The sequence below is a fragment of the Micromonospora sp. NPDC004540 genome, assembly GCF_040610095.1.
Classification (GTDB): domain Bacteria; phylum Actinomycetota; class Actinomycetes; order Mycobacteriales; family Micromonosporaceae; genus Micromonospora.
Genome location: NZ_JBEXLR010000001.1, coordinates 56,397 through 110,860 on the forward strand (window position 1 = coordinate 56,397; position 54,464 = coordinate 110,860).

58 protein-coding genes, 3 tRNA genes and 1 riboswitch (2 of these 62 cut by a window edge) are annotated in these 54,464 nt (G+C 73.9%); of the genes, 31 read left to right on the top strand and 30 right to left on the bottom strand.

Going from position 1 to position 54,464, the window contains the following annotated elements; translation table 11 throughout:
• From ABZV78_RS00265 to ABZV78_RS00275, 3 genes are all read right to left on the bottom strand, one after another.
• A protein-coding gene (locus tag ABZV78_RS00265) for an AMP-binding protein (RefSeq protein WP_355634582.1) crosses the window boundary here: on the bottom strand, positions 1 to 266 show its beginning. Its footprint begins 1,300 nt before the window's first position; only the first 266 of its 1,566 coding nucleotides appear in the window; the start codon lies at positions 264 to 266; the stop codon falls past the left edge of the window.
• Positions 267 to 449: 183 nt separating this feature from the next.
• Positions 450 to 1,664, bottom strand: coding sequence for an acyl-CoA dehydrogenase family protein (locus ABZV78_RS00270; RefSeq protein ID WP_355634583.1), 1,215 nt, complete (start codon positions 1,662 to 1,664; stop codon positions 450 to 452).
• Between the two features lies 1 nt (position 1,665).
• The gene (locus tag ABZV78_RS00275) at positions 1,666 to 2,118 is read right to left on the bottom strand and encodes an SCP2 sterol-binding domain-containing protein (protein ID WP_355634584.1); all 453 of its coding nucleotides are present in this window, start codon (positions 2,116 to 2,118) and stop codon (positions 1,666 to 1,668) included.
• A 77-nt stretch (positions 2,119 to 2,195) separates the two neighbouring features.
• Here ABZV78_RS00275 and ABZV78_RS00280 point away from each other — a divergent pair, with 77 nt between their 5' ends.
• From ABZV78_RS00280 to ABZV78_RS00295, 4 genes are all read left to right on the top strand, one after another.
• Entirely contained in the window at positions 2,196 to 2,834 is a 639-nt protein-coding gene (locus tag ABZV78_RS00280) for a TetR/AcrR family transcriptional regulator (protein WP_355634585.1), read from the top strand.
• 37 nt (positions 2,835 to 2,871) lie between these two features.
• Positions 2,872 to 3,033: a hypothetical protein gene (locus ABZV78_RS00285; RefSeq protein WP_355634586.1), complete on the top strand. Its 162-nt coding sequence runs from the start codon at positions 2,872 to 2,874 to the stop codon at positions 3,031 to 3,033.
• A gap of 105 nt (positions 3,034 to 3,138) precedes the next feature.
• Positions 3,139 to 3,267 carry a hypothetical protein gene (locus ABZV78_RS00290; RefSeq protein WP_355634587.1) on the top strand — a complete coding sequence of 43 codons (129 nt, stop codon included), beginning with the start codon at positions 3,139 to 3,141 and terminating at the stop codon, positions 3,265 to 3,267.
• A gap of 7 nt (positions 3,268 to 3,274) precedes the next feature.
• Entirely contained in the window at positions 3,275 to 4,492 is a 1,218-nt protein-coding gene (locus tag ABZV78_RS00295) for a hypothetical protein (RefSeq protein WP_355634588.1), read from the top strand.
• A 24-nt stretch (positions 4,493 to 4,516) separates the two neighbouring features.
• Here ABZV78_RS00295 and ABZV78_RS00300 read toward each other — a convergent pair whose 3' ends face one another.
• From ABZV78_RS00300 to ABZV78_RS00330, 7 genes are all read right to left on the bottom strand, one after another.
• The gene (locus tag ABZV78_RS00300; RefSeq protein ID WP_355634589.1) at positions 4,517 to 5,134 is read right to left on the bottom strand and encodes a DedA family protein; all 618 of its coding nucleotides are present in this window, start codon (positions 5,132 to 5,134) and stop codon (positions 4,517 to 4,519) included.
• Between the two features lie 24 nt (positions 5,135 to 5,158).
• Positions 5,159 to 6,409, bottom strand: coding sequence for an adenylosuccinate synthetase (locus tag ABZV78_RS00305; protein ID WP_355634590.1), 1,251 nt, complete (start codon positions 6,407 to 6,409; stop codon positions 5,159 to 5,161).
• Entirely contained in the window at positions 6,406 to 7,362 is a 957-nt protein-coding gene (locus ABZV78_RS00310; protein ID WP_355634591.1) for a hypothetical protein, read from the bottom strand. Before ABZV78_RS00310 ends, ABZV78_RS00305 begins: the two co-directional genes overlap by 4 nt.
• A 10-nt stretch (positions 7,363 to 7,372) precedes the next feature.
• Positions 7,373 to 8,347, bottom strand: coding sequence for a serine/threonine protein kinase (locus ABZV78_RS00315; RefSeq protein WP_355634592.1), 975 nt, complete (start codon positions 8,345 to 8,347; stop codon positions 7,373 to 7,375).
• A complete protein-coding gene (locus tag ABZV78_RS00320) occupies positions 8,344 to 9,096 on the bottom strand; it encodes an NUDIX domain-containing protein (RefSeq protein ID WP_355634593.1) in 753 nt (250 codons plus the stop codon). The genes ABZV78_RS00315 and ABZV78_RS00320 overlap by 4 nt, the downstream gene beginning before the upstream one ends.
• Positions 9,097 to 9,181: 85 nt before the next feature.
• A complete protein-coding gene (locus ABZV78_RS00325; RefSeq protein ID WP_355634679.1) occupies positions 9,182 to 10,072 on the bottom strand; it encodes a MaoC/PaaZ C-terminal domain-containing protein in 891 nt (296 codons plus the stop codon).
• A 260-nt stretch (positions 10,073 to 10,332) separates the two neighbouring features.
• Positions 10,333 to 11,691 (bottom strand): 3-oxoacyl-ACP reductase, encoded by a 1,359-nt coding sequence (locus tag ABZV78_RS00330; protein WP_355634594.1) that lies wholly within the window; start codon positions 11,689 to 11,691, stop codon positions 10,333 to 10,335.
• A 54-nt stretch (positions 11,692 to 11,745) separates the two neighbouring features.
• Between ABZV78_RS00330 and ABZV78_RS00335 the strand changes: the two genes are divergently transcribed.
• The 5 genes from ABZV78_RS00335 (at position 11,746) to purB (ending at position 16,840) form a co-directional block, all read left to right on the top strand.
• Positions 11,746 to 13,038 (top strand): acetyl-CoA C-acetyltransferase, encoded by a 1,293-nt coding sequence (locus ABZV78_RS00335; RefSeq protein ID WP_355634595.1) that lies wholly within the window; start codon positions 11,746 to 11,748, stop codon positions 13,036 to 13,038.
• 98 nt (positions 13,039 to 13,136) lie between these two features.
• Positions 13,137 to 13,646, top strand: a complete 510-nt coding sequence (locus tag ABZV78_RS00340) for a SigE family RNA polymerase sigma factor (protein WP_355634596.1) — start codon at positions 13,137 to 13,139, stop codon at positions 13,644 to 13,646.
• A complete protein-coding gene (locus tag ABZV78_RS00345; RefSeq protein WP_355634597.1) occupies positions 13,643 to 14,917 on the top strand; it encodes a hypothetical protein in 1,275 nt (424 codons plus the stop codon). The genes ABZV78_RS00340 and ABZV78_RS00345 overlap by 4 nt, the downstream gene beginning before the upstream one ends.
• 195 nt (positions 14,918 to 15,112) lie before the next feature.
• Positions 15,113 to 15,364, top strand: a complete 252-nt coding sequence (locus ABZV78_RS00350; RefSeq protein ID WP_355634598.1) for a hypothetical protein — start codon at positions 15,113 to 15,115, stop codon at positions 15,362 to 15,364.
• 54 nt (positions 15,365 to 15,418) lie between these two features.
• Complete coding sequence (gene purB, locus ABZV78_RS00355; RefSeq protein ID WP_355634599.1) at positions 15,419 to 16,840, top strand: adenylosuccinate lyase; 1,422 nt, start codon at positions 15,419 to 15,421, stop codon at positions 16,838 to 16,840.
• Positions 16,841 to 16,846: 6 nt separating this feature from the next.
• Here purB and ABZV78_RS00360 read toward each other — a convergent pair whose 3' ends face one another.
• Both ABZV78_RS00360 and ABZV78_RS00365 read right to left on the bottom strand, forming a co-directional pair.
• Complete coding sequence (locus ABZV78_RS00360; RefSeq protein ID WP_355634680.1) at positions 16,847 to 17,413, bottom strand: YbjQ family protein; 567 nt, start codon at positions 17,411 to 17,413, stop codon at positions 16,847 to 16,849.
• A gap of 24 nt (positions 17,414 to 17,437) precedes the next feature.
• On the bottom strand, positions 17,438 to 18,121 hold the full coding sequence (locus ABZV78_RS00365; RefSeq protein ID WP_355634600.1) for a trypsin-like serine protease: 684 nt from the start codon (positions 18,119 to 18,121) through the stop codon (positions 17,438 to 17,440).
• 470 nt (positions 18,122 to 18,591) lie between these two features.
• Between ABZV78_RS00365 and purS the strand changes: the two genes are divergently transcribed.
• The 4 genes from purS to ABZV78_RS00385 all read left to right on the top strand — a co-directional run bounded on the left by purS (position 18,592) and on the right by ABZV78_RS00385 (position 23,200).
• On the top strand, positions 18,592 to 18,855 hold the full coding sequence (gene purS, locus ABZV78_RS00370; protein ID WP_030332194.1) for a phosphoribosylformylglycinamidine synthase subunit PurS: 264 nt from the start codon (positions 18,592 to 18,594) through the stop codon (positions 18,853 to 18,855).
• Positions 18,852 to 19,535 carry a phosphoribosylformylglycinamidine synthase subunit PurQ gene (gene purQ / locus ABZV78_RS00375; RefSeq protein WP_355634601.1) on the top strand — a complete coding sequence of 228 codons (684 nt, stop codon included), beginning with the start codon at positions 18,852 to 18,854 and terminating at the stop codon, positions 19,533 to 19,535. The genes purS and purQ overlap by 4 nt, the downstream gene beginning before the upstream one ends.
• 127 nt (positions 19,536 to 19,662) lie before the next feature.
• Positions 19,663 to 22,440 carry a phosphoribosylformylglycinamidine synthase subunit PurL gene (purL, locus tag ABZV78_RS00380; protein ID WP_355634602.1) on the top strand — a complete coding sequence of 926 codons (2,778 nt, stop codon included), beginning with the start codon at positions 19,663 to 19,665 and terminating at the stop codon, positions 22,438 to 22,440.
• 10 nt (positions 22,441 to 22,450) lie between these two features.
• Positions 22,451 to 23,200 carry a 2-phosphosulfolactate phosphatase gene (locus tag ABZV78_RS00385; protein WP_355634681.1) on the top strand — a complete coding sequence of 250 codons (750 nt, stop codon included), beginning with the start codon at positions 22,451 to 22,453 and terminating at the stop codon, positions 23,198 to 23,200.
• Between the two features lie 297 nt (positions 23,201 to 23,497).
• On the opposite strand, the gene ABZV78_RS00390 is transcribed toward ABZV78_RS00385, so the two are convergent.
• The gene (locus ABZV78_RS00390) at positions 23,498 to 25,576 is read right to left on the bottom strand and encodes a carboxypeptidase-like regulatory domain-containing protein (RefSeq protein WP_355634603.1); all 2,079 of its coding nucleotides are present in this window, start codon (positions 25,574 to 25,576) and stop codon (positions 23,498 to 23,500) included.
• Positions 25,577 to 25,734: 158 nt separating this feature from the next.
• On the opposite strand from ABZV78_RS00390, the gene ABZV78_RS00395 reads away from it, so the two are divergent.
• From ABZV78_RS00395 to amcA, 5 genes are all read left to right on the top strand, one after another.
• A complete protein-coding gene (locus tag ABZV78_RS00395) occupies positions 25,735 to 26,088 on the top strand; it encodes a sterol carrier family protein (RefSeq protein ID WP_355634604.1) in 354 nt (117 codons plus the stop codon).
• A gap of 170 nt (positions 26,089 to 26,258) precedes the next feature.
• A complete protein-coding gene (gene purF, locus ABZV78_RS00400) occupies positions 26,259 to 27,788 on the top strand; it encodes an amidophosphoribosyltransferase (protein ID WP_355634605.1) in 1,530 nt (509 codons plus the stop codon).
• A gap of 56 nt (positions 27,789 to 27,844) precedes the next feature.
• On the top strand, positions 27,845 to 28,999 hold the full coding sequence (purM, locus tag ABZV78_RS00405; RefSeq protein ID WP_355634606.1) for a phosphoribosylformylglycinamidine cyclo-ligase: 1,155 nt from the start codon (positions 27,845 to 27,847) through the stop codon (positions 28,997 to 28,999).
• A 124-nt stretch (positions 29,000 to 29,123) separates the two neighbouring features.
• On the top strand, positions 29,124 to 30,227 hold the full coding sequence (gene amcB, locus ABZV78_RS00410; protein ID WP_355634682.1) for a cyclophane-forming radical SAM peptide maturase AmcB: 1,104 nt from the start codon (positions 29,124 to 29,126) through the stop codon (positions 30,225 to 30,227).
• Complete coding sequence (gene amcA, locus ABZV78_RS00415) at positions 30,196 to 30,432, top strand: multiple cyclophane-containing RiPP AmcA (RefSeq protein ID WP_355634607.1); 237 nt, start codon at positions 30,196 to 30,198, stop codon at positions 30,430 to 30,432. The genes amcB and amcA overlap by 32 nt, the downstream gene beginning before the upstream one ends.
• 143 nt (positions 30,433 to 30,575) lie before the next feature.
• Here the strand turns inward: amcA and ABZV78_RS00420 are convergent, their stop codons facing one another.
• Both ABZV78_RS00420 and ABZV78_RS00425 read right to left on the bottom strand, forming a co-directional pair.
• Positions 30,576 to 30,794, bottom strand: a complete 219-nt coding sequence (locus ABZV78_RS00420; RefSeq protein WP_091668151.1) for a DUF3073 domain-containing protein — start codon at positions 30,792 to 30,794, stop codon at positions 30,576 to 30,578.
• Positions 30,795 to 31,096: 302 nt separating this feature from the next.
• Positions 31,097 to 32,179 (bottom strand): Glu/Leu/Phe/Val dehydrogenase, encoded by a 1,083-nt coding sequence (locus ABZV78_RS00425; RefSeq protein WP_355634608.1) that lies wholly within the window; start codon positions 32,177 to 32,179, stop codon positions 31,097 to 31,099.
• A 175-nt stretch (positions 32,180 to 32,354) separates the two neighbouring features.
• Here ABZV78_RS00425 and ABZV78_RS00430 point away from each other — a divergent pair, with 175 nt between their 5' ends.
• Both ABZV78_RS00430 and ABZV78_RS00435 read left to right on the top strand, forming a co-directional pair.
• Complete coding sequence (locus tag ABZV78_RS00430; RefSeq protein ID WP_355634609.1) at positions 32,355 to 33,194, top strand: hypothetical protein; 840 nt, start codon at positions 32,355 to 32,357, stop codon at positions 33,192 to 33,194.
• 256 nt (positions 33,195 to 33,450) lie between these two features.
• Positions 33,451 to 33,660 carry a BldC family transcriptional regulator gene (locus tag ABZV78_RS00435; RefSeq protein WP_007073996.1) on the top strand — a complete coding sequence of 70 codons (210 nt, stop codon included), beginning with the start codon at positions 33,451 to 33,453 and terminating at the stop codon, positions 33,658 to 33,660.
• A gap of 91 nt (positions 33,661 to 33,751) precedes the next feature.
• Here ABZV78_RS00435 and ABZV78_RS00440 read toward each other — a convergent pair whose 3' ends face one another.
• Positions 33,752 to 34,129, bottom strand: coding sequence for a PPOX class F420-dependent oxidoreductase (locus ABZV78_RS00440; protein ID WP_355634610.1), 378 nt, complete (start codon positions 34,127 to 34,129; stop codon positions 33,752 to 33,754).
• Between the two features lie 69 nt (positions 34,130 to 34,198).
• Between ABZV78_RS00440 and ABZV78_RS00445 the strand changes: the two genes are divergently transcribed.
• Positions 34,199 to 34,975, top strand: a complete 777-nt coding sequence (locus tag ABZV78_RS00445; RefSeq protein WP_355634683.1) for a class I SAM-dependent methyltransferase — start codon at positions 34,199 to 34,201, stop codon at positions 34,973 to 34,975.
• Between the two features lie 48 nt (positions 34,976 to 35,023).
• On the opposite strand, the gene ABZV78_RS00450 is transcribed toward ABZV78_RS00445, so the two are convergent.
• On the bottom strand, positions 35,024 to 35,311 hold the full coding sequence (locus tag ABZV78_RS00450) for a hypothetical protein (protein WP_355634611.1): 288 nt from the start codon (positions 35,309 to 35,311) through the stop codon (positions 35,024 to 35,026).
• Between the two features lie 165 nt (positions 35,312 to 35,476).
• Here ABZV78_RS00450 and ABZV78_RS00455 point away from each other — a divergent pair, with 165 nt between their 5' ends.
• Together ABZV78_RS00455 and ABZV78_RS00460 are read left to right on the top strand one after the other, a co-directional pair.
• Positions 35,477 to 36,334: a 3-hydroxyacyl-CoA dehydrogenase family protein gene (locus ABZV78_RS00455; protein WP_355634612.1), complete on the top strand. Its 858-nt coding sequence runs from the start codon at positions 35,477 to 35,479 to the stop codon at positions 36,332 to 36,334.
• Complete coding sequence (locus ABZV78_RS00460) at positions 36,331 to 37,074, top strand: enoyl-CoA hydratase/isomerase family protein (protein ID WP_355634613.1); 744 nt, start codon at positions 36,331 to 36,333, stop codon at positions 37,072 to 37,074. The genes ABZV78_RS00455 and ABZV78_RS00460 overlap by 4 nt, the downstream gene beginning before the upstream one ends.
• Positions 37,075 to 37,129: 55 nt before the next feature.
• On the opposite strand, the gene ABZV78_RS00465 is transcribed toward ABZV78_RS00460, so the two are convergent.
• Positions 37,130 to 38,479 (bottom strand): ABC transporter substrate-binding protein, encoded by a 1,350-nt coding sequence (locus tag ABZV78_RS00465; RefSeq protein WP_355634614.1) that lies wholly within the window; start codon positions 38,477 to 38,479, stop codon positions 37,130 to 37,132.
• Between the two features lie 166 nt (positions 38,480 to 38,645).
• Between ABZV78_RS00465 and ABZV78_RS00470 the strand changes: the two genes are divergently transcribed.
• Positions 38,646 to 39,035, top strand: a complete 390-nt coding sequence (locus ABZV78_RS00470; protein WP_355634615.1) for a hypothetical protein — start codon at positions 38,646 to 38,648, stop codon at positions 39,033 to 39,035.
• Positions 39,036 to 39,090: 55 nt separating this feature from the next.
• Positions 39,091 to 39,798 (top strand): DUF2786 domain-containing protein, encoded by a 708-nt coding sequence (locus ABZV78_RS00475; RefSeq protein ID WP_355634616.1) that lies wholly within the window; start codon positions 39,091 to 39,093, stop codon positions 39,796 to 39,798.
• 57 nt (positions 39,799 to 39,855) lie between these two features.
• Here the strand turns inward: ABZV78_RS00475 and ABZV78_RS00480 are convergent, their stop codons facing one another.
• On the bottom strand, positions 39,856 to 40,371 hold the full coding sequence (locus ABZV78_RS00480) for an SRPBCC family protein (RefSeq protein WP_355634617.1): 516 nt from the start codon (positions 40,369 to 40,371) through the stop codon (positions 39,856 to 39,858).
• Between the two features lie 199 nt (positions 40,372 to 40,570).
• On the opposite strand from ABZV78_RS00480, the gene ABZV78_RS00485 reads away from it, so the two are divergent.
• Positions 40,571 to 41,644 (top strand): hypothetical protein, encoded by a 1,074-nt coding sequence (locus tag ABZV78_RS00485; RefSeq protein ID WP_355634618.1) that lies wholly within the window; start codon positions 40,571 to 40,573, stop codon positions 41,642 to 41,644.
• A gap of 144 nt (positions 41,645 to 41,788) precedes the next feature.
• Here ABZV78_RS00485 and ABZV78_RS00490 read toward each other — a convergent pair.
• From ABZV78_RS00490 to ABZV78_RS00525, 8 genes are all read right to left on the bottom strand, one after another.
• Positions 41,789 to 41,862, bottom strand: a tRNA-Phe gene (locus ABZV78_RS00490).
• Positions 41,863 to 41,937: 75 nt separating this feature from the next.
• Positions 41,938 to 42,011: transfer RNA gene (locus tag ABZV78_RS00495), tRNA-Asp, on the bottom strand.
• 33 nt (positions 42,012 to 42,044) lie between these two features.
• Positions 42,045 to 42,117, bottom strand: a tRNA-Glu gene (locus ABZV78_RS00500).
• Positions 42,118 to 42,272: 155 nt separating this feature from the next.
• Entirely contained in the window at positions 42,273 to 43,061 is a 789-nt protein-coding gene (locus tag ABZV78_RS00505; RefSeq protein WP_355634619.1) for a polysaccharide deacetylase family protein, read from the bottom strand.
• A gap of 75 nt (positions 43,062 to 43,136) precedes the next feature.
• Positions 43,137 to 44,084, bottom strand: a complete 948-nt coding sequence (locus ABZV78_RS00510; protein WP_355634620.1) for a MerR family transcriptional regulator — start codon at positions 44,082 to 44,084, stop codon at positions 43,137 to 43,139.
• A complete protein-coding gene (gene idi / locus ABZV78_RS00515) occupies positions 44,074 to 44,679 on the bottom strand; it encodes an isopentenyl-diphosphate Delta-isomerase (protein ID WP_355634621.1) in 606 nt (201 codons plus the stop codon). Before idi ends, ABZV78_RS00510 begins: the two co-directional genes overlap by 11 nt.
• Positions 44,676 to 46,157 carry a phytoene desaturase family protein gene (crtI, locus tag ABZV78_RS00520; RefSeq protein WP_355634622.1) on the bottom strand — a complete coding sequence of 494 codons (1,482 nt, stop codon included), beginning with the start codon at positions 46,155 to 46,157 and terminating at the stop codon, positions 44,676 to 44,678. The genes idi and crtI overlap by 4 nt, the downstream gene beginning before the upstream one ends.
• 29 nt (positions 46,158 to 46,186) lie before the next feature.
• Complete coding sequence (locus ABZV78_RS00525; protein WP_355634623.1) at positions 46,187 to 47,344, bottom strand: polyprenyl synthetase family protein; 1,158 nt, start codon at positions 47,342 to 47,344, stop codon at positions 46,187 to 46,189.
• Between the two features lie 64 nt (positions 47,345 to 47,408).
• On the opposite strand from ABZV78_RS00525, the gene ABZV78_RS00530 reads away from it, so the two are divergent.
• Entirely contained in the window at positions 47,409 to 48,335 is a 927-nt protein-coding gene (locus ABZV78_RS00530) for a phytoene/squalene synthase family protein (protein WP_355634624.1), read from the top strand.
• Between the two features lie 30 nt (positions 48,336 to 48,365).
• Here the strand turns inward: ABZV78_RS00530 and ABZV78_RS00535 are convergent, their stop codons facing one another.
• A complete protein-coding gene (locus tag ABZV78_RS00535; protein WP_355634625.1) occupies positions 48,366 to 49,466 on the bottom strand; it encodes a serine hydrolase domain-containing protein in 1,101 nt (366 codons plus the stop codon).
• A gap of 92 nt (positions 49,467 to 49,558) precedes the next feature.
• On the opposite strand from ABZV78_RS00535, the gene ABZV78_RS00540 reads away from it, so the two are divergent.
• Positions 49,559 to 51,043 (top strand): NAD(P)/FAD-dependent oxidoreductase, encoded by a 1,485-nt coding sequence (locus tag ABZV78_RS00540; RefSeq protein ID WP_355634626.1) that lies wholly within the window; start codon positions 49,559 to 49,561, stop codon positions 51,041 to 51,043.
• A gap of 4 nt (positions 51,044 to 51,047) precedes the next feature.
• Here ABZV78_RS00540 and ABZV78_RS00545 read toward each other — a convergent pair whose 3' ends face one another.
• Positions 51,048 to 51,812: a crotonase/enoyl-CoA hydratase family protein gene (locus ABZV78_RS00545; protein ID WP_355634627.1), complete on the bottom strand. Its 765-nt coding sequence runs from the start codon at positions 51,810 to 51,812 to the stop codon at positions 51,048 to 51,050.
• Between the two features lie 48 nt (positions 51,813 to 51,860).
• Entirely contained in the window at positions 51,861 to 52,700 is an 840-nt protein-coding gene (locus ABZV78_RS00550) for an NAD(P)H-binding protein (protein WP_355634628.1), read from the bottom strand.
• A 94-nt stretch (positions 52,701 to 52,794) separates the two neighbouring features.
• Between ABZV78_RS00550 and soxR the strand changes: the two genes are divergently transcribed.
• From soxR to ABZV78_RS00565, 3 genes are all read left to right on the top strand, one after another.
• Positions 52,795 to 53,163, top strand: coding sequence for a redox-sensitive transcriptional activator SoxR (gene soxR / locus ABZV78_RS00555; protein ID WP_355634629.1), 369 nt, complete (start codon positions 52,795 to 52,797; stop codon positions 53,161 to 53,163).
• A 53-nt stretch (positions 53,164 to 53,216) separates the two neighbouring features.
• Positions 53,217 to 53,416: riboswitch (cobalamin riboswitch) on the top strand.
• A gap of 34 nt (positions 53,417 to 53,450) precedes the next feature.
• The gene (gene bluB / locus ABZV78_RS00560) at positions 53,451 to 54,092 is read left to right on the top strand and encodes a 5,6-dimethylbenzimidazole synthase (RefSeq protein WP_355634630.1); all 642 of its coding nucleotides are present in this window, start codon (positions 53,451 to 53,453) and stop codon (positions 54,090 to 54,092) included.
• Positions 54,093 to 54,143: 51 nt separating this feature from the next.
• Positions 54,144 to 54,464, top strand: the start of a protein-coding gene (locus ABZV78_RS00565) for a Rieske 2Fe-2S domain-containing protein (RefSeq protein WP_355634631.1). The gene runs 531 nt beyond the window's last position; 321 of the gene's 852 nt are visible here — the first part of the coding sequence; its start codon is at positions 54,144 to 54,146; its stop codon lies beyond the right edge, outside the window.

Sequence of the window (54,464 nt, forward strand, 5' to 3'; positions counted from 1 at the left end):
TCGCCGGCCTGCACGCCGAGCCCGGCCCGCATCGACCGGGCCAGCCGTTCCGACCGGTCCAGCAGCTCCTGGTACGTCAGCGCGACGCCGTGCTCGTCGGCGACGGCGGTCCGCCCCGGGTCGCGGGCGGCGGCCTGGCGCAGCTCCCCGGCGAGGCTCCAGCCCCACCGGCGCAGCGCGTTGAGTTGGGAGGCCACCCGGATCGGGCGGCCCGGGTTGAGCAGTCCGCGTCGGGTCAGCGTGGCGACGATGAACGGCAGGTCCAAGCCGCAACCTCCTTCGCGTTCGAGTTCTCCCGATCATGCACCCGGGGCGGCGCGCGGCCCCGCCCACGTGATCAGTTGCCCAGCCTGCGGACACCTTGAACAGGGACCGGCGGCCCGACCCGCGACGGGGTCACCGCCCGGCACGGCGGTGCCGTCGCGGGTCGGGTCGGGGTCCGCCGGCGATCAGCGGATCTGCATGCCCGAGATGGCCCGGGAGATGACCAGCCGCTGGATCTCGGAAGTGCCCTCGAAAATGGTGTAGATCTTGGCGTCCCGGTACCAGCGCTCGACCGGGTGGTCGCGCAGGAAGCCGGCGCCGCCGAGGAGCTGGACCGCCCGGTCGGTGACCGAGACGGCCACCTCGCCGGCCTTGAGCTTGGACATCGAGCCCTCGCCCGCGGTGAACGGCCGGTTGTTGCGACCCATCCAGGAGGCCCGCCAGACCAGCAGGCGGGCGGCGTCGATCTCCATCTTCATGTCGGCGAGGGCGAACGCGACCGCCTGGTTCTCGATGATCGGGCGGCCGAACTGGACCCGTTCCTTGGCGTAGTCGAGGGCGTACTCGTACGCCGCGCGGGCCACGCCGAGCGCCTGCGCACCGACGGTCGGGCGGGACAGTTCGAACGTGCGCATCGCGGCCTGGCCGGAGGCGCGCTGGCCGGTGCGGGCCCGGGCCAGCCGCTCGTCGAGCGCCTCCCGGCCGCCGAGCAGGCAGCGCCCCGGCACCCGTACGTCGTCGAGGAAGACGTCGGCGGTGTGCGAGGCGCGCAGCCCGAGCTTGCGCAGCTTGCGGGTGGCGTTGAGCCCCGGCGTGCCCGGCGGCACGACGAACGCCGCCTGCCCCCGCGAGCCCAGTTCGGGCTCGACCGAGGCGGTGACCACGTGCACCCCGGCGATGCCGCCGTTGGTGGCGTACGCCTTCTGCCCGTTCAGCACCCACTCGTCGGTGGCCGCGTCGTAGACGGCCCGGGTGCGCATCGACCCGACGTCCGAGCCGGCCTCCGGCTCGGTGGTGCAGAACGCCGCGACGGCGGGCTGGTCGACGTCGCCGAAGCACTGCGGCACCCACTCGACGAGCTGGTCGGGGGTGCCGGCGCCGTAGATGGCGGCGACGGCCAGCGAGGTGCCGAAGATGCTCAGGCCGATCCCGGCGTCACCCCAGAACAGCTCCTCGCTGGCGATCGGCAGGGAGAGTCCGGTGGGGTCGGCCCAGCAGGTGGCGAGGAACTCGAAGCCGTAGAGGCCGACCTTCGCCGCCTCCTGGATGATCGGCCAGGGAGTCTCCTCCCGGGCGTCCCACTCGGCCGCGGCCGGGCGCACGACCTCGGAGGCGAAGCCGTGCACCCAGTCGCGAAGGTCCCGCTGTTCCTCGTTCAGGTCGAGCGAGAACTCGGCCATGTCAGGCCTTGGGGATGTCGAACAGGTTGGCGATGTTGGCGGCGAGGCCCAGGTCGCCCTTGGCCTTCAGCTTGCCGGTCATGAACATCATGACCGGGTTGCCGCCACCGGAGACGATCTTCAGGAACTCGACCGGGCCCATGGTGAGGCTGAGCTTCGGGTCCCGGGTCGGGGTCTCCGAGACGGTGCAGGTGCCGTTCTCGATGACGATCTCGTAGGTGTCGGTGCCACCGTCGGGGCGACCGGTGATGTTCCAGTGGATGACCGCGTTGGTGGAACCGGCCCGGTCGGCCCGGAACAGCGTCGGCATCCGGTTGAAGACCTCGCTGAGGATCTTGCCGCGCAGGTCGCCGGACATGATCTCGGCGAGCTTGTCGTCGGGGGTGGACTTGACCAGCTGCGCGAACTCCTTCGGGCCGACGTTCGCGAAGTTGGCCGGGTCGAAGTCACTCATGGGGGATGCACCTCTCGGGCGAGCCGACTTTGGTTACTCTGGCGTAACCTTACGCACGAGTAGGTATGCTCGCAAGGGTGTCCAGCACACCGATGTTCAAGCGCCTCCCCCGCGCCGTGCGCGAGCAGCAGATGCTCGACGCGGCGGTCAAGGTCTTCTCCCGCCGGGGCTTCCACGCGGCCAGCATGGACGAGATCGCCGACGACGCGGGCATCTCCAAGCCGATGGTCTACGCGTACCTCGGCACGAAGGAGGAGGTCTTCGTCGCCTGCCTGCACCGCGAGGGCACCCGGATGATGGAGGCCATCGCCGGGGCGGCCGCCCCCGACCTGCCCGCCGACGAGCGGCTCTGGCGCGGGTTGCGCGCCTTCTTCGGCTTCGTCGGGGCGCACCGGGACGGCTGGGCGGTGCTCTACCGGCAGGCCCGCGGCGAGCAGCCGTTCGCCGCCGAGCTGGCCACCATGCGCGGCCGGCTGGTCGAGGTGGTCGCCGGGATGTTCGACCACGCGCTCCGCGCCAACGGGCGCGAGGTCGGCGCCACCGATCTGGAAGTCGTCGCGTACGCCCTGGTCGGCGCGACCGAGTCGCTGGCGGACTGGCTGGCCGACCACCCGGAGGCGGACCCGGAGAAGACCGCCACCCGGATGATGAACGTGGCCTGGCTCGGCGCCGACCAGCTGCTGCGCGGCATCACCTGGCACCCGCCGGCCGACTGACCCTCGCCGGGACGTCGCCGAGGGCCCGAAGGTCGTCATGCTCACCACCTTCGACCGGGACGAGTACGTGCACGCCGCGCTGCGTGCCGGCGCGGTCGGCTTCCTGCTCAAGGCAACCCCACCCCGGGAACTCGCCGCCGCCGTGCGGACCGTCGCGGCCGGCAACGCCATGCTCGCCCCGACGGTCACCCGCGGTTGATCAGCTCGTTCGCCGAGCGCGGCCCGGCCCGGCGGGAGGCCGCCCGGCAGCGGCTGGCCCGGCTCACCGACCGGGAGGCGGCGATCGTCCGCGAGGTGGCCCGGGGTGACGCGAACGCCGACGTGGCCCACCGGCTCGGCCAAGCTCGGCGTGGCCAACCGGGTCCAGCTCGCCATCCTGGTCCACGACGCCGACCTGCTGGAGGAGTGCAATTGTCGGAGGGCACCACCATGATCGCCCTGTGCTGAACGGAATCGACGAGATCGACTGGTCGCGGCTGAGCCACGCGTACGGCCCGGCGGAGGACGTGCCGGGGCAACTGCGCGCTCTCGCCTCGGCCGACCCGGGCGACCGGGCCCGCGCCCGATACGAGCTCTACGGCAACATTTTCCACCAGGGCAGCCGCTACGAGGCGACCGCGTACGCGGTGCCCTTCCTGCTGGAGCTGCTCGCCGACCCGGGCACCGGGGAGCCTGCCGAGCTGCTGGAACTCCTCGTCGCGATCGCCATCGGCTACGACGAGAGCTGGCTGCCCGACGGCCTGCCGGTGGCCGAGTGGCGTCGGCGGGCGGCCGGTGGGGAGGCCCTGTTCGCGGCGGCGCCCCGCCCCGGTGACGACGCCTACGACGAGGACGAGGGCGACTACGCCTACGTCGAGTCGCTCAGCGAGGCCGACCAGGAACGGCTGTACGCGTACGTCGAGCTGGCCGCCTACGACGCGGTGCGCGCGGGCGTACCCCTCTTCCGTGCGCTGCTCACCCGCCCGGAGCCGGCGCTGCGCGCTTGCGCGGCGTACGCGCTGGCCTGGTTCCCTGAGGACGCGGCGGGCAGCGTCGCGGCCTTGGCGACAGTCGCGGCGGCCGACCCGCACACCGAACTCCCTCCCGTGGTCGGCACCGCGCTGGCGGCGACCGGTCTGCTCGGCGTCGCTCCCGGCACTGCGCTGCTCAGCGACCCCCGGCCGGCGGTCCGCTGGGGGGCGGCGGTCGGCCGCGCCCGGGGGCTCGGCGCGGCGGCGGACCAGGCGACCGTGGACGAGCTGATGACCTGGGCCGCGGGTGCGCCCGAGGGGCCGACCGGGGTGCCCTTCCTCAACGGGGATCTCGCCGGGTGTGCCGGCCTGGCACTGCGCCAGATCGGTCCCCGGCACGCGGACCAGGGGTTCGACGTCCTGCTGGCCCGGATTCCGGCCGTCTCCGGCATCGCGGCGCTGCCCGTGGTCGAGCAGGCGTTGCGGCTGGCGTTCCCGGACGGCCCGCTGCCCGCCGGCACGCCGGCGACGGCCTTGACCGACCGGCAGCGGCGGCTGGCGGAGGCCCTCGCCGCCTCGCCCGGCACCTGGCTGATCGGGGGACACTCGTTCGCCAACTTCGGTCTCCTGGTCGGCGGCTACGGCCTGGCGCACGACGCCGAGGGCCTTGCCGCCTACCTGGGCGAGGGCACCGTCGCGCCGCGCTGATCCGCCCGGACGCGAGGTGCCCGGTCAGCGGCGTGCGGTGGCGCGGGCGCGGGCGCGGCGGCGGGCCCAGCGGACGACCTCGAACAGGCCGGTGACCGCCACCGAGAGGCCCACGCCGGCGAGCAGTCCCTGGATCGGGTTGTGCTGGAAGGCCAGCCCTCCGAAGTAGCCGAGCAGTCCGCAGTAGGTCCCCCAGGTGCCGCAGGCAAGCGCGTCGTACATGAGGAAGGAGCGGAACGGGTAGCGGACGGCGCCCATGGTCAGGGTGACGGCGGTCCGGCCGCCGGGGACGTACCGGGCGGTGGTGAGGATGATGCCGCCGCGCCGGTCGACCGCCCGGCGGGCCCACTCCGAGCTCGCCCGGCGCCGGCTGTCGGCGGGCAGCCGGGCCAGCCGGTGCGCGCCGCCGCCGCGCCCGATGGCGTAGGAGATGTGGTCGCCGAGGAGCGCGCCGAAGGCGGCGGCCACGATCACCCCGACCACGTTCGGCTCGCCGCCGGCCGCGAAGACCCCGGCGGTGATCGCCACGGTCTCGCCCGGCACCGCCGGAAAGAACGCGTCGATCGCGGTGACCGCGATGATCACCAGATACACCCACGGCGAGGTCACCGTCTGGTGCAGCAGGTCGAGCACGTCCCCCATGCCCTCATGCTCGGTGGTGGGGTGTCAGCGGGGAGTGGAAACGGCGCCAGCGAGGGCGGGGAGCTTGTCCTCGGCGGTCGGGCCGTGCGAGGCGAGCAGCACCGGCGCGCCCAGCTCGGCCGCCACCGCTTCCGGCCAGTCGGTGGGCGCCTCGTCGAGGACCGGGCGGGCCCGGAGCAGCCGGGCGGTGAGCGCGGCCTGGCGGTCCAGGTCGCCGGCCGGGCCGGGGGCGAGCCGGTCGGTGGTGTCGTAGCGGCGGCAGATCCGCAGGCGCGGGCCGGCCAGGTCGAGGTGGGTGAGGGCGAGCCCGTCCACCCCGCCCGCGACCGCCAGCGCGTACCGGTGGGCGACCGCGTCGAAGTGGCCGAACCGGAACCGGCCCTGCCAGGGGTTGGTGGGGTTGCGCGGGTCGGTGAACGGCAGCGCCGGGTCCTCGGTGACCAGCGGCCCGGGGCCGTGCCGGGTGGTGGTCACCCGCAGCACGCCGAGCCGCTGCGCGGTGCCGGCCAGCCCGGCCTCGGCGAGCAGCGCCTCGGCGTTGGCGAAGGTGGTGGTGCTCCACGTCGTGTACGGGTGGAAGCCGTGCCACTCGTCCAGCAGCACCCCCTGCGCCCCCTCGAAGACGCAGGTCCCGGCCCGCAGCGCGCCGGCCAGCCATCCCCGGTCGACGATCGCCACCCGGTCGGCGAACCCGGCGTACGCGGGCAGGCAGTCCTCGACCGGCGGGGCGTCCAGCGGGCCGAGTTCGGCGGTGAGCCGGTCGCGCAGCGCGGTGAGCCGGCGGCGCAGCACGGCCGGGCGGTGACAGTCCGCCACCCGGGGCGCCTCGTCGGGGTGGGCGAGGCCGTACGCGACCGCCTCGCCCACCCCCAGCCCGCAGGAGCCGTGCCGGTCGGCTCCCCGGGCGATCTCCCGCGCCCGGTTGGCGGCCCGGTGGTACGGGGTGGCCAGCAGCGCCTCCCCGTCCACGGTCAGCCGGTCGAGCGCGTCGGGCACCCCGACCGCCGTGAGGTGGTCGGCCTCGGCGGCCAGCGCCAGCGGGTCCACCACCACGTGCCGCGACAGGTGCGTACGGACTCCGGGGTGGAACGTCCCGGCGCCGAACTGCGCGAACGTGTGGTGCCGTCCGTCGCGCAGCACGACGTTGTGCGCCGCCTGCGCGCCCCCGTTGAACCGGACCACCGTGTGCACCGGCCGGCTCGCGCAGAGCCAGTCGACGACGGTGCCCTTGCCGGCGTCGCCGTAGCCGAGGTCGACCACCATCACGTGGTTCACAGCCGGGTGACCCCGGTGCCGTCGGTCGGGGTGAAGGGCAGCGTGGCCACCCCGCGCCGGCCGTCGCCCAGCCGGGCGAGCGCCCGGGAGACGGTCCGCCCGGCCGTGGAGCCGGCCCGGTCCAGGTCGCGCAGCCCGGCGTCCAGGTCGATGGCCTGCTCGCCGAGGCCGACGGTGAGCGCGATGGTCTCGCAGACCGCGTCCAGGTCGTCCAGCTCGACGGCGTGCTGCCCGAGCAGGTCGCGCCAGAAGTCGAGCACCTTGCGGCTGCCCGCGTGCGCGCTGCCGGCGGGGAGCAGGTAGTAGGTGTCCCAGCGCCGGGTCACCTCGTCGACGATCTGCCGCAGCGGCACGTCCTCGGGCAGGTCGTCGCCGATCAGCCGGGCCACCTGCCGCCGGTCCACCCGGGGGTAGGCCAGCTCGTCGCCGATGATGAACAGGTAGCCGCGCCGGCCCCGCTTCGCCCAGCTGTCGGTGACCGTGTGCCGGGCCATGAAGTACAGGGCCAGCTCGTACGACTCGGTCATCTGGCCGCCACCGCCGCCCTCCAGCACGATCCGGCCGAGGTCGTCGTCCATCCGGTTGTCGGACTCGAACTGGCCGACCTGCAACGGCACCCGGTCGCAGGTGGCGTCGCCGATCGCGCCGAACAGGAGTTGCGGGTCGCGGGCGTACCCCTGGCGGAGCAGCAGGCCGAGCAGCTGCGGCAGCTTGCTCTGGAGCACCCGGGGCACGTGCCCCATCGAGCCGGTCACGTCGAAGAGCACCGCGATGGGCGTCGACCGCGGGTGCTCGGCCGAGTCGCGGCTCTCCCGGACGGCGCCGCGCGGGTCGAGCGCCGGGTGCGCGGTCCGCGCCCCGCTGTCGCTGTAGGAGAAGGCGCTGGCGCCGGTGGCCCGCCGGTAGCGGTCGGCGGCGTCGTACACGTCGGTGGACCAGATTCCGCTGCCCATGGCAGCCTCCCTAGGGATTGAGGGTGAAGGGGCGGAAGGTGCGGGGGCCGAAGAGGCGGTCCAGCACCTCGTCGAGTTCGCCGAGCAGCCGCCAGGCGTCGTCGGGGCGCGCGGCCAGCCCCGGGCGCCGGCAGCCGGCCGCGAAGGCGCGCAGCTCGCGCGGCGCCCGGTCGGCCATCAGCCAGGTCATGCAGCGCGCGGCCATGGCCAGGTCGGTGCCCGGGCCGGCCGGTCGCCGCGCGGTCACCTCGGCCGGGTACCACTCCTCGTGGCCGGGCACCAGCGCCGGGACGGCGGCCTCGCCGACCACCGCGAAGCACCAGTCGACCAGGACCACACCGTGCGCGTCCGGCTCGATCAGCACGTGCCGGGGGAGCACCGCGCCGTGCACCACCCCGGCCCGGTGGGCGAGGCCGAGGGCGACCAGCAGCCGCCGCCACATCCAGGCCGCGTCGCGCGGGTCCAGCCCGTCCGGGTACGCCCGGCGCACCTCCTCCAGGCTGTGCAGCCCGGGTGCCGTGGCCACCACGTTGACCAGCCGTTCCGCGCCGGTCACCGGGTCGCGGGCGGGCAGGTGGTCGACCAGCCGGGGCACGTAGGGCAGGTGGCGCGGGTCGCCCCGCTCGGCGATCAGCCGCAGGGCTCGCGCCTCGCGGGCCATCAGGTCGTTGTCGGCCGGGTCGCGGGGCAGCTTGAGCAGCCGGTCCCGCCCGACGTCGTAGAGGTCGGCGAGGTCCCCGACGTATGCGATCCGGCGCACAGTGTAGTCGCCGAGTTCCGCGCCGCGACCGCGCCGCCAGCGGGCGGTCACCGTCTGGAACGCGTCGGTGGCGGCGGCGCGTACCCCCGGGTCGACCGCGTCGAGCCGGTCGGGGTGCAGAGCCGTGACCAGCTCCCGATAGCGGCGGGCGGGCGCGTCGGTGCCGAACAGGTCGGTGTCGCCGCGCGCGGCGGTGACCAGCCGGATCGCCTCCTCGGTCCTCACCGCACCGTCTCCTCCCGGGCGGGGCGCAGCAGCGCCGGGTGGAGCAGCCGGGCGTCGCCGGCCCGGTAGAGCTTGGCCCGGGGGCCGCCGCGCGCGCCGCCGCGTTCGGTGCTGGCGCCGGTGCTCTCCACGAAGCCGGGCACGGAGAGCACCTTGCGGTGGAAGTTGCCGGCGTGCAGCGGGTGCCCCCAGACCGTCTCGTAGACCGCCCGCAGCTCGGTGATGGTGAACTCGGGCTCCAGGAATCGGGTGGCCAGCGGGGCGTATTCCAGCTTGGACCGGGCCCGCTCCAAGCCGTCGTCGATGATCTGGCCGTGGTCGAAGGCGAGCTGCCGGCTGGTCAGCGCCGTCACCGGCAGCCAGATCGCGTCGTCGGCGTCGGTATCGGCGACCGGATCGGGCAGGTCGGGGGCGAAGGCCAGGTGGGCGACCGAGACGACCCGCATCCGGGGGTCGCGGTCGGGCTGGCCGTAGGTGGCGAGCTGTTCCAGGTGGACCCGGCGCAGCCGCTCGCCGCCGAGCCCGGTCTCCTCGGCCAGCTCGCGCCGGGCGCCGGCGGCCAGGTCCTCGTCGGGTCGGACGAAACCGCCGGGCAGCGCCCAGTGCCCGGCGTAGGGCGGGGCGGCCCGGCGGATCAGCAGCAGGTGCAGCGCGCCGTCGCGGATGGTCAGCGCGACCACGTCGACGGTGACGGCGACCGCCGGATAGTCCCGGGGGTCGTACGCGGCGAGGAAGTCCTGCTCGTTCACGGCGTTCCGTCTCTCTCATCTTGAGAACAACTCAACCTGAGAACAACTTAGGCCATGAAAGAGGGGACGCCAGCCCCCTCTTTCCTCAGCGGACGGTGCCCACCAGGTGCGGCCGCCCCTGCCGCGCGTCGTGCAGCGCGAAGTCCCAGTCCGCGCCGGTGGCGGTGGCGCCGAAGACCACCGTGGACGGCAGCGGCACCGGCAGTTTGAACGCCACGTCCACGGTGTACGCCTCCGGCAGCCGGCTCTCCAACGCGGCCAGGCAGCGGGCCTTGCTCCACATGCCGTGGGCGATCGGGCGCGGGAAGCCCAACAGCCGCGCGCCCAGCTTCGAGGTGTGGATCGGGTTGTGGTCGCCGGAGACCCGGGCGTAGTCGGTGCCCACCCGGGGCGTCACCCGCCAGTGCGCCGAGGCGGCCGGCGGGGTCGGGCGGTCACCCCGGTCGCGCCGCGGGCCGCCGGCCGCCGCGCGCTCCCGCCCGAGGTACGTCGAGACGCCCCGCCAGACCTCCTCCCCGTCGACCGAGCCGACCAGCACCACGTCGAGCTGCCGGCCCCGCTCGTGCGGGCGCAGGTTCTCGGCGTACGTGTGGAAGTCGACCGTCTGGCCAGCCTCGACCGGCCGGTGCACGGTGATCCGGTTCGCCACGTGCACCACCCCGGTCAGCGGGATGGGGAACTCCGGCGCGGTCATCAGCCGCAGCGACAGCGGAAAGCCCAGCACGTGCAGGTACGTGGCGGGCAGCCGGTCGGCCAGCCGGAAACCGCAGACCCGGTCGTAGTCGGCCAGGTGGGCCGGGTCGACCGTCACCCCCGTCACGCCCAGCTCCACCGCGGGCACGTCCTGCCGGCGCCGGCCGCCCATGCCGGGCAGCGCCCCGAGCAGGGCCCGCCGGTAGAGCGCCCCCGGCTTCGGCAGCCGGGGCAGGTCGATGCGCAGGCGCCCAGCCGGCCCGGTGGGCTCCGGGGCGGTCAGGGTGGCCGCGCCGCCTGACGTGACCGCCGCGGCCGCGCGCGACAGGTCGTGGGTGCGGTCGTCGACGAGCGCGGACAGGTCCTGGGTCCGGTCCTCGGCCAGCGCGGACAGGTCCTGGGTCGCCTCGACCTGCGGGCCCGGGACGTCCCGGGCGGCGAGCGCCGCCCGGGCCGAGGTGAGGTCCTGGGTCGGGCCCTCGATCAGCTCGTGCACCGACAGCTCCTCGGCCGGCTTCTCCGGCCGCTGCTTCCGCCGCGCCATCACGCCCCCAGCAGGCTCTGGCCGCAGACCCGGACCACGTTGCCGCTGACCGTGCCACTCGCCGGCCAGGACAGCCAGCCGATCGTCTCGGCCACGTCCACCGGCAGGCCGCCCTGCGCCATGCTGTTCATGCGCCGGCCCGCCTCGCGGATCATCAGCGGGATGCGGGCGGTCAGCCGGGTCTCGATGAATCCGGGCGCTACCGCGTTGAGGCTGATGCCTCGCTCGCGCAGCACTGGGGAGAGGGAGTCGACCAGGCCGATCACGCCGGCCTTGCTGGTCGCGTAGTTGGTCTGGCCCCGGTTACCGGCGATGCCGGCGATCGAGGAGACCGAGACGATCCGGCCGCCGGCCGGGATCAGGTCGCGCTCCAGCAGCACGTCGTTGATCCGCTCCTGGCTGGAGAGGTTCACGTCGATCACCGAGTCCCAGCGGTCGGCGTCCATCCGGCCGAGGGTCTTGTCCCGCGTGATGCCGGCGTTGTGCACCACCACGTCGACCCGGCCGTGCCGCTTGGCCAGGTGCTCGGCCAGCCGGGTCGGCGCGTCCGGCGCGGTCAGGTCGAGCTGCACCGCGCTGCCGCCGACCTCGTTGGCGACCGCGGCCAGCTCGTCCCCGGCGGCCGGGATGTCCAGCGCGACGACCGTGGCGCCGTCGCGGGCGAGCACCCGGGCCAGCGCCGCGCCGATGCCCCGGGCCGCCCCGGTGACCAGGACGACCTGACCGTCCAGCGGCCGGTCCCAGTCGGCCGGCGCGGCGGCGGTCCCGGCGCCGACCCGGATCACCTGGCCGGAGACGTACGCGGACCGGCCGCTGAGCAGGAAGCGCAGGGTGGACTCCAGGCTGACCGGGGTGCCGGCGTCGCCGTCCTTTGTGACGTGGACGAGCTGGGCGGTCACGCCCCGGCCGAACTCCTTGCCGATGCTGCGGGTCAGCCCCTCCAGCGCGCGCTGGGCGGTCGCCTCCCGGGGCGAGCCGCACTCGGCCGGCGGGGTGCCCAGCACGATCACCCGGCCGCTGGGCAGCAGCGCCCGGGCCTGCGGGTGGAAGAAGTCGTAGAGCTGGCGCAGGCCGGTGGAGTCGGTGATGCCGCTGGCGTCGTACACCAGGGCCGCGAAGCGGGCGGTGGCGTCGGTGGCGGCGGCCGGGTCGACCAGCTCGACCCCGGCGGCGGTCAGGACCTTGCCCACCGGCTCGGCGAGCCGGCCGCCGGTCGACGAGCCGAGCAGGACCGGCCCGGGAACGAGCGGGTCGCCCGGCGTGTGCCGGCGCAGGCGAGGCGGGTCGGGCAGCCCGAGGCGCTTGACCAGCGCGCGGCCGGCCCCCGTTTGGACGAAGCTCGCGTACCTGTCGGTCATAGGCGTAGCCTACTGGCGAGTAGGGTTCGGGCAACAGCTTCGAGGAGGCCGATCGTGCAGAGTGTCCGGCGGGTCGCGGTGATCGGCGGCAACCGCATCCCCTTCGCCCGGTCCAACTCGCGCTACGCGCACGCGTCCAACGCGGACATGCTCGGCGCGGCGCTGGACGGGCTGGTCGCCCGGTTCGGGCTGGCCGGGCAGCGGGTCGGCGAGGTGGTGGCCGGCGCCGTGCTCAAGCACTCCCGGGACTTCAACCTCACCCGCGAGGTGGTGCTCGGCTCCCGGCTCGACCCGCACACCCCGGCGTACGACATCCAGCAGGCCTGCGGCACCGGGCTGGAGGCCGCCATCCTGGTCGCCAACAAGATCGCGCTCGGGCAGATCGAGGTCGGCATCGCCGGCGGCGTCGACACCACCTCCGACGCGCCGCTGGCGGTCAACGAGGACCTGCGCCGGACCCTGATCCAGCTCAACTCCGCCCGGACCCTCGGCGAGCGGCTGAAGATCGCCGCCAAGCTCCGCCCGCTCCAGCCGTTCAAGCCGGAGGTCCCGCGCAACGCGGAGCCGCGTACCGGGCTGTCGATGGGCGAGCACGCCGCGAAGACCGCGCTGCGCTGGAACGTCGACCGGCAGTCCCAGGACGAGTTGGCGCTCCGCTCGCACCAGCGGCTCGCCGCCGCGTACGACAAGGGATTCTTCGACGACCTCATGACCCCCTACCTGGGCCTCACCCGCGACCAGAACCTCCGCGCGGACACCAGCCTGGAGAAGCTCGGCTCGCTCAAGCCGGTCTTCGGCGCCAAGGGTCCGGACGCCGAGCGGGCCACCATGACAGCCGGCAACTCCTCGCCGCTCACCGACGGCGCGTCGACCGTGCTGCTGGCGTCCGAGGAGTGGGCGCGCGAGCACCACCTGCCCGTACTGGCCTGGTTCTCCTGGTCCGAGACCGCGGCGGTCGACTTCGTGCACGGCGACGAGGGCCTGCTCATGGCCCCCGCCTATGCGGTGCCCCGCATGCTGGCCCGGGCCGGGCTGACCCTCCAGGACTTCGACTACTACGAGATCCACGAGGCGTTCGCCTCGCAGGTGCTGGCCACCCTGGCCGCCTGGGAGTCGCCGGAGTTCTGCAAGGAACGGCTCGGCCTGGACGCCCCGCTCGGTTCGATCGACCGGGACCGGCTCAACGTCAACGGCTCCTCGCTGGCCGCCGGGCACCCGTTCGCGGCCACCGGCGGACGGATCGTGGCGACCCTGGCCAAGCTCCTCGACCAGAAGGGGAGCGGGCGCGGCCTGATCTCCATCTGCGCGGCCGGCGGGCAGGGCGTGACCGCGATCCTGGAGCGCTGACCGGGCGAAACGATCGATGCCGACTTCCGGGGCCGGGGCAACCTGCGCGCCGGGTGCCTCCGTTCCCCAGGCATGAGACGAACGCAAGGGCCTCCTCGGTGAACCAGGCCGACGAGGACGAGTACCGGCAGTTCGTGAGCGCACGGTTGGAGCCGTTGCGGGTCACCGCGTACCTGCTGTGCCGGGACTGGCACACGGCGGACGACCTGGTCTCCATCACCGTCGGCAAGCTCTACCGGCACTGGCGGCGGGTGCGCGCGATGGAGCACGCCGACGCGTACGTCCGGGGCATGCTCACCAACGCCTGGCTGGACGAGCGGCGCCGGCCGTGGCGGCGGGAGAAGGTCACCGACGAAGTGCCCGACCAGGCCGAGGCGGCCTTGCCGGAGGTGACGCTGGCCGACCGGGAACTGCTCCTCGACCTGCTGGCGCAGCTTCCCGCCCGTCGCCGGGCGGTGGTGGTCCTGCGCTTCTACTGCGACCTCTCGGTCGAGGAGACCGCCCGGGCGCTGGGAGTCAGTGCGGGCACGGTGAAGAGCCAGGCTGCTCGGGGCCTGGAGAGCCTGCGCGCCCTGGCATCGATCGATGCGAGTGGGGAGGGCGCGTGAGCTACCGGACGATCTTCAACGAGGCGGTCGGCGAGATCCCGCCCAGCTCCATCGACCTGGATCGGGTCATCGCCCGGCAGCGCCGCCGGCTCCGGCTACGCCGGCTCACCGCGATCGCGGCAGCGGCCGCCACGGTCGGCGCGATCACGGTCGGCGTGACCGTCGCCGGCGGCCACCCGCGTACGGCGCCGCCGGTGGCGCCGAGCCCGAGTCCGACGGTGCGTACCCCAGCACTGGGCCAGGACCAGGTGTTCACCCCCACCGACATGGCGCTCTTCGAGGCGATGGGCCGGGTGGCGCCGGACCTCGAATGGGTACGGCAGGACGGCGCGTGGGAGGGCTCGGGGGTCTGGGACTCCGGGGCGAGCACAAGGGGCTACACCCCGGACGGCTACATGGGCCAGGGGCGGGTCCGCTCCGGCGACCGGGCCGGCTACCTCATTGTGGGCATCCCGCTGGACTGGGGGCCGCTGCTGCCCTGCCCCTCCGACCAGGTGAAGAAGAACCAATGCGCCACCACGACCGGACCTGCCGGCGAGACGATCCTGACCCGCTCCGTACGCAACCCGGACACCCATTTTGGACGGAGCCCGACAGGATTCATCGTGTCCCACGACGTGTTCGTGAAGCGGCCCGACGGCGTGGTCATCATCGTCCAGATCCGGGGTGAGGACGAGGACCCGCCGCTCACCGCCCCGCAGTTGACCGCCCTGGCGCTCGATCCGGCGATCGCCGCGGTGGCCGCGGATCCGCTCCGCGGGGATACCCGGGCCCGCCGGCAGTTGGTCGACAGTTGGGTGCTCGCCGCGATACAGCGGCAGGCCCCGGGCGTCACCGGCGCGGAGGGCGAGGGCCCGGTCTTCACCGCGAACGACCTGGGCGCGGGCTGGAGTGACCGGGGCGCCGAGAGCCGGAACACCACGGACACCTACTGGGGCTACGGCCGGGTCATGGTGAAGAAGGTGGCCGGGCTCCTCTCGGTGGACATCCGGCGGCGCGACGCGGCTCCGGCGGGCGACCTCGACTGCGGCGAGCCCACCCCGACCCGGGCCTGCGAGGTGGGCACGGGCCCGCGCGGCGAGCGGCGCCGCACCACCACGACCCGACGCGCCGACGGTGTCGCCGCGCAGCGGGAGATCGAGGTGCGGCGTGGCGACGGCACGTGGCTGAGGGTGACGCTCGCCGCGAACGTGGAGGGCAAATTCACCCTCACCGCGACGCAGCAGCTGGGGATCGCCCTCGACCCGACGGTCACGCTGCCCGGCCGTTGAGTCCTCGAACGACCGACGCCCGCCCGGTTCGCGCCGGGCGGGCGTCGCGGGTACGACCCGATCAGGTGGCTGAACGGTCAAACCGCGCAGCCACGGCGAAAACCCCTCACGATGAGGCTCGACGCGGCGTACCTGTCGCAGGCCGGCACCGTGCGGTGGCGCGGACGTCGCTGAGCCGTCGAGGGGAGGCCCGGAGTGGATCGGCACCAGGTACGCGGGGCCCTGCTGGCGGCGGGGCTGTCGCCGGACGCCTTCGAGCTGGAGGGCGTGCACGAGCACGTGCCGGTCCCGCCCGACTTCTGGTTCCTCCGCCACGCCAAGGACGGTGGCTGGGAGATCGGCCTCTACGAGCGCGGCGTGCACGACGTCCGCCAGCGCTTCGACACCGAGGAGGACGCCTGCGCCGGGCTGTACCGCGCCCTCACCGGCCGCCCCGCTCCCGCCTGATCCGGCTCGTGGGCCGGCCGGAGTGCCGGCCGGCGGGTACGGGAGAATGGGGCCGTGACGATCCCGAACGTGCTCGCCAACCGTTACGCCTCGCCCGAGCTGGTCGCCCTCTGGTCGCCGGAGGAGAAGGTACGCATGGAGCGGCGGCTCTGGCTCGCCGTGCTCAGGGCCCAGCGGGACCTCGGCGTGCCGGTGCCGGACGGGGTGGTCGAGGCGTACGAGCGGGTGGTCGACGACGTGGACCTGGCCTCGATCGCGGAGCGCGAGCGGGTCACGCGGCATGACGTGAAGGCCCGGATCGAGGAGTTCAGTGCCCTCGCCGGCCACGAGCACGTGCACAAGGGGATGACCTCTCGCGACCTGACCGAGAACGTCGAGCAGCTCCAGGTGCGGGCCTCGCTGGAGCTGATCCGGGACCGGGTGGTCGCCACCCTGGTCCGGCTGGCCTGGCACGCCCACGAGTACTCCGGCCTGGTGATGACCGGCCGGTCGCACAACGTTGCCGCGCAGGCCACCACGCTGGGCAAGCGCTTCGCCTCCGCGGCGGAGGAGCTGCTGATCGCGTACGAGCGGCTGACGGACCTCATCGACCGCTACCCGCTGCGCGGCATCAAGGGACCGGTGGGCACCGCCGCCGACCAGCTCGACCTCTTCGACGGCGATGCCGGCAAGGTGGCCGAGCTGGAGCGCCGGGTCGCCGAGCACCTCGGCTTCGCCCGGGTGCTGGACAGCGTCGGCCAGGTCTATCCGCGTTCGCTGGACTTCGACGTGCTCTCCGCGCTGGCCCAGGTCGCCGCCGCGCCGTCGTCGCTGGCCACCACGATCCGGTTGATGGTCGGCCAGGAGTTGGTCACCGAGGGCTTCAAGCCCGGCCAGGTGGGCTCCAGCGCCATGCCGCACAAGATGAACACCCGCTCGTCGGAGCGGGTGAACGGCTTCGCGGTGATCATCCGGGGCTACCTGTCGATGGTCGGCGAGCTGGCCGGCGACCAGTGGAACGAGGGGGACGTCTCCTGCTCGGTGGTCCGCCGGGTGGCCCTGCCGGACGCCTTCTTCGCCGCCGACGGGCTGTTCCAGACCTTCCTCACCGTGCTCGACGAGTTCGGCCCGTACCCGGCGGTGATCAACCGGGAGCTGGAGCGCTTCCTGCCCTTCCTGGCCACCACCAAGATCCTGGTGGCGGCGGTGCGCCGGGGCGTCGGCCGGGAGGTCGCACACGAGGTGATCAAGGAGCACGCGGTCGCCGTGGCGCTGGCCATGCGGGAGAAGGGCGCCGCCGAGAACGACCTCTTCGACCGCCTCGCCGCCGACGGCCGGCTGGGCCTGAGCCGGGCCGAGATCGACGCCCTGGTCGCCGACCGCAACGCCTTCGTCGGCGCCGCCGGCGCCCAGGTCGACCGGGTGACCGCCCGCATCGCCAAGATCGTGGAGGCTCACCCCGAAGCCGCCGCCTACTCCCCGCCCCCCATCCTCTGACCGGGGTCAGGAGTCGCGGGTGGGGGTCTCGGCGGCGGTTCGGAGGTTGGGGGCGCTGGCCGGTTCGGCGATGCCACCGGGGGCGGCGGCGATCTCCGGCTCGTGGGCGGTCTCGGCCGCGATCATGGGCTGGTCGGGCGGCATGACGTCGGGCGTCTTGGGTACGACGATCACCGCTGTCCCGTACGCGCAGATCTCCATCCACATCTCGCCGCAGTCCCGGCTGTCGAAGCGCATGCCGATCACCGCGTTCGCGCCGAGCCGCATGGCCTCCTCGCCGAGCCGGGCCACCGAGTCGGTGCGCCAGCGGGTGAGGTTGTCCGGCGCCATGGGGTCGTAGGCGCCACCCCGCAGGTTCTTGACCCCCTCGCGGTACGGGTTGCGGGTCCGCGCCATCGAGGAGACCACTTCGCCGAGGATCTGGCGGATCTCGTAGCCGGGCAGTTGATCCGTCGTCACGACCAGCACGGTTCCGATGCTGTCAGCCGTCGGGCGGCCGGTTCGTGAGCCGTGTTCACCTGATCGGATGCTGCAAAACGGCGCGGCGCGGACGGTCGGGGTGGCACCGACCAATCCGCGCCGCACCGGCGCTAACCGTCAGACACCGGCCACCGAGGTGATCCAGGACCGGTTGTACGCGACACTGCCGTAGTTCTGGATGCTCACGCCGTCGGCGGTGGAGGCGACTCCCACCTGCCGGCCGTTGTAGAACTGCGGGCCGCCCGAGTCGCCCTTCCAGGCGTTGCCGCTGATCTCCGTGCTGCGGATGGCCTGCCCGCCGTACGCGTCGGTGGCGTTGTTGCTGGTCACCTGGACGGTCGCGGTCTTGAGCTGGCTCGACGCCGAGCAGCCGCTGTAGCAGGTCATGCCCCAGCCGTAGATCGAGTTGGTCGAGCCGACCGGCGGGTTGCTGCTGGCCAGCGTCACGGCGGAGGTGCTGACCGCGCTGGAGAGCCGGAGCAGCGCCAGGTCGTAGCGGGTGTAGGAGGCGGAGACGGTGCGGGTCACGCCACCCGAGGAGCGGTAGACGCTGCCGACCCGGACCGACATGGAGCCGCTGACGCAGTGCCGGGCGGTGAGCACCCACTGGGAGGCGATCACGCTGCCGGAGCAGGTGAACGAGCCGTTGCTGAACACGGCGGCGGCCCACGGCGCGGAGGAGACGGTGCCGCCGCCGATGATCGGCTGCGGGCCGGCCGGTGCGGCGGCGGCGCCCGAGGCGGTGGCCAGCACGCCGGCGAGGGCGGTGGTCAGCACGGCGAGCAGGGGACGGAGACGCATGTCGGGGACTCCTTCTGCGGCGGTTGCCCGGGATCGCCGGGCCGGTGGTGGTGCCGCCGGTCGGGGTGGTTCCAGCGGCGGGAGTCGATGAACTAATCGACGTCCGACGATGCATGCTAAGGGCGGGCCGATGTTCGTCACAAGTGTTGAATCGAAATCGAGCGATGTTGAGGATTGGCTCCGGCCGGTCGGCCGCCCCGCCTGTCGGAAACCGGTCCGACCGCCGGAGATCTGCGGCAAAATGCCTGGTGAAAGGCCTGCCGCCCGAGCCCGGCCGCCGCGCCGGGCAACGAATTCATATCGACGCCGCAACGAACGCGCATCGGCCCTCCGTTCCGGCGGGCGGTCACGCCGATCACTGCCTGACCCGGCCCCGGCCGGTGCGGGCGGGACGGTATCTGCCAGGTAGGCTGGCTGCGCTCGCCCGTTGTGGGCCGGCACCCAACTGCGTACACAGTCAGGAGTGCCCCGTGCCTCGCGTCGTCGTCGACGTCATGCTCAAGCCCGAGATCCTCGATCCTCAGGGCCAGGCCGTCGCAAACGCGCTGCCCCGGCTCGGCGTCAGCGACGTCGCCTCGGTCCGGATCGGCAGGCGGATCGAGATCGAGTTCACCGGTGAACCGGACCTGGACCGGGCTCGGGAGATCGCCGACAAGCTGCTCGCCAACCCGGTCATCGAGGACTTCACCGTCCGCCTGGTCGAGGCCGACGAGACCGCGGACGCGCGCTCGTGACCGCCCGGGTCGGTGTGGTGACGTTCCCCGGCTCGCTCGACGACGGAGACGCGGCCCGGGCCGTCCGGATCGCCGGCACCGAACCGGTCCGGCTCTGGCACGGCGACCCGGACCTGCACGGAGTGGACGCGGTCGTCCTGCCCGGCGGCTTCTCCTACGGCGACTACCTGCGCTGCGGCGCGATCGCCCGGTTCGCCCCGGTGATGGGGACGATCGTCGACGCCGCCCGCGGCGGCCTTCCGGTGCTCGGCATCTGCAACGGCTTCCAGATCCTCTGCGAGGCCCACCTGCTGCCCGGCGCGCTGACGCGCAACCAGCACCTGCACTTCCGCAACCGCGACCAGGTCCTCCGGATCGAGGCCGTCGGCACCGCCTGGACCAACGCGTTCCAGCCGGGCCAGGAGGTGCTCGTCCCGGTCAAGAACGGCGAGGGTTGCTACGTCGCCGACCCGGCGACGCTGGACCGGCTGGAGGCCGAGGGCCGCGTCGTCGCCCGCTACGTCGGCGGCAACCCCAACGGATCGCAGCGCGACATCGCCGCGATCACCAACGAGGCCGGCAACGTGGTCGGCATCATGCCGCACCCCGAGCACGCGGTGGAGGCGCTCACCGGCCCCTCCCTGGACGGTCTCGGCTTCTTCACCTCGGTGCTCAAGCACCTGGTGGGGGCCCCGGCGTGAGCGTGAGGAGTGAGCCGGGTCTGCGAGCCCCGCAGTCGCGAACGAAGGTCGGCCCGGTGACCGTACGCGGCGGGATCATCGGTCGGCCCACCCGCCGCCACGGCGGCGAGCGCAGCGAGGAGAGGTCATGACCACCCATCCGGACCCGGCCCTGCGGGAGACGCCGGGCGTGGTGCCGCAGGCCGGCCCGGCCGACGACTGGGCCCTCGGCGTGGACACCGTGCCCCGGGCCGCCGACAGCCCCGAGGAACTCCAGCCGTACGCCGAGCTGGGCCTCCGCGACGACGAGTACGACCGGATCCGGCACATCCTCGGCCGCCGGCCCACCCAGGCCGAGCTGGCCATGTACTCGATCATGTGGAGCGAGCACTGCTCCTACAAGTCGAGCAAGGTGCACCTGCGCCAGTTCGGCGAGAAGGCCCCGCCGAGCGACCGGCTGCTGGCCGGCATCGGCGAGAACGCCGGCGTGGTCCAGGTCTCCGACGAGCTGGCGGTGACCTTCAAGGTCGAGTCGCACAACCACCCGAGCTTCGTCGAGCCGTACCAGGGCGCGGCGACCGGCGTCGGCGGCATCGTCCGGGACATCCTCGCCATGGGCGCCCGCCCGGTCGCCGTGATGGACCCGCTGCGCTTCGGCGCGGCCGACCACCCGGACACCGCCCGCGTGCTGCCCGGCGTGGTGGCCGGCGTCGGCGGCTACGGCAACTGCCTCGGCCTGCCCAACATCGGCGGTGAGGTGGTCTTCGACCCCTGCTACCAGGGCAACCCGCTGGTCAACGCGCTCTGCCTCGGCGTGCTGCCGGTCGACCGGCTGCAGAAGAAGGAGGCCGCCGGCCCCGGCAACGTCGTGGTGCTGATGGGCGCCAAGACCGGCCGGGACGGCATCGGCGGCGTGTCGGTGCTGGCCAGCGCCACCTTCGACGAGGGCAGCGAGCAGCGCCGCCCGGCCGTGCAGGTGGGTGACCCGTTCATCGAGAAGCTGCTCATCGAGTCGTGCCTCGAGCTGTACGACGCCGAGCTGGTCGTCGGCATCCAGGACCTCGGCGGCGCCGGTCTGACCTGCGCGCTCACCGAGACTGCCGCCGCGGCCGGCACCGGCATGCGGGTCTGGCTGGAGCGGGTGCCGCTGCGCGAGCCCTCGATGGAGCCGCACGAGATCCTCGCCAGCGAGTCCCAGGAGCGGATGCTGCTGGTGGTGGCGCCGGACAAGCTGGAGGCGGTGCTCAAGACCGCCGAGAAGTGGGGCGTGCTCGCCACCGCCATCGGCGAGGTCACCCCGCCGTCGCCGGACGGCCAGCCCGGCCGCCTGCTGATCACCTGGCGCGACCAGCTGGTGGTGGACGTGCCGCCGGGCTCGCTGGTCGACGACGGCCCGGTCTACGCGCGCCCGATGCGCGAGCCGGCCGACCTGATCCTGCTCCAGGCCGACCGGGCCGAGACGCTGCCCCGGCCGAGCAACCCGGAGGCGCTCCGGGAGACCCTGCTCCGCATGATCGCGTCGCCGAACCTGGCCGACAAGACCTGGGTCACCGAGCAGTACGACCGGTACGTGCTGGGCAACACCGTGCTGGCCCAGCCGGAGGACTCCGGCGTGATCCGGATCGACGAGCGGACCGGCCTCGGCGTCGCCCTCTCCGTCGACGGCAACGGCCGGTACGCGCGCCTCGACCCCTACCACGGGACGAAGCTCGCGCTGGCCGAGGCGTACCGGAACGTGGCGGTGACCGGCGCGAAGCCGATCGCCGTGACCAACTGCCTCAACTTCGGGTCCCCGGAGGACCCGGGCGTCATGTGGCAGTTCGCCGAGGCCGTGCGCGGCCTGGCGGACGGCTGCCTGGAGCTGGGCATCCCGGTGACCGGCGGCAACGTCAGCTTCTACAACCAGACCGGCGCGGCGGCCATCCACCCGACCCCCGTGGTCGGCGTGCTGGGTGTGCTCGACAACGTCGCCGACCGGGTGCCGATGGGCTTCGTGCCGCGGCCGGCCGGCGACCACGACCAGCTCTTCCTGCTGGGCGAGACGCACGTCGAGCTCTCCGGCTCGGAGTGGGCCTGGGTGACGCACGAGCACCTGGGCGGCATCCCGCCGCAGGTCGACCTGGCCCGCGAGCGGCAGCTCGCCGAGCTGCTCGCCGACGCGGCCCGGGTCGGGCACCTCAGCTCCGCGCACGACCTCTCCGACGGTGGTCTCGCCCAGAGCCTGGTCGAGTCCAGCCTGCGGCGCGGGGTCGGTGCCCGGGTCGTGCTGCCGGAGCACTTCGCCGGCGGTTCGATGCCGTTCGTGTTCCTGTTCAGCGAGTCCGCCGGCCGCGTGCTGGTGTCGGTGCCGCGCGGGCACGAGAAGGCGTTCACCGCCCTCTGCGCCGAGCGCGGGGTGCCGTGGGAGTTCATCGGGGTCACCGACCCGGCCGGCGGCGCCCTGGAGGTGCACGGCCAGTTCCGGATCGGCCTCGACGAGCTGCGCGAGGCGCACACCGCCACCCTGCCGCGCCTGTTCGGCGGCGCGGAGGCGGCCCGGGTCGAGGTGGAGGCCACCCGCACCGGGACCACCACCGTCCTGCCGGCCACCGCCGAGCAGCCGGTCGACGTCGACCCGGCCGAGGTCGCCTCCGAGCCGATCGCGCAGGCGGGCCCCGCTCCGGCGGAGGCCGAGACCGAGACCGAGACCGAGGCCGAGACGGCCGCGTCCGCGGCGGCCGCGGACGCTCCGGCGGCCGACGACGCCGCGACGGACGAGGCTCCGGCAGCCGAGGTCCCGGCGGACGCGGTTCCGGTGGACGAGGCTCCGGCCGCGGCCACCGACGCCACGACCGACGGTTCCGAGGCTCCCGAGGCGTCCGACCCGGACGCTTCCCCGGCGGCTGCCGGTGACCCCGACCAGCGCCCCGCGCCGGATCAGCGCTGAGGCCCTGGCCTTGGCCGTTTTCGCCCAACCCGGCACCGGCGCTCGGTTCGACTGGGGGCTGAGCGGGGCCGCGGAGCTCGGCCGGGTCTGCGCCGCCCTGGTGGTGGTGGACGTGCTCTCGTTCACCACCGCCGTGGAGGTGGCGGTCAGCCGCGGCATGCGGGTGCACCCGTTCCCGTGGGGCGAGCAGGCCGCCGACTACGCCCGCCGGGTCGGCGCCGTGGCCGCCGTCGGCCGCCGGAAGACGACCCCGGAACACCCGTGGTCGCTCTCCCCGGCGGCACTGCGGACCGCGCCGGTCGTCGCCGACCTGGTGCTGCCGTCGCCGAACGGCTCGGCCATCAGCGCCGCCGCGAGCGCCACCGGCGTGCCGGTGGTCGCGGCCTGCCTGCGTAACGCGCCCGCCGTCGGGCGCTGGCTCCGCGCGCAGGGGTACGGCTCGACCGACGCCCCCGTGGGTGTGGTGGCCGCCGGTGAGCGCTGGCCGGACGGGTCCCTGCGCCCCGGCGTGGAGGACCAGCTCGGGGCGGCCAGCGTGCTGGACGCCCTCTCCGGGGTGCCCGGCGGGCTCTCGGTGGAGGCGGCCATGGCCCTGGCCGCACTGGCCAGCACGCCCGACGTGCCGGCGGCCGTGCGGGGCTGCGTCTCCGGCCGGGAACTCGTCGAGGGCGGCTTCGCCGAGGACGTGGCGGTCGCCGTCGAGGTCGGCGTCTCCGACGTGGTGCCGGTGCTGCGCCAGGGCTACTTCGCCCCCGCCTGAGGCCGGCGACACCCTCGCGACGGTGGTCGCCAGGGCTCCCGGCATGCTCCTCGACGGCCCGGCTCGCCACCCGTCCGGCGGTCGGGGTGCCGCTCGGCGGCGGCTACGAACTTGATGACGTGAACGAGTCAGCGGCGCCGCCCGGGGAAGCCGGCACATGGTGAGCCGCTGCCTGCGCGCCCAGCCGGCCACTGCTGCCGATGGTCGCCCGCCAGGCCGCCCTGCGCGAAGTGGCCGCCCGGCTCAGCCGGGCGGCCACTTTCGTCGTGCTCGGTCGGGGCGCTCGCGCCCCGGCGGTCAGTCGTCCAGCCAGTCCAGGCGGCGACCGCCGCGGTCCTGCGGGGCGTCCGGTCGTCCCCGGCCGGCCTCGGCCGGGTCGGCGTAGTAGCCGCCCTGGTCGTAACCCTGGTTGTCGTAGCCACCGCCGCGCTGCTGCGGCGGCTGCTCCTGGCCGTAGCCGCCCTGCTGGCCGTAGCCGCCCTGCTGGGGCTGGCCGTAACCGTCGCCGCCACCGTAGCCGCCGCGCTGGTCGTAACCGTCGTAGCCGCCCTGCTGGCCGTAGCCGCCGCCCTGCTGGCCGCCGTCGTACCCGCCCTGCCGGCCGCCGTCGTAGCCGCCGCCCTGCTGGCCGCCGTCGTAGCCGCCCTGGCGGCTGTCGTAGCTGCCGGTCTGGCCGCCGTCGTAGCCACCCGCCGGGCCCTTGTCGTAGCCGCCCGCCGGGCCCTTGTCGTAGCCGCCCGCGGGACCGTTGTCGTAGCCGCCGGCCGGGGCGCCGTAGCCGCCGCCGGAGCCGTAGGCGTTGCCGCCCTGCTCCGGGCCGCGGCCGTACTGGCCCTGGCCGGGCTGGTCGTAGCCCCGGCCCTGGTCCGGCTGGTAGGTGCTGGTCGGGTACGGGTCGGCCGGCGGCGCGTACTGCGTGCTGTCACCGGTGTAGCGGCCGGTGGGCTCGTCGTAGCGCTCGTTGCCGTAGCCGCCGCCCTGCGCGGTCGGGTGGCCGCCGGCACCGTAGTCCCGGCTGCCGTAGCCGCCGCCGGACGACGGGGCGGTGCCGTAGCCGCCACCCGAGGAGGGGGCGTTGCCGTAGCCGTTGTTGCCGCCGCCGTAGCCGCCCTGGTTGGGAGCCTCGTCGCCGTAGCCGTTCCCGGCCCAGCCGGCCTGGCCCGCCCCGACACCGTAGGAGGGCCCGGGCGGCGCGCCGTACGGGTCCGGCGGGACGTCGTCCACGACCGGGCGGTGCATCATGGTCGGCGCGTCGCTGAGCGAGGTGCCGCCGACCATGGTCGGCGCCGCACCGGCACCCATGCCGTTCACCACCCGGGTCTGGTCGTCCGCGCCCCGGTAGGCACCCCGGGCACCCGGCACCGCGCCGGCCGCTCCGCCCGGGCCACCGGGGCCGACCGGCCCGTGCGGGCCGTCACCGTCGCCGTCGCCGTCCTCGTTCTTGCGGCGCATGTAGAGCAGCACGATGGTGCCCACACCGACGGCGACGAAGAGGCCGCCGAGCAGGATGAGCAGCCAGGAGCTGAAGCCGCCTGAGTCCTCGTTGGCGGCGGGCTGCTGGGCGGCGGGGGCGTCGCTGGCCGGCTCGTCGGTCGCCTCGTCGGTCGCCTCGTCGCTCGGCAGGGGCTCCTCGCTCGCCGACGGGGTGGGGCTGGGGCTGGCCTCGACCTGGACCGGCACGCTGATCCGCTGCCCGGTCACCGACTGGCCGGCCGCGGCGTCGAAGGACTTGGTGCCGATCTTGCCGTCCTTGTTCGCGCCCAGGTCGATCCGGCCGGGCGCGATCGGGTCCGAGGCCGAGCCGCTGAACCGGAAGTTGCCGCTACCGTCCGTGCTGGTCTGGCGCTGCTTGCCCTGGCTGTCGCGGAGCATCACGACGGCGCCGGTCACCGGGTCGCCGTTGGCCGCGGCGACCACCTTGCCGGAGACCGACTTGACCGTCTGCGGGGCAGGAGGAGCCTTGGCGACCAGGGTCACCGTCACCGTGGCGGATTCCTCCTGCTTGTTCGGCCCGTTGGAATCCGTCGCCTTGATCGTGATCGTGGCGGAGCCGTTCGGCGCGTCGGAGGCAGCCCGGAAGGTGGCGTCGAAGGTGCCGTTCTGGTTCACCCGGCCCCGGGAACAGCCGTCGACGCAGTTGAGCTTCGGGTTGCTGGAGGTGACCGAGACGTCGGCGCTGGACAGCGGGTCGGTGAAGTTGAGGCTGTAGGTCACCTTGACCGAACCGCCGGCCTCCACCGAGTTCGGCGAGGCCGACACGTTGCCGATGTTGGGAGCCGCGAGGGCGGGTGTGGCGGGGACGGCGAGCAGCGCGCCGAAGACCAGCGCTACGACCACACCGGCCCGCTGCTTCCAGGCACGTCGGTGTGTTGACACGTCCACCGCCTTCCGGGTCTGATCTCCCCGCCGGCCGGTCCGGCCGGGTGATCACTCACGGTACGAATACGCCGTCGGCAACTATGCCTTGTCTGGCTGGCTCATCTCTACCCAGGGCCAGCGTCGAGCGGGATGCTGCCGGGTCGTATCGTCCCGTCGTGTCCTCTCCGCACACTTATTCCGCCGCGGTAGCGGCAACGTTGACGGCGCTGGATGAGGGGCGTACGCCCGATCGGCCGGTGTTCCGGGAGGCGGTCCGTACCCTCTTGGCCGTCCTCGCGGAGCGCGCCCCCGGCCGATCGGTGGAGGTGCGGGTTCCACCCTACGGCGCGGTGCAGTGCGTGGCGGGGCCGCGACACACCCGTGGAACGCCCCCGAACGTGGTGGAAATGGACCCGGCGACCTGGGTGGCGCTCGCCACCGGCCGTCTCGGCTGGGCGGAGGCCGTGACCGAGGGTCGCGTGCGGGTGTCCGGCATCCGGGCGGACCTCTCCGAGCACCTCCCGCTCTAGCTGCGGGGACGCGGCGCGCACGTTCACGCTCAGCGGGCGGATCGTGACTGTCGGTGTCGACCGCTGGTCGCGTACACTGTGAGGCGACGACGGTCCCCGGCCCACCGTGCGGAGCTTGCCCCCCGACCTCCGCCCAGGCCAGTCCAGACCCCAGCAAGAGGGAGCGGCAGGTGCCCCGAGGCGATGGCCGGCTGAGCCACGACCTTGACCCCCAGCGACCCGGCCCCCAGGACGCGTGCGGCGTCTTCGGCGTCTGGGCGCCCGGGGAGGAGGTCGCCAACCTGACCTACTTCGGGCTCTACGCCCTCCAGCACCGTGGCCAGGAGGCCGCGGGCATCGCGGTGAGCGACGGCTCGGGCGTCGTGGTCTACAAGGACCTCGGCCTGGTCGCCCAGGTCTTCGACGAGCCGACCCTGGCCAGCCTGCGCGGGCACGTGGCCATCGGCCACGCGCGCTACTCGACCACCGGCGGGTCGACCTGGGAGAACGCCCAGCCGACCATCCGGGCCACCAGCGCCGGCACCACGATCGCGCTGGCCCACAACGGCAACCTGGTCAACACCGCCGAGCTCCAGCGCGAGGTGGCCGAGCGGGGCGTGGACTCCGACGGCTCGACCAACGACACCTCGCTGGTCACCATGCTGCTGGCCAGCCGCCCCGACCTCTCCGTCGAGGCGGCCGCCCTGGAGCTGCTGCCCCAGCTCCGCGGCGCGTTCAGCTTCGTCTTCATGGACGAGTCGACCCTCTACGCGGCCCGCGACCCGCACGGCGTCCGCCCGCTCGTGCTCGGCCGGCTGGAGCGCGGCTGGGTGGTGGCGAGCGAGACCGCCGCGCTGGACATCGTCGGCGCGAGCGTGGTCCGCGAGGTGGAGCCGGGCGAGCTGATCGCCATCGACGAGGACGGGCTGCGGTCCAGCCGGTTCGCCGCCCCGGAGCCCAAGGGCTGCCTCTTCGAATACGTGTACATCGCGCGCCCGGACGCCACCATCGCCGGCCGGAACGTGCACTCCGCCCGGGTGCAGATCGGCCGCCAGCTCGCCAAGGAGCACCCGGTCGAGGCCGATCTGGTCATCCCGGTGCCGGAGTCCGGCACGCCGGCGGCGATCGGCTACGCCGAGGAGTCCGGCATCACCTACGGCCAGGGCCTGATGAAGAACCCGTACGTCGGGCGCACCTTCATCCAGCCCTCGCAGACCCTGCGCCAGCTCGGCATCCGGCTCAAGCTCAACCCGCTGCGGGAGAACGTCCGCGGCAAGCGCCTGGTGGTGGTGGACGACTCGATCGTCCGGGGCAACACCCAGCGGGCCATCGTGCGGATGCTGCGCGAGGCGGGGGCGCTGGAGGTCCACGTCCGGATCTCCTCCCCGCCGGTCAGCTGGCCCTGCTTCTACGGGATCGACTTCGCCACCCGCGCCGAGCTGCTGGCCAACGGGCTGGACAACGAGGGCATCCGGCGGTCGATCGGCGCCGACACGCTGGGCTACGTATCGCTCCCCGGCCTCATTGCCGCGACGGAGCAGCCGAAGACCCGGCTCTGCCGGGCGTGCTTCGACGGGGAATACCCGATCGAGCTGCCGGCCGGGAACCTGATCGGCAAACACGTGCTCGAAGGAGTGGGTCGCCGGGTCGCCGCCGAGGCGTCCGAGGCCACCGCAGCAACCACCGCCGCGCTCGTCGCCACGCCGAGCAACCGCCCGTAGCACCACCGACGCGGGGCCGCCGCAACCGGTCCCGCGGAACCACAAAGGGGAGAACCGTGACGCACGTGTCCGAGCGCAGCGGCGCAGGATCCAGCCCGACGGGCGCCGGCGGCGACCGCCAGCCCTGGTCGGCGGGGACCGGCCGTACGCAGCGCAAACGCTCGGTCTCGTACGCCGACGCCGGGGTGTCGATCGAGGCGGGCGACCGCGCGGTCGAGCTGCTGAAGTCGAAGGTCCGGCAGACCCGGCGCCCGGAGGTCATGGGTGACCTGGGCGGCTTCGCCGGCCTGTTCCGGCTGGACACCAAGAAATACAAGAACCCGATCCTGGCCTCCTCCACCGACGGCGTGGGCACCAAGCTGGTGATCGCCCAGCAGCTCGACATCCACGACACGGTCGGCATCGACCTGGTCGCCATGGTGGTCGACGACCTGGTGGCGTGCGGCGCCGAGCCGCTCTTCCTGCTCGACTACATCGCCACCGGCGAGGTCGTGCCGGACAAGGTCGCCGAGATCGGCGCCGGCATCGCCGACGGCTGCCGCTACGCCGGCTGCGCCCTGCTCGGCGGCGAGACCGCCGAGCACCCGGGTGTGCTGCGCCCCGACGAGTACGACATCTCGGCCACCGGCGTGGGCGTGGTGGAGGAGAGCGACATCCTCAGCTCCGAGCGGGTCGAGGTGGGCGACGTCGTGATCGCGATGCGCTCCTCCGGCCTGCACTCCAACGGCTACTCGCTCGTCCGGCACGTGCTGCTGGGCGCGGGCCGGATGCGGCTCGACGTGGTGATCGACGACTTCGGCCGGCAGCGGACCCTCGGCGAGGAGCTGCTCACGCCCACCAAGATCTACGCGCAGGACTGCCTCAAGCTGATCGCCGAGGCCGAGGTGCGGGCGCTGGCCCACGTCACCGGCGGCGGCATCCCGGGCAACCTGGTCCGGGTCCTGCCCGAGCACGTCGACGCGGTGGTCAACCGCTCCACCTGGAAGCCGCAGCCGGTCTTCGACCTGATCCAGTCCAAGGGCCGGATCGAGGACCCGGAGATGGAGGCGACCTTCAACATGGGCGTCGGCATGTTCGCCGTCGTCTCCGCCGAGGACGCCGACCGCGCGCTGGCCACCCTGACCGGCCGCGGCGTCGACGCCTGGCAGGCCGGCGAGATCATCGAGGGCTCCGGCAACGTGCAGATGATCGGCCAGCACACCCGCGGATGATCACTCTCTGGTGATCATCCGGGCACCTGATCGGGGGTTCACCCGAGTAGCCACCGCCGCCTAGCCTGAAGGGCAGTTCAGGCTAGGCGGGGGAGGGTTGATGGCTGCGCGCACGCACACCGGAATGCGGGGCATCGCCGCCGTCCCCTCGTACGTGGTGATGCAGCCGACCACGCTCTGCAACCTCGACTGCGTCTACTGCTACCTGCCGCTGCGCGCGGCGGACCGGCGGATGCCGGTGCCGGTCGCCGAGGCGGTGGCGGCCTCCGTGCGGCCCTGGGCGGCCTCCGGGCGCTTCTCGGTGGTCTGGCACGGCGGGGAGCCGCTCGCGGCCGGTCGGGACCATCTGGCCGCCCTGCTGGCCCCGTTCGGGCCAGGGGTGGAGCACCACGTCCAGACCAACGCCACGCTGATCGACGACGCCTGGTGTGGGTTCTTCGCCGAGCACGGGATCCGGGTCAGCGTGAGCGTGGACGGCCCCCGGGACCGCAACGGCGAGCGGGTCACCCGGGGCGGCCGGCCGGCGTACGACCGGATCCTGGCCGGGGTGGCGGCGCTGCGCCGGCACGGGCTGCCGTTCTCGGCGCTGGCCGTGGTCTCCCGGCCGGAGCCGGGGCTGGCCACCGAGCTCTACGACTACTTCCTCGAGCTCGGCTGCGACGTGCTGGGGATCAACATCGAGGAGACCGAGGGCGTCAACACCCGCACGAACGCCCGGGACGCGGCCGCGGTGACCGGGTTCTGGGCGGAGCTGGTCGGCGCCTGGCGCCGGGATCCCCGGATCCACCTGCGCGAGGTCGAGTGGTCGCTGCGGTACGCCGGAGCCGTCCTGGCCGGCGCGGCGGACGACCTGCTGCCCCGCCGCCTCGACCCGATCCCCACGGTCGCCCACGACGGGTCGGTGGTGGTGCTCTCCCCGGAGCTGGCCGGCTTCACCGACCCGCATTACGGCGACTTCAGCAGCGGTAACGTGCTGACGACCCCGCTGGCCGAGATCCTGGCCGGCGCCGGGCGGACCCCCTGGGTGCGCGAGTTCCTCACCGGCGTGGAGGCGTGCCGGTCGTCCTGCCCCTACTTCGGCTTCTGCGGCGGGGGCCACGCGGCCAACCGCTACTTCGAGCTGGGGCGTTTCGACGGTACGGAGACCGAGCACTGCCGCAACAGCAAGATCCGCCTACTGGAGGGAGTGTTGGAGCATGCCCGAGACCACGAGTCACCGGCAGCCTGAGCGCGTCGGAGGAGCCGGGCCCGATCCCGTCGCGGACCGGGTGCGGGAGGCCGCCGTCGGACTGACCGCGCTTCTCCACGAGGCCGAGGCCGCGCGCCTGCTGCGGGCGGAGGTGTCGGGCGGCGACGGCGCCAGCGCGGTGTGCGCCTGGAACCACTTCGAGAACATCCCGACGTTCTACAACTGGAACAACCGGCCCCGCTGAGGGCACGCGTCGACGATCAGGGACCCGCCGGTCGGCCGGAGTGGGTCCGGGACGGCGAGGCCCCTGATCGTCGGCGCGCCGCGTTGGATGGGCACATGCGTGAGCACGCGGGGAGTCACCGCGTGCTCAGATGCGACCGGAGGTCAGCGGGTCGGACGGGCCCAGGTGTCCGGGTCGTCGTCCGCGTGATCCTCATCATCGTCGTCGACATACTCTTTGTAGTCGTCGTCGAAGTGCTGCTCAGACTTCCCACCAGCACCCGCCAACTCGCGCTGCAAGGCGGTGAGGTCGGTGTTCGGGGAGTGGTACTTCAACTCCCGGGCCACCTTCGTCTGCTTGGCCTTAGCACGGCCGCGCCCCATGGCTCGACCCCCTCGCACAGAATGCGGGGCAGCCCGAAGGCGGGCCCCGATGACGTCAGGCATCTCTCGTGGCTCTTACGGTACATGGGGATGCCACCGTTCGGCACCTCGGGTTACCGTCAACCGGCCCTGCGCGTCGCAGTGATCCGGCCGTCACAAAGTGTACCCGGTAAGGAGCGGACGCCGGGACCGGCCGTGACAGCGGTCAAACCGGTACGAAGCATCCCAAGTTCCAGCTTAACGCCGGAGCCCGCCGCGCCGCGGCCCGGGGGCGGAGCCGGCGGCCCGCCCCCGGGTGACGTTCAGCGCAGGTGGATGGTGCGCAGCCGGCCGACCTCGGCCATCCGCCGCTCGGCGAGCCGGTCCGCGGCCACCGCCGGCGGGACACCCTCGTCGTCGGCGAGCCGAAGGATCTCCCGGGTGGTGTCGAAGATCCGGGTGGCCCGCAGCTTGGCCCGCTCGAAGTTGAAGCCCTCGATCTCGTCGGCGACCTGGATCACACCACCGGCGTTCACCACGTAGTCCGGGGCGTAGAGGATGCCCCGGTCGGCGAGGACCTTCTCGATGCCCGGGTGGGCGAGCTGGTTGTTGGCCGCCCCGGCGACCACCTTCGCGCGCAGCACCGGCACCGTGTCGTCGTTCAGCGCGCCGCCCAGCGCGCACGGCGCGTACACGTCGATGTCGGCGGCGACCAGCGCCGCGGTGTCGTCGACCAGCGTGACCTGCGGGTGGGTGGCGCGCACCCACTCCAGGGCCTTCGGGTTGACGTCGGTCGCCACGACCTCGGCGCCATCCTCCAGCAGGTGGCCGGTGAGGTACTTGCCGACCTTGCCCAGGCCGGCCACGCCGACCCGCTTGCCGGCCAGCGTCGGGGCGCCCCAGACGTGCTCGGCGGCGGCCCGCATGCCCTGGAAGACGCCCCAGGCGGTGAGGACCGAGGAGTCGCCGGCGCCGCCGTGCTCGACGCTGCGGCCGGTGACATAGCTCGTCTCCCGGGCGATCACGTCCATGTCGGCGACGTAGGTGCCCACGTCGCAGGCGGTGTAGTAGCGCCCGGCCAGGGACTCCACGAAGCGGCCGTAGGCGCGCAGCAGCGCCTCGCTCTTGACCTGCTCCGGGTCGCCCCAGATGACCGCCTTGCCGCCGCCCAGGTCGAGGCCGGCCAGAGCGTTCTTGTACGCCATGCCCCGGGAGAGGTCGAGCACGTCGGCGAGGGCCGCCTCCTCGCTGGCGTACGGGTAGAACCGGGTACCGCCGAGCGCGGGGCCCAGCGCGGTGGAGTAGATCCCGATGATCGCCTTCAGGCCGGACTGCTTGTCCTGGCAGAACACGACCTGTTCGTGACCGGTGGATCCCGGGTCGTCGGTGCTGGCGAAAACGCCCATGGCTGACTCCTGTGTCGGTGTGCGCCCTTGTGGGGCGCGGAAACCTGATGGCACGCCGGCGGGATGGTGCCGGTGCTGCTGAGCCTAATATCGGCCGCAGCCGTACTGTCGCGCACGTCACGGCGCCTCGTGGTGGCGGCGGCGGACAAGTCCCGTCTCGTGGGAGGATCGCGCCGTGCCGTCGCTCTTCGCTTCATACCTGCGCGTGTACGAGCCGCTGACCGCCTTCGATCGCGACCGCCAGTCCTTCTGGCGCCGCTACGTCAACGAGGGCCGGGCGGTCGCCCCGCTGGAGGGGCCGGTCCGGCAGCGGACCGCGGTGATCGAGGCGCTGGGCGCGGGCTGGACCCGGCTGCCCGACCTGCCCGACGAGGCGTACGTCCTGGAGACCGACGACAGCCTGCTGGTCTGCCCGTGGAACCTGCGGATCCGGGTCGCCGAGGCGGCGCTGAGCGCCCGCGACGGGGTGCCCTCGGTGCTGGCCGACGCGTTCGTCCCGCCGGTGCTGGCCGGCCAGGCCAAGGCGGTGGTGGAGGACTGGCGCAGCGGGGCGCGGGTGCTGGAGCACGGAGTGCCCCGGGTGCACGAGCAGATCGCCACCTGGGGCGTGCCGCTGCGTTGGTTCGTGCTCTTCGACTCGCAGGAACGGCACCTGGTCACCGAGCCGGAGCGGCGGGCACTGCGCTACCGGACGGAGATCTCCAAGGCGCGCCGCCGCTCCTCCCGGGCGCTGTCGGTGCTGCGCAAGTCGGTCGGCGAGGCCCCGATCACCGAGGCGGTCGAGGAGGCTGCCCGCTGGCTGGAGGAGTTCCACCCGCGCTCCGTGGTGGAGCTGGACTACGGCGGCCTCGTGCAGCTGCTGCCGGACGAGACGCTCGCCGCCGACGACTCGACCGAGCTGGTCGCGACCGGGCTGGCCGGGCTCTCCCGGGGTGAGGCGGAGGAGGCGTCGGCGGCGTACGACAAGCTGGTCGCCCGGTGGCGCGCCGTGCAGCTGCTGGAGCGCTGCAACTAGGGACTGGTTTGTCCGGGTTGGGACCTCTCGATACGAGAGTGTCTCGTAGCTGACGCATCACGACCCGTGATCATGAGTCCGAATAAGGTACTTTCTGCGGCATAAAAGTCGTAAAAATCGGGCATGGTTCATCCGTCCGTCTAGGGACCTTCGGCCGTTCGGCCCATGTCGGACATCGGGGACTAGCCGGACCATGGGAGGCGCGTCGGCCGGCGGGACCCCGGCCGATGTCTATACATGTGGAGGAGTGACCCCGATGGCATCGCGAACGCACGAACCAGAGCCGCTACTCACGCCGGCCGAGGTGGCGTCGATGTTCCGTGTCGACCCGAAGACGGTGACCCGGTGGGCCAAGGCTGGCAAGCTCAGCGCCATCCGGACCCTCGGTGGCCACCGCCGCTACCGCGAGTCGGAGGTTCGGGCCCTGCTGCAGGGGCAGATTCCCCAGCAGCGTCAGGGGGACTGACGACCCGGACGTTTCTCAGGCGTTCCGAGCAGGGGCGGTGGGACGTCGCGACAGCGACGATCCGCCGCCCTCGATCGTGTCCGGGGTCGGCTCAGTCGAGCACGATGCGCAGGCCGACCGTGCCGCCCTCACCCCGGCGCAGCCGGCTGCCCAGCAGGCTGAGCCGGCCGATCAGCCGGTATTTCTGCTTGAGCAGGCTCCGGATCCGCCGGGTCGCCTCCGGGCCGCTGAGGGTCGCGTGCCCCGGCACCGCCTCGCCGTGCGGCCGGCCGCGCACGTCGCACGGGGCCACCGTGACCCGGCCGTCGCGCCGGATCCGCTTCACCTTGCCGGAGTCCGACACCGTCCACACCGCGAGCGCCTCGCCGTCGCGCACCGCCCACACCGGAGTCGGCACCGCCCGCCCGTCCTTGCGGAACGTGGTGAGCAGCACGTACTTCTCCGCCGCCAGGCGGTCCAGGTCTGTCACGCCGCTCAGGATACGACCGCGACAGGCGGACGGAGCCCGGATAGCGTGATCGCCGTGAGCGCAGCGTCCGTGACCGGGGAACCCACGATCGGCGACGTGTTCGGCGAGATGATCCGCGACGCCTACGCGGTCAGCACCGGGATCGGGCCCCGGCCGCTGGTCGGGGGGCGGCTGCCCCGGCCGGTCATCGAGATCATCGAGCGCGACGACGGGCTGGTCAACGGCGCCCCCGCCGAGCACTACCTGGACCCGCCGGAGCGGTGGCAGCCCTACGACCACCGGGCCGTGGAGCGGGTGCACGGGCAGGTGCTGGACATCGGCGTCGGAGGCGGCCGGATCGCGCTGCACCTCCAGGAACGCGGCGTCCCGGTCACCGGGCTGGACACCTCGGCCGGGGCGCTGCGGGTCAGCCGGCACCGGGGCGTACGCGACCTGGTGCTCGGCACCGTGGACGAGCACGTCGCCGACGGCCGGCGCTACGACACCTTCCTGCTGCTCGGCAACAACCTGGGGCTGTTCGAGGGCCGGGAACGGGCGCCCGCCCTGCTGGCCGCGCTCGCCGCGCTGGCCCACCCCGGCGCGCAGGTCATCGCGCACGGCACCGATCCGTACGGCACCACCGACCCGGTGCACACCGGCTACCACGAGCTGAACCGGCGGCGGGGGCGGCTGGGCGGGCAGCTCCGGCTGCGGCTGCGCTACCGGCTGCTCGGCACCGAGTGGTTCGACTATCTGGTGTGCTCGGTCGAGGAGTTCGCCGAGCTGGTCCACGGCTCACCGTGGCGACTGGTCGACGTGGACGACCGGGACCACCCGTACTACCTGGCCACGCTGCGGCTGGCCTGAAGCCGGCGGGCGCCCGGGACCGGCCCGGGGCGCCCGCCGGCGTACGCGTCAGACCTGCACGGTGGGGGTGGTCTGCTCCGGCGGGAGGCCGCCGTCGCCGTCGACCACCTCGTCCGGGGTGCCGTCCTCGTCGATGTCGACCATGGTGATGTCCACCTTGCCGTCGCCGTCGGTGTCGAACTGGAACAGGTCGGCCTTCCCGTCGCCGTCGGTGTCCACCACCCAGACGTCGGTCTTCCCGTCGTTGTTGGTGTCCGCGCGGAGCAGGTCCACCCGCTCGTCGCCGCGGGTCTCCACGGTCTCGGTGCTCTCCACGCTCTCCGGTTCCTGGCTCATCTCGATCCTTCCCTCGGCGTCGACGGCCGTCTGTACCCGATCCGGCGCGCCCCCACGCATGCCCCGCGGGCCGGCCCTGCATAGGGTCGCACCCAGGAGCGAGCGAGCGGACGGTCCGGCGCGGCGGAGACCCCGCCCGTCACCGCCCGCGGCGAAGGGACATCGATGAGTGGTCGTTTTGTGGTCGTCGGGGCCGGCACCATGGGCCTCGGCATCGCGTACGTGGCGGCCGGCGCCGGGTACGCGGTCGAGCTGGTCGAGGTGGACCCGGCGCGCGGCGCCGACGCCGTGCGGCGGCTCGGCGAGCTGTGGGAGCGCGGCGTGCAGCGCGGCAAGCTGACCGCCGAGGCGGCGACGGCGAACCGCGAGCGGGTCACCCTGCGGGCCGGGCTCGCCGAGGTGGCCGAGGGCCCCGACGTGATCGTGGAGGCGGTCCCCGAGCGGCTCGACCTCAAGCGGGCCGTGCTCTCCGAGGCCGAGGGTCGCCGGCCCGCCCTGCTCGGCAGCAACACGTCCAGCATCCCCATCGCCGAGCTGGCCGAGGGGCTGGCGCGGCCCGCCGACTTCATCGGGCTGCACTTCTTCAACCCGGTCTGGGCGATGGCGCTGCTCGAGGTCGTGGTCGGCCCGGCCACCGCGCCGGCGACCACCGAGGCGGCCGTCGCGCTCGCCGGCCGGCTGGGCAAGGACCCCGTCGTCGTACGCGACCTGCCCGGCTTCGCCACCTCGCGGCTCGGCGTGACCCTCGGCCTGGAGGCGATCCGGATGGTCGCCGACGGGGTGGCCAGCCCCGCCGACATCGACAAGGCGATGGTGCTCGGCTACCGGCACCCGGTCGGTCCGCTGGAGCTGACCGACCTGGTCGGGCTGGACGTCCGGCTCGACATCGCCCGCACTCTCCAGGCCGCGTACGGGGACCGGTTCGCGCCGCCGCCACTGCTCGAGGAGATGGTGGCCGCCGGCCGGCTGGGCAAGAAGTCGGGCCAGGGGTTCTACACCTGGGAAGGCGGGGTGAAGCAGTGAGCGGGCTGCGGATCGAGGAGCTGCCGGACCGGCTGGTCGTCACCCTGGACCGGCCGGAGAAGCGCAACGCGATCGACGTGGACCTGATCGCCGAGCTGCACGCCGTCTGCGCCGAGCTGGAGGCGCGGCCTCGCCTGCTGCTGCTCACCGGCGGCACGGAAGGCATCTTCGCCGGCGGCGCGGACATCGCCCAGCTCCGTGAACGCGGCCGGCTGGACGCGCTGGCCGCCATCAACCAGGGCGCCTTCGCCCGGATCCGGGCGCTGCCGATGCCCACCGTGGCCGCCGTGGACGGCCCGGCGCTGGGCGGCGGCGCCGAGCTGGCGTACGCCTGCGATCTGCGGGTGTGCACGGCGCGTGCGGTGTTCGGCCAGCCCGAGGTGCGGCTGGGCATCCTGGCCGGCGCCGGCGCGACCTACCGGCTGCCCGCACTGGTCGGCGAGGCCCGGGCCAAGGAGCTGCTCTTCACGGGCCGGCGGGTGGACGCGGACGAGGCCCTGCGGATCGGGCTGGTCAACCGGGTGGTGGCCGAGCCGGCGGAGCTGCTGCCCACCGCGCACGGCCTGCTCGACGAGATGGCCAAGGGTTCGGCGCTGGCGCTGCGGCTGACCAAGCTGGCGGTGGACGCCCCGGCGGCCGCCCACCCGCAGCTCGATCTGCTCAGCCAGGCGGTGCTCTTCGAGGACGAGGAGAAGCACCGGCGGATGACCGAGTTCCTGGAGCGGCGCCGCTCCCGCTGACTCGCGGACACGACGAGGGCCGCACCGGATTCCCGGTGCGGCCCTCGTCGTCGTCTCAGTGCCGGATCTGCACCCCGGCGTCCGCCAGCGCGGTGATCACCCGCGCCGACTCACCGAAGCCGATCACCAGCACGGCGTCCGCACCGTAGTCCTTGATCTCCCTGGCGCCGGACGAGAAGTCCACCGGCGGCGCCGACGCGCCCTCCGGGGGCACATACGAAAGCAGCTTGACCTTGTCGGCGCCCATGCCGGCCCGCTCCAGCTCGGCGCGGACGTTCTCCTGGAGGCCCTCGCCGTAGGAGTCCTTACGGGCGACGATCGTGATCTTGTGCGGTCCGTCGCGCAGTATCACGTCGGCGAGCGCCCGGCCCTGGAGGATGTCCGACGGGGCCGTGCGGAAGTAGAGGCCCTTGTCGTCCACCTTGCTCAGCCCGGCGTCGGTGTTCGACGGGGAGAAGAGGATCCGGCCGGCGGCCACCACGTCGGGCAGCACGGCCCGGGAGATGCCCGAGGCCCCGGCACCGATGATGACGTGCACGCCCTGCTGGACGTGCGAGGCCACCGTCGCCTTCGCCACCTTCGGGTCGGTGCCGTCGTCGCCGTCGATCCAGACCACCGGCTCGCCGAGCGCGCCGCCCGCCGCGTTGATCTCGCGGATCGCCAGCGCCGCGCCGGCCGCCATCGGCGGGTACGCCAGCGCCAGGTCACCGGTCTTCGGCAGCAGGCCGCCGAGTACCAGCGGGGAGCCGTCCTCCTTGTAGGACTTGGCCGGACGCGACTTCCTGCCCCGCGGCGGAGTCTTGGTGCTCGCCCCCGACTCGTCCCCGGCGCCGACGAACTCGGTCTTGCCGTCGTCGAGCTGCTGGTCGTCGAAGTGCAGGGTGGCGTAGCTGGCGGCGGCCGGCTCGCCGACGTCGGTGAACCCGGCCCGGTTCAGCGACACCCCGCGGTACTCGATGTCCTGGCCCGCGCGGGCGAGCTGGAGGCAGGTGGTGACCTCCTCGCAGCGCTGGCCGCTCGTGGTCACCCCGACGATCTGCTTGGCGATCGCGTCCGGCTCGGTCGTGCCGGCGACCTGGGCGGCCAGCACGCTGATCACGATCGCGTCGTAGGTCTCCGCCGAGTAGAGGTAGTCCTTGAGCTTCGGGTCTACGGTGCGTAGCCGATCCTTGAAGCTCTCGGGCAGCGGCGTGAGCGGGGTGGTGCCCTTCATGCCGTTGAGAAGGTCCGCGCGGTCCTTCAGGGCGTCGACGTACGAGTTCTGCATGTTGCCGTCGGTGCCGTAGAGGCGCACCTGGGTGGCGGCCGCCTCTTCGGGCTTGTCGCTCCCGCAGGCGCTGGTGGCGAGCAGGAGCGCCGCGCAGGCCGTGGACAGGGCCGCACGCGACGCGCGAGTTCTGAGCATTGTCGTCCTTCCTCCGGCGAGGGTCCGCTGCGCACACTAGCGTGCCGACGCCGAGTGCGGGACCGTGGAGGTCGGTCCGTCGGCACCCCGACTGCCGGTATCACTCTGCGTGATGGCTGGGCCGTTCCGGGGTCACCGCTTGACCTCCGGAACTACTGTTCGGCAGGTGACCGACGAAGCACAGCAGACGCTGGACGATGCGACCGCCGTGCTCCGCTCGGCGCTGGCCGGGGACGGCGACGGCGTGGTGGGCACCTTCGACGCCGTGGTGGACCGCTCCGGGCTGGCCGGGGCGTACGGGGTGGCCTGGTGCCTGGCCGCCACCATGCTCGGCGAGGACGCGCCCGGGGGCGGGGCCGCGCTCGACTTCCCCGGCATCGACCAGGCCGACTACGACACCCGATGGGTGGCCCGCTTCGTCAGCGCCTACGCCAACGACGACGCCGACACCGGCGAGGCGCTGTTCGGGGCCGCGGCGGCCGACGGGCTGCTGCCCGACTGCCTGCTCACCCTCGCCGGCTCGACGGTCGCGACGCTGCGCAGCCGGGCCGGCTGACCCTCCGGCGCGGCCTCGTCCCGTCCGGGCCCCGCCGCTGTGATAGCTCTGGTGCATGTCCGAGGCGATGCTGAGCAAGGTCCGCAAGCTGCTCGCCCAGGCCGAGGACCCGGCCTGCACGCCCGCCGAGTCGGCCGCCTTCATGGCCAAGGCCACCGAACTGATCGCCCGCTACGGCGTCGACCGGGCGCTGCTCGCCGCCCGCGAGCCGGCCACCGACCCGGTCGGCGACCGGGTGGTCGAGGTGGTCGCCCCGTACGCGCGGGACAAGGCCGGCCTGCTGGCGGCGGTCGCCGACCCGCTGCGCTGCCGCTGCGTACGCCGCCGGCAGGGCAGCGGCTTCGACATGCACCTCTTCGGCTTCGCCAGCGACCTGGAACGGGTCGACCTGCTCTTCACCTCGCTGCTCGTGCAGGCCGCACACGGGCTGGCGGGCGCGGCCGTACCGGCCGGGGAGCATCCCGCCGCCTACCGGCGTACCTGGCTGGCCGGCTTCGCGCACGTGGTCGCCGAGCGGCTGCGTACGGCCGAGGCCGGCGCCGTCGCCGAGTCGGGTGCGCCCTCGGTGGCGCTGGTGCTCGCCGACCGCTCCGACCGGGTCCAGCGCCGGCTCGCCGAGGTGTACCCGCGGCTGCGTACCGCCCCGCGCCGCCGGCTCGCGGGCTCCGGCTTCGGTCCGGGCGCGGCCGCGGGTCGCCGGGCCGACCTCGGGGGCACCGGCGTGACCGGGGCCGGGACCCCGGCCAGGGGCATCGGAGGCTGACCCGCTGCGGTCAGTCGTTGATGCGGGCGACCAGGCGTCGGTGGCTGTTCGCCGCGGTCAGTCGGTGGTGCGGGCGACCGTGGCCAGGTAGCGGCAGAGGAGCTCGTGCCAGCCGGCGGTGAGCGCCTTGCGATAGCCCTCGGCGGCGTCGCCGTGCCGGTCGAAGTAGCGGTGCTCGACGTCGACCCGGGTCAGCTCCGGCCCCTCGGGCTCGAAGAGGACCTCGACCTCGCTGGCCCGCGCCGGATCCGGCACCGGCACCCGGTCCGGCCCGAGCTGCCAGGTGAAGACCAGCCGCCGGGGCGGATCCCAGGTCAGCACCCGGCCCCAGTCGCCACGGAAGCCGTATGGGCCGATCTCGTAGAGCATGCCGCCGGCCCGGGGCTCCATGCCCAGTTCGGCCAGGGCCTCCGGCCCGGACCAGGTGTATTCGCGTACCCACCAGTCGGCCAGCGACCCGGTGAACACGTCGTACGCCCGGTCGGCGGAGGCAGGGGCGAAGAGGGTGCTGCGGAGGGAGAAACGGTCGAATTCCTGGCGGACCTCATCCGGATCGGCCATCCCCTGTCCCATAGGCCCGGACCATACCGGCTGATGCCTCGCTGTGCAGCTTCCAGGTTTGCCCGCTTCCGGAGACCGGGAGACCGGTTCCAGGCCGTGCCTTTGCCGTCTTTCTCAGGGACGTCCCGGACCACCAGGGATGCCGGGCCGGAAACCGGGTAACCGCGGCTGATCCGGCCCAGGCGGGCGGGGCTAGCGGGGAGCGGAGAGCATGAGCGAGAGCGCGGGGAGCAGGCGGGACCCGGCGAGCGAACGGCTCGCCCAGCGGGGCGCCGGGGAGTCGGAACCGGACGTCCTGCTCGATGTCCCGGAGGTGACGGTCGACCAGATCCGGCTGTCCGTCGAGGGGCTCGACGCCGACCTGTCGCTGCGCGCCCGGCTGGCCAACCTGCTCCAGCTCGACGCCGGGGTCCGGGTGCACCTGGAGGGCGTGGAGCTGGACGTCACCGGCGTCAGCGCCGAGGCGCTGCTCAAGGTACGCCTGGAGAAGCTGGCGCAGATCCTGGACCGCGCACTGACCACCCTCGACCGGAACCCGCACCTGATCGAGGCGCTGGCCCGCTCGATCGGCGGCGACATCGACGACGTGAATCGGGCGGCGCAGCGGCTCGCCGGCGAGCCCGTCGTGGGCGCGAGCGGGCAGCGGATCGGGACGGTCGGCGCGGTGGCCGACCGGGCACTGCGGGAGGGCGTCGGCCAGCCCACCCCGCCCACCCCGGGGGCACCCACCGGGGCGCGTGCCCCCGAGCCGCCGACCGGGGACCAGGGACAGGCAAAGCCACCTTCGGGCGCCGGGGGCGCCGGCCCGTCCACGGGCGGTGGTGGCCGGCAGCCGTCCGGTCGTGAGGGGGGCGGTGCCGAGACCGCCGGCGCCCGCCGGGAGGGCGGCCCGTCGACCGGTCAGGGCGGCGGCCCGTCCCGCGAGGGTTGGCAGCCCGGTCGCGAAGGTGGCCTATCCTCCGAGGGTGGGCAGCCTCGCCGCGAAGGTGGCCCGGCTGGCGAGGGTCGGCGGCCCGGCGGTGAGGGTGGCCCGTCGCGCGAGGGTGCCGGCGGGCCGTCGACCGGCCGGGCGACCACCGGACCCGGAAAGCCTGGCCCGGGGAAGACCGCGGAGCCGGGGAAACCGCCCGCGGGCGGGAAGCCGGAGGGGGAGGAGAAGGGTGCGGGTGGCCCGCCCGGGCCGGTCCAGCTCGCCGGCCAGGCCGGGGAGACCCTGTTGCAGGCCGGCCGGAGCGTCTGGGAGGCGATCCAGAGCGGCATGGGCCAGCACCGCCCGAAGCGGTAGCGCAGACCAACCCCGACCCGCGCCCCTGACCCCCTGGCGCTGTTGGGGCAGTCAGCCGACGCGGCGTGCGCAACTGCGCAAACAGCAAGATCCCCACCGACGTTTCCGCTGGTGGGGATCTCTGTAGCCCGGCGAAAGGCTATGTGGCCAGGGGCGGGGTCGAACCGCCGACCTTCCGATTTTCAGTCGGACGCTCGTACCAACTGAGCTACCTGGCCGTGCCGCTCGGCTCATGCTACCGCATGGGCCGATACGCAGAACGCCGCGCGTGAAGGGCGCGGCGTCAGCGCTTGCGGTCCTGACGGGACTTGAACCCGCGACCTCCGCCTTGACAGGGCGGCGAGCACTCCAACTGCTCCACAGGACCTGGCTGGTGTTGCATCCGGCCTGAGCCGGACCGTGCCCCCAACGGGATTCGAACCCGTGCTACCGCCTTGAAAGGGCGGCGTCCTGGGCCGCTAGACGATGAGGGCGGCCCCGCCATCATTGCACACTCGCAACATCAAGCGGACTTGCTCCCATCCGGCCCCGCCGGAGGCATGAGAAGCATATGCCATGCCTCCTCGGTCGGCCAAACCGGTATGGCCACGGGCACAACGGCGGGAGAAACCGCAGGTCAGGGGCGGTTTCACCGGAGCCGGGAGATCCCGTACCGCCGCTTGAGGTCGGGGATCAGGTGCCGGCAGGCGGCCATCGTCTGGGTGCGGTCACCGCCCGCGTCGTGCATCAGCACGATCGAGCCGTGGTGGGTCGCCGCCGTGACCCGCTTGATGATCGTCTTCGCCGGCGGGTGGTCCCAGTCCTGCGGGTCGACACTCCAGTGCAGGGGGCGCATGCCGAGCTGGCGGGCCACGGTCACCTCCTCGGCCGTCCACCGGCCGCCGGGCTGGCGGAACCACGTGATCGGCGCGCGCGGCGCGGCCGCGTGGATGGCCTGGTTGGTCCGGACCAGGTCGGCCCGGATCTCGGCGAGCGGCCGCCGGCCGAGGTTGATGTCGTGCCGCCAGCTGTGGTTGCAGAGCTGGTGACCCTCGCGGACGATCCGGGCCACCAGCTGCGGGTAGCGCCGGGCCTGCTTCCCGACCAGGCAGAAGGTCGCCGTGACGTGGGCCGCCCGGAGCTGGTCGAGGATCTGCGGGGTGTACCGGGGGTCCGGCCCGTCGTCGAAGGTGAGCGCCACGCCCCGGTCGCCGCTGGCGCGGTGCAGCCCGGCGGGCAGGGTCTTCGGCAGCGGGCGCAGCTTCGGCTTCGGCGGGGTGGTGCGGCTCGGGCTGGGCCGGGGGGTGGGCTTCGGCGTCGGGACGGCCGAAGCTGACGGCGGGGCGCCGGCCTGGGCCGGGGTCTTGCCGGGCTCGCCGCAGCCGGTGAGGAGGAGCACCAGGCCGAGGGCGAACGCCAGCACGGCGCGTGGACGCATCGTCGCTCCCGAGGGGGGGTCGGGTCGGGCGGACTTCCGACCGTAGTGGACGTCGCGCCGAATCGGGAGGGGCCCTCACCCGGCGGTCGACTGGTCCAGGGAGTCCCGTACGGCCACCGCCAGCGAGACCGCCTCGGCCAGGTTCACCGGCCGGACCACCCCGGCGGGGAGCGTGTCGGCCCGCCAGCCCGGCCCGGCGGCGATCACCAGCAGCGGGCGACGCGGGGCGGCCAGCACCGCGGTGAGCTGGTCCGGATCGGCCGTGAACCGCGTGTGCGACCAGAGCACCACGGCCGCCGGGCCGGTCCGGTCGACCGCCTCGACGAGGGCGGGCACCGGCACCCGGGCACCCAGCATCCGGTAGCCCACACCGACCTCGGCCAGGGCGGCGCCCAGCGCCTCCAGCGGCAGCGTGTGTTGTTCCTCATCGGCGCAGGAGAGCAGGATCCGGGCCGGTCCGGCGGTGGGATGCGCCCGGGCGACGGAGGCGAACGCCTCGGAGACGCACCGGGACATGAGGTGCTCCACCTCGATCAGCCCGGCGGTGGCGGCGTGCCGTTCGCCGATGCCGGCGAGCACCGGCCGGAGCAGCCCGTCCCAGGTCCGCACCACACCGTCGGCGTCGAGGGCGCGCGCGATGGTCTCGCCGATCGCCACCGAGTCCAGCCGCATGGCGGCCCGGGCCACGCCGCGGGCCACCGGCCCGGCCCGGCCGACCGGGATGGTCGTCCCGCCGCCGTCCCGGACCGCGGTGGCCCGCCCTCTCGTCCTGAGCTGCTCGGGCGGGAGGACGGCCGGCGCCTGCCGGGCCCAGCGAGCGGCCTCGGCGGGGGCGACCCCCTCCCCGGTGAGCCGCCGCATGATCTCCAGGCGCGCGAGGTCGGCGGGCGTGTAGCGCCGGTGGTGCCCCGGGACGTGCTCGCTGGGACCGAGGCCGTAGCGCTGGTGCCAGGTGCGCAGCGTGGTGACCGCGACCCCCAGCCGGCGGGCGACGGCCCCGGCGCTCAGCGCCTCATCCGCCACCCGACCGCTCCGGTGCCTCGTCGGCCGGCGCTACCGCCCGGGCCGCGTCGGGGGCGGGACGGGCCGGCCGCAGCAGCCGGTTCACCACCCCGCCGAGCCAGGGCGCGTACGTGCGGGGGTCGACGTCCAGGTCGCGCTCCAGCTCGCGCGGGTCGACCCAGCGCAGCGTGGCGACCTCGTCCGGGTCGGGCCGGATGGGCAGGTCGGCCGGTACGTCCGCGCGCAGCACGTGGTCGTACTCGAACTCGACCCGACCGGTGGCCGGGTCCTCGGCGTAGTAGACGTACACCCCGACCTCGGTGAGGTCGACCGGTTCGACGCCGAGTTCCTCGGCGAGCCGGCGGTTGGCGGCCTCGACCAGCGACTGGCCGGGCAGTGGGTGGCCGCAGCAGGCGTTGGCCCAGCGCAGCGGGAACCGGGTCTTCACGGCGGCCCGCTGCTGGAGCAGGATCCGCCCCTGCGGGTCGACGAGCAGCACCGAGAAGGCCCGGTGCAGCCGGCCGGGTGGCTGGTGGGCGGCGGCCACGGTGGTTTCGCCGAGCACGCGCCCGCCGTCGTCCACCAGCTCGACCAGGTGCTTCTCCCGGGCCGTCACGACAGCGTCCCGGTGATCCGCGAGGCGGCGAGCTTGCCGCTGATCAGGACCATGGGCACGCCCACCCCGGGCTGGGTGCCGGAGCCGACGAAGACCACGTTGCCCAGCGTCCGGTGCAGGTTCGGCGGGCGGAACGGACCGGTCTGGAAGAGGCTGTGCGCGGCGGCGAACGGGGTGCCGGCGGCCATGCCCTGCGCCGCCCAGTCGGCCGGCGTCACCGTGCGCAGCACCTCGATGCCGTCGGCGAAGCCGACGTAACCCCGCTCCTCCAGGGTCGCCACGAGCTGGTCGGTGTAGCGGCCGGTCAGGTCGCCGGGCCAGTCGAGGGGTGCCCGGTCGAGGTTGGGCACCGGGGCGAGCACGTAGTAGGTGTGCCGGCCGGCCGGGGCCACCGAGGGGTCGGTCCGGCTCGGGTTCGTCACCAGCAGCGAAGGGTCGGTCATCAGCTCGCCCCGCCGGATCACCTCGTCGAACGTGCCTTTCCAGGACCGTCCGAAGTGGATGTTGTGATGGGCGATCCGGCGGTAGCCCTGTGTCGAACCGACGTGCAGCACCACGCAGGAGGGCGAGTAGGTGAGCCTGCGCTGCCGACTTGCCGGCAGCAGGTCCCGGTAGGCGACCGGCAGGTCGGGGTTGAGCACCACGACGTCCGCCGGGACGAACTCGCCGTCGGCGGTGACCACGCCGGTGGCCCGGCCGTGCGCGGTCTCCACCCGGGTCACCGTGGTGCCGTACCGGATCTGCACGCCGTGCTTCTCCGCCGCGCCGGCCATCCCGCGGGAGACCGCGTGGATGCCGCCGCGCGGGAAGCACACCCCGGTCACCGAGTCGAGGTACGCGATGACCGCGTAGATGGCCAGCGCGTCGTGCGGGGCGAGGCCGGCGTACATGGCCTGGAAGGAGAAGATCCGCTGGGTACGCGGGTCCCGGAAGAACTGGTTGATCTTCGTCTGGAGTCGTCGGAACGCGCCGTTGGCGAGCAGCCTGAGCAGGTTGCCGGTGAGCAGGTCGGTCGGCGCGTCCAGGTTGCGCTCGATGAAGTCCGCCCGCTCCCAGCGCCACAGGTCCCGCGCGTAGTCGACGAAGCGCAGGTAGCCGTCCGCCTCGCGGGGCCCGCAGACCCGGGCGATCTCGGCGGCCATCCGGGTGGTATCGGTGATGACGTCCAGCGTCGACCCGTCCGGATACCAGGCCCGGTAGGCCGGGTCGAGCGGGGTCAGGTCGAGCCAGTCGGTCAGTTCCTCGCCGACCGCGCCGAGCGCCTCGGCGATGAGGTCGGGCATGGTGAGCACGGTCGGTCCGGTGTCGAACTCGTACCCGTCGACGCCGAGCCGGCCGGCGCGCCCGCCCGGCACCGGCTCGCGCTCCAGCACGGTCACCTGCCGGCCGCTGCCGGCCAGGTGCAGCGCGCAGGCCAGCCCGCCCAGCCCGGCGCCCACGACCACCACCCGGTCGGTACGCCCGCTCACGGTGCGCATTCCGGCCCCCTTACTCGCGAAGTTGCCCATCATGCTCGCCGCATGGTGGCGGCGGTGGCGAGGCCCGTCAGCGCGGTGCGCGCGGTGCCGTCGATCGGCGCGGTGTCGAGCGCCGCCCGCGCCTCGGTCACCCGGTCGGCGATCATCCGTTCGACCCGGGCCACCGCCCCGGTGTCCCGGACCAGGTCGGCGAGCCGGGCCACCTCGCCCGCCCCGGTGACCGCGCCGGCGCGCTCCAGGGCGCGGCGCTGGGCCGGGGCGCCGAGTTGCCGGGCCAGCGTCAGCAGCACGGTCGGCTTGCCGGTCCGCAGGTCGTCACCGGCCGGCTTGCCGGTGGTGGCCGGGTCGCCGTAGACCCCGATCAGGTCGTCGCGGAGCTGGAACGCCTCGCCGACGGCCAGCCCGTAGCGGGTGTACGCGGCGATCAGCGGGGCGTCCGCCTCGGCCCCGGCCAGGGCGGCGCCGAAGAGCAGCGGTCGCTGGACGGTGTAGCTGGCCGTCTTGTAGCGGGCCACCCGCAGCGCCCGGTCCACCGACCAGTTCGCGGCGTCGTGCTCTCCGAGCACGTCGAGGAACTGCCCGGCGACGGTCTCCACCCGCATCTGGTCGTAGCAGCGGCGCACGTCGAGCAGCCGGGCCGGCGGCACGGTGGCGCGGGCCATCAGCCGGTCGGCCCAGACCAGGCAGAGATCGCCGATGAGCACGGCGACCGCCTCGCCGTACCGGTCGGGGTCGCCGGTGTACCCGGCCGCCCGGTGCCGCGCGGCGGCGGCCCGGTGCGCGGTGGGCCGGCCGCGCCGGGTGTCGGAGGCGTCCATCACGTCGTCGTGCACCAGCGCGAAGGTGTGCAACAGTTCCAGCGCGGCGAGCGCCGGCAGCACCGACGGCAGCGGCGCGTCGCCGCCGGCCACCCCGCGCCAGCCCCAGTACGCGAAGGTCGACCGGACCCGCTTGCCGGCGGCCAGCACATAGTCGCGGGCCGTCGCGGCGAACCCGCCCATCGCCGAGTCGACCTCGGTGAGCGCGTCGACCTCGGCGGCCAGGAACGCCGCCAGGGTCTCGTCGACCCCCGTCACCAGGTCGGTCGTGAACGCGGCCAGCACGCCGTGGACCGGGTCGTCCGTCGCCCCGGGCTGCGCCGGCGGGACGAACCGGAGCGGGCTGCCGGCAACCGCGTCGTTGGCCATGCGGGCGAGCGTACCCTAAGGTTACGAGTTGCGTCGATTGATGCGTCGAATCTGAGGAGGGCCGGTGGACACGGGACTTGCCGCTGCCTACGAGCGCTGCCGCGAGCTGCACCGGCGTCACGGCCGTACCTACTATCTCGCCACCCGGTTGCTGCCCGCCTGGAAACGACGGCACGTGCACGCCCTGTACGGCTTCACCCGCTACGCCGACGAGATCGTCGACCGCACCGAGGAACTGTCGCCGGCCGAGCGGGCCGCCCGGCTGGAGGAGTGGTCCGCCCGCTTCGTCGCCGGCCTGCACGGCGCAACTGTCGACGACCCGCTGCTCCCCGCCGTGCTGCACACCATCGCCGTCTTCGACCTGGACCGCGGCGACTTCGCGTCGTTTCTGTGCAGCATGGCGATGGACCTGACCGTCAGCTCGTACCCGACCTACGACGACCTGCTCGACTACATGGAGGGCTCGGCCGCGGTCATCGGCACCATGATGCTGCCGATCCTGGGCAGCTCCGACCCGGCCGCCGCCCGGGAGCCGGCCCGCCAGCTCGGCTTCGCCTTCCAGCTCACCAACTTCATCCGGGACGTGGCCGAGGACCTGGACCGGGGGCGGACCTACCTGCCCGACGAGGACCTGGCCACCTTCGGCGTCACCCGGGAGGACCTGCTCGCCGCCCGGGCCGCCGGCCGCGCCACCCCGCGGCTCCGCGAGCTGATCGAGTACGAGGTGACCCGTGCACAGGCCCACTACGCGGCCGCCGCGCCGGGCATCCCGCTGCTCGCCCCCGCCTCGCAGGCCTGCATGCGCACCGCGTTCGCGCTCTACGGCGGGATCCTCGACGAGGTGGCGGCCCAGGGCTTCGACGTCTTCACCCGGCGGGCCTGCGTACCCCGGCGGCGGCGGATGGCGGTGGCCACGCAGGCGCTGCTCACCCCGGCCGGCGCGCCGGTGCGGATCCCGGGCCCGGCCGTCCGCCCGGCCCTGGTGGCGTGAGCGAACGCACGGTGATCGGTCTGCCTCCCGTCAGAGGCAGGAGTGCAGCGCCTCCACCAGCTCCTCCACCCGGTCGTGGTCGGCCAGCCGGGCCGTCGCGTAGGCGAAGGCGTAGCCGCGCTCCGGGTCGGCCCAGGCGCTGCTGCCGCCGATCCCGCCCATGCCCCAGCTCCCGTCCGGCTCCCACTGCATGCCCAACGTCCAGCACGCCCGCCGGTCCAGCACCAGGTCCGGCCCGTCGTACTGCGCCCGGGTCGCCTCGGCGACCAGCTCGGGGCTGAACCGGCGTACCCAGTCGAGGGTGCCGCCGGCGAGCAGGCCCGCGTAGAGGCGGGCCAGGGCGGACGCGGTGGCGTGCAGGTTCACCGCCGGGAACTCGGCGCCGCGCCATAGCGGGCTGTTCACCACCGCCGGGTCCAGCCCGCCGGAAGGGTTCCCCACCGCCCGGGCGCGCAGCGACCCCGGCTCGCCCAGCATCCGGACCGCCCAGTCCGGGTCGGCGTACGACACGTCGGCGCAGCGCCGCTGGTCCGCCGCGTCCAGCCCGAAGGCCAGGTCGAGGCGCCACGGCCCGGCGATCTCCTCGGCCAGGAACCGCCCCACCGGCCGCCCGTCCACCCGGCGGACCAGCTCGCCGACCAGGTGCCCGTACGTCCAGGCGTGCTCGCCCGCGACGCTGCCCGGCACCCACTCCGGCTCGGCGGCGGCCAGGTCGGCGCAGAGCAGCCCCCAGTCGGGGATCGCGGCGGCGGGCCGGGGCACCGGGAATGCCGGCAGCCCGGCGGTGTGGTCGAGCACCTGCCGCACGGTGGCCGGGGCGCGGAACTCCGGCCAGTACGCCGACACCGGCGCGTCGAGGTCGACGCGGCCCCGGTCGACCAGCAGCAGGAGACAGAGCGCGGCCACCGGCTTGCCCACCGAGTAGACGTTGACCAGCGTGTCCGCCCGCCACGGCGGCTCCGCCCCGACGGCCGGCACGGTCGCGCTGGGCGGGACGGCCGCGCGGGTGCCGCCGACCAGATCGACCACCGGCGCGCCGTCGTACCAGCCGGCCAGCGCCGCGCCGGTCTCCCGGCCGGTGGTGAAGAGGTCGTGGAAGCAGTCCCGGACCGGGGCGAAGCGTGCCTGCATCCGGCCACGGTAGGCGGTCGGGACGATTACGGGCGCGCGAATTCCGGCCCGACGCGGTGGCCGACGACCCGGCGGTGCGGAATGCTGGCGGGATGGCGGAGCCGGAACTGGTGGACGTGGTCGTGGTCGGGCTCGGGGTCGGCGGCGAGGAGGTGGCCGGGCGGCTCGCCGAGGCCGGCCTCACCGTGGTCGGGATCGAGCGGGACCTGGTCGGCGGAGAGTGTCCCTACTGGGGCTGCATCCCGAGCAAGATGATGATCCGGGCGGCCAACGCCCTCGCCGAGGCGCACCGGGTCAACGAGCTCGCCGGGCGCGCCGAGGTGCGCCCCGACTGGGCGCCGGTCGCCCGGCGGATCCGCGAGGAGGCCACCGACACCTGGGACGACAAGGTCGCGGTCGACCGGTTCACCGGCAAGGGCGGCCGGTTCGTCCGGGGCAGCGGCCGGCTCGACGGCCCGAACCGGGTCCGCGTCGGCGACCAGGTGTTCGAGGCCCGGTACGGGGTCGTCCTCGGCACCGGCACCCGCCCCTCGGTCCCGCCGATCGACGGGCTGGCCGACACTCCGTACTGGACCAACCACCAGGCCATCGAGGTCGAGGAGCTGCCCGGGTCGCTGCTGGTGCTGGGTGGCGGCGCGATCGGGCTGGAGCTGGCCCAGGTCTTCGCCCGGTTCGGCGTCCGGGTGACCGTGGTCGAGGCGGCCGACCGGGTGCTCGCCCTCGAGGAGCCCGAGGCGTCCGAGATCGCCGCCGAGGCACTGCGGGCCGACGGGGTCGAGATCCACAACGGGGTCAGGGCCGGGCGGGTCAGCCACGACGGCAGTGCCTTCACCGTCCACGCCGACGGCGTCGCGTTCAGCGGCGAGAAGCTGCTCGTGGTGACCGGCCGCAAGGCGCACCTGGCGGAGCTGGGCCTGGACTCGGTCGGCATCGACTGCACGCAGCGCTACCTGCCGGTCAACGAGCGAATGCACGCCGCCGACGGGATCTGGGCGGTCGGCGACCTCACCGGCGAGGGCGCGTTCACCCACATCGCCATGTACCAGGCTGGCATCGTCGTCGCCGACGTGCTCGACCACATGCGGCATATGAAGGGCGGGCCGGACGCCAGCGGCACCGCCAGCGTGGTCGGCGGCGCGGCCGGCGTGGTCAGCGCGGTCGGCGGGGCCATGAGCTCGGGCGGGTCGACCGTGGCGCCGGGCAGCGTGCCGGTCGCCGACTACCGGGCGCTGCCCCGGGTCACCTTCACCGACCCCGAGGTGGGCGCGGTCGGCCTCACCGAGCGGCAGGCCCGCGATCGCGGCATCAACGTCCAGGTCGGCTACACCGACCTGACCTCGTCCGCCCGCGGGTGGATCCACAAGGCGGGCAACGCGGGGTTCATCAAGCTGGTCGCCGACGCCGACCAGGGCGTGCTGATCGGCGCCACCTCGGTCGGCCCGGCCGGCGGCGAGGTGCTCTCCGCGCTGGTCGTGGCGGTGCACGCGGCCGTGCCCGTCAGCCAGCTCCGGCACATGATCTACGCGTACCCGACCTTCCACCGTGCCATCGAGGACGCCCTGCGCAACCTGAAGTAGCCCGTCAGTCGGCCGGCGCGCCGTGCCGGCCGGCGCCGGCCGTGAACCGGGCCGCGCCCTTCCCGGCGTCGGTGACCAGGGACTCCATCCCGAAGGCGAGCTCGCTGGCCAGCGCCTCCGGCTCGGGCAGGCCGGCGCCCGCCAGCACCGCGGCCCGGTCGTTGCGCAGGCAGGTCTGCGGGTGCCGGGCGATCTCGGCGGCCAGCCGCTCGGCCTCCGCCCGGGCCGCACCCGGCGCGACCAGCCGGTTCACCAGACCCATCGCGTACGCCTCGTCGGCGGGGACCGGGCGGCCGGTGAGGATCAGGTCCATGGCCCGGCTCTCGCCGATCAGCCGGGGCAGCCGCACCGTCCCGCCGTCGATCAGCGGCACGCCCCAGCGCCGGCAGAACACCCCCAGCGTCGCGTCGGACTCGGCGACCCGCAGGTCGCACCAGAGCGCCAGCTCCAGGCCGCCGGCCACGGCGTACCCGGAGATCGCGGCCAGCACCGGCTTGGACAGGCGCATCCGGGTCGGGCCCATCGGGCCGTCGCCCTCCGGCTCGACGCGGTTGCCGCGCGGGGTCCCGATGGCCTTGAGGTCGGCGCCGGCGCAGAACGTGCCGCCCGCGCCCCAGAGCACGGCGACCGCCGCGTCCGGGTCGGCCTCGAAGGCGCGGAACGCGTCGGCCAGAGCCCGGGCGGTCGGGCCGTCGACGGCGTTGCGGGCCTCCGGCCGGTCCAGGATCACCGTGGTCACCGGACCGGCGTGCTCGACGCGTACCCCCATCGGCTCAGCATGCCCTCGACGGCGCCCGCCGCGCCACACCTCCCGCCCTCAGGCGAAGTCGGCCGCGTGGTCGGCGGCCCAGCGGGCGAACGTCCGAGCGGGCCGGCCCAGTACCGCCGCCACGTCTCCGGTCACCTGCTCCGGAGTCTTCGCCATGGCGGCCCAGCCGGTCAGCGCCGCATCCGCGAACGCGGCGCTGCCCATCGCCTCGGCCAGCATGGGGCGTACGTGCTCGGCGGGCACATCCTGCCAGCGCAGGTCGCGGCCGATCGCCGCACCGATGATCCGCACCTGCTCGGCCTGCGTGACCGTCTGCGGGCCGCTGAGCACGTAGGTCCGCTGGTCGTGCCGGTCGGTGGTCAGCGCCTCGACCGCCACGGCCGCGATGTCGTCCTCGTGGACCATCGAACGGGCCGCCGTGCCGTACGGCCAGCGCACCACGCCCTCGGCGCGGATCGACTCGGCCCAGGCCAGCGTGTTCGTGGCGATTCCGGTGGGACGCAGCATCGTCCAGGGGAGGCCGGACGCGACGACGGCGCGTTCCACCACGGCCCAGAACGAGCCCGGGTCGGCCGCGGCGGAGGCGGCGGACACGTACACGACCCGGGGCGACCCGGCGCCGGCGAGCACGGCGGCGACGCGCGGAGCGAGCTGCGCCGTCGTGGTCGGATCGACGAATGGCCAGATCAGGAACACGGCCCGGACACCGTCCAGGTGCGGGCGCATCGTCTCCGGGTCGGCCAGGTCGGCGGCCACCGCCTCCACACCCGCCGGCAGACTCGCGCGGCTCGGGTCGCGGGTCACGGCGCGTACGCCGTGACCCGCGGCAACCAGTCGCTCGACCACGCGCCGCCCGACGTTGCCCGTCGCGCCTGTCACCAGGATCATCGTCTCCTCCAGGGAATCTTCGTGGACTCGATGGAGCCGACCGTAGAACCTCAACAATTGTTGAGGTCAACTCCCGGTGGGCATACTCGGGGGCGTGAAGCACGACACGTCCTTCGACTGGCACGAGCCGGGTCTGACGATCGGTCAGGTCGCGCAGCGCAGCGGCGTCTCCGCGTCGGCGATCCGGTTCTACGAGGCGCAGGGTCTCCTCAGCAGCGACCGCACGGCCGGTAATCAGCGCCGCTACCACGGCGACGTGATGTGCCGCCTGGCGATGATCGAGGCGTGCCAGCGGGTCGGCCTCACCCTGGCCGAGGTGGGCCGGGCACTCGCGGCGCTGCCGCCGGGGCAGGCGCCGACCACTCAGGACTGGAACGTGCTCGCCGAGCGGCTGCGCGCCGAGGCCGAGTCCCGCATCGACCGGCTCAACCAGGTGCTGCGCGAGCTCGCCCCACCCGCCTGACCTCGGCCCCGCGCCGCCCTCACCCGGACGGTTCGACCCCGATAGCATCGGCGGCGGCAACGATCATGTGAGGTGCCCCGCGTGCGCGGGGAGAATCGGGAAGCCGGTGCGAATCCGGCACGGGCCCGCCGCGGTGACCGGGGAGTCCCCGTCCACGCGCGTCACGCGCAGCCACTGGCCGTACGGCCGGGAAGGCGGACGGTCAGGCGTCGATCCGGGAGTCCGAAGACCGGCCTCGCGTTCAGTCGCCCACGGCAGCGTGGGCCGAATGCAGCGGGAGCCTGCCTGTGGACCTGTATGACGTCATCCACCGCCGCCGCGACGTACGCGCCGAGTTCACCGGGGAGCCGGTGCCGGACGACGCCCTGGAGCGGATCCTCACCGCCGCGCACGCCGCGCCGAGCGTCGGCAACTCGCAGCCCTGGGACTTCGTCCTGGTCCGCGACCCGGAGACCCGGCGCCGGTTCCACGCGCACGTCCAGGTCGAGCGGGACACCTTCGCCGCCACGCTGGACGGCGCGGCGGCCGAGCGGTTCGCCCGCATCAAGATCGACGGAGTGCTGGAGTCGACGCTGTCGGTCGTGGTCACGTACGACCCGGAGCGGGGTGGGCCGGCGGTGCTCGGCCGGCACGCCATCGCCGATGCCGGCCTCTACTCCGTGTGCCTGGCCATCCAGAACCTCTGGCTGGCCGCCACGGCCGAGGGGCTCGGCGTCGGCTGGGTCTCCTTCTACCGGGAGCCGTTCCTGGCCGACCTGCTCGGCATCCCGCCCGGCATCCGCCCGGTGGCCTGGCTCTGCCTCGGCCCGGTCAGCCACCTCCAGACCGTCCCCGACCTGGTCCGGCACGGCTGGCGTACGCCCCGACCCCTGGCCGCCGCCGTGCACACCGACCACTGGCGGGCGGACGGGAGCCACCCGATGGGGTGATCCGTCGTCGCCGCCCGGTTTGGGACCCATCCCGCCGGGAAGTCGGACAACGTGCGCGAACTATTGACAAAGATCGAACAGAATGCACGGCTCGACCGGATCGGTGACCGGTTGCAGCGAGTGGTCCAGGGCGCCCTGCGCCCCCAGCGGGTCCGGGACTTCCTGCACGGCGTCTGGCTGGGCCATCCGCTGCACCCGGCGCTGGTGCAGGTGCCGGTCGGCGCGTGGATGTCGGCCGCCATCGTGGACCTGATGCCCGGCCAGCGCCGGGCGGCGACCGCGCTGGTCGGGATCGGTACGGCCAGCGCGCTGCCCGCGGCGGTGGCCGGGCTCAACGACTGGGCCGCCCTCTCCCGCGACCAGCGCCGGATC

What these genes read in the sequence shown, in the direction of transcription:
- ABZV78_RS00270 (WP_355634583.1), bottom strand. Translation starts at nt 1,664, where the DNA reads ATGGCCGAGTTCTCGCTCGACCTGAACGAGGAACAGCGGGACCTTCGC.
- ABZV78_RS00275 (WP_355634584.1), bottom strand. Translation starts at nt 2,118, where the DNA reads ATGAGTGACTTCGACCCGGCCAACTTCGCGAACGTCGGCCCGAAGGAG.
- ABZV78_RS00285 (WP_355634586.1), top strand. Translation starts at nt 2,872, where the DNA reads ATGCTCACCACCTTCGACCGGGACGAGTACGTGCACGCCGCGCTGCGT.
- ABZV78_RS00300 (WP_355634589.1), bottom strand. Translation starts at nt 5,134, where the DNA reads ATGGGGGACGTGCTCGACCTGCTGCACCAGACGGTGACCTCGCCGTGG.
- ABZV78_RS00310 (WP_355634591.1), bottom strand. Translation starts at nt 7,362, where the DNA reads ATGGGCAGCGGAATCTGGTCCACCGACGTGTACGACGCCGCCGACCGC.
- ABZV78_RS00330 (WP_355634594.1), bottom strand. Translation starts at nt 11,691, where the DNA reads ATGACCGACAGGTACGCGAGCTTCGTCCAAACGGGGGCCGGCCGCGCG.
- ABZV78_RS00365 (WP_355634600.1), bottom strand. Translation starts at nt 18,121, where the DNA reads ATGCGTCTCCGTCCCCTGCTCGCCGTGCTGACCACCGCCCTCGCCGGC.
- purL (WP_355634602.1), top strand. Translation starts at nt 19,663, where the DNA reads ATGACCACCCATCCGGACCCGGCCCTGCGGGAGACGCCGGGCGTGGTG.
- amcB (WP_355634682.1), top strand. Translation starts at nt 29,124, where the DNA reads ATGCGGGGCATCGCCGCCGTCCCCTCGTACGTGGTGATGCAGCCGACC.
- amcA (WP_355634607.1), top strand. Translation starts at nt 30,196, where the DNA reads ATGCCCGAGACCACGAGTCACCGGCAGCCTGAGCGCGTCGGAGGAGCC.
- ABZV78_RS00420 (WP_091668151.1), bottom strand. Translation starts at nt 30,794, where the DNA reads ATGGGGCGCGGCCGTGCTAAGGCCAAGCAGACGAAGGTGGCCCGGGAG.
- ABZV78_RS00425 (WP_355634608.1), bottom strand. Translation starts at nt 32,179, where the DNA reads ATGGGCGTTTTCGCCAGCACCGACGACCCGGGATCCACCGGTCACGAA.
- ABZV78_RS00435 (WP_007073996.1), top strand. Translation starts at nt 33,451, where the DNA reads ATGGCATCGCGAACGCACGAACCAGAGCCGCTACTCACGCCGGCCGAG.
- ABZV78_RS00450 (WP_355634611.1), bottom strand. Translation starts at nt 35,311, where the DNA reads ATGAGCCAGGAACCGGAGAGCGTGGAGAGCACCGAGACCGTGGAGACC.
- ABZV78_RS00455 (WP_355634612.1), top strand. Translation starts at nt 35,477, where the DNA reads ATGAGTGGTCGTTTTGTGGTCGTCGGGGCCGGCACCATGGGCCTCGGC.
- ABZV78_RS00465 (WP_355634614.1), bottom strand. Translation starts at nt 38,479, where the DNA reads ATGCTCAGAACTCGCGCGTCGCGTGCGGCCCTGTCCACGGCCTGCGCG.
- ABZV78_RS00475 (WP_355634616.1), top strand. Translation starts at nt 39,091, where the DNA reads ATGTCCGAGGCGATGCTGAGCAAGGTCCGCAAGCTGCTCGCCCAGGCC.
- ABZV78_RS00480 (WP_355634617.1), bottom strand. Translation starts at nt 40,371, where the DNA reads ATGGGACAGGGGATGGCCGATCCGGATGAGGTCCGCCAGGAATTCGAC.
- ABZV78_RS00485 (WP_355634618.1), top strand. Translation starts at nt 40,571, where the DNA reads ATGAGCGAGAGCGCGGGGAGCAGGCGGGACCCGGCGAGCGAACGGCTC.
- ABZV78_RS00505 (WP_355634619.1), bottom strand. Translation starts at nt 43,061, where the DNA reads ATGCGTCCACGCGCCGTGCTGGCGTTCGCCCTCGGCCTGGTGCTCCTC.
- crtI (WP_355634622.1), bottom strand. Translation starts at nt 46,157, where the DNA reads ATGCGCACCGTGAGCGGGCGTACCGACCGGGTGGTGGTCGTGGGCGCC.
- ABZV78_RS00525 (WP_355634623.1), bottom strand. Translation starts at nt 47,344, where the DNA reads ATGGCCAACGACGCGGTTGCCGGCAGCCCGCTCCGGTTCGTCCCGCCG.
- ABZV78_RS00535 (WP_355634625.1), bottom strand. Translation starts at nt 49,466, where the DNA reads ATGCAGGCACGCTTCGCCCCGGTCCGGGACTGCTTCCACGACCTCTTC.
- ABZV78_RS00540 (WP_355634626.1), top strand. Translation starts at nt 49,559, where the DNA reads ATGGCGGAGCCGGAACTGGTGGACGTGGTCGTGGTCGGGCTCGGGGTC.
- ABZV78_RS00545 (WP_355634627.1), bottom strand. Translation starts at nt 51,812, where the DNA reads ATGGGGGTACGCGTCGAGCACGCCGGTCCGGTGACCACGGTGATCCTG.
- ABZV78_RS00550 (WP_355634628.1), bottom strand. Translation starts at nt 52,700, where the DNA reads ATGATCCTGGTGACAGGCGCGACGGGCAACGTCGGGCGGCGCGTGGTC.